This window comes from Rhizobium sp. FKL33, from assembly GCF_005222915.1.
In the GTDB taxonomy this organism is placed as follows: Bacteria; Pseudomonadota; Alphaproteobacteria; order Rhizobiales; family Rhizobiaceae; genus Rhizobium_E.
In genome coordinates this window covers 86,053-143,723 of the sequence record NZ_STFX01000036.1, presented here as the reverse complement: position 1 = coordinate 143,723, position 57,671 = coordinate 86,053, and the positions used below count along the sequence as shown (strand labels likewise).

Sequence of the window (57,671 nt, the reverse complement as noted above, 5' to 3'; positions counted from 1 at the left end):
TCGCGCCAAGCGCAGGCTCAACGCCACAGCGGCCGCTGCGTCGGCGGCGGCGCAGTAACTTCTCTCATCATCCGCCTATCTTCCGACCGGGCCGCATGGAGCGGCCCGGTCTTTCATTTTCGACGTCTTCGGGCCGTCGAACTCCCCCCCTAAGACCTTCGTTGATTTTGCCGCGATAGGTGCTTGCCAGCCGGTAAATTCGCTCTATAGTGAGGAAATAATTATTCCGCACAGTAAAGTGTGGTGAAGCATGGGGAACTACAATGGCTCTTACCTGGCGCTTTTCCGCGCTCGCAGAACGACATCGTGCGCTCGGCTCCAAGCTTGAAGACTGGAGCGGCATGGGCACCGCCTGGACCTATGACAAGGACATCTACGCCGAACATGTGGCGATCCGCACCAAAGCGGGGCTGATGGATGTCTCGGGCCTCAAGAAGGTCCATCTGGTCGGCCCGCACGCCATTGCCGTGCTGGATTACATCACCACGCGCGACCTGACCAAGATCTATCCCGGCCGCTCGGTCTATGCGACCATGCTCAACGATCGCGGTCATTTCACCGACGACTGCATCGTCTATCGCACCGGGCCCAATTCCTGGATGCTGGTGCATGGGTCGGGTTCTGCGCATGAAGAAGTCGTGAAGCAGGCGGCTGGCCGCAACTGCGCAGTCCTGTTCGACGACGATCTGCACGATCTGTCGCTGCAGGGGCCGCTGGCGGTCGACTTCCTCGCCAAGCATGTGCCCGGCATTCGCGATCTCAAATATTTCCATCACATGCAGACGACCTTGTTCGGCGCTCCGGTGATGATCTCCCGCACCGGTTACACCGGCGAGCGCGGCTATGAGATCTTCGTGCGCGGCCAGGACGCGGCGAAGGTGTGGGACACGATCCTCGCCGAAGGCGCGGATATGGGCATCATCCCCTGCTGTTTCAGCGTGCTCGACATGCTGCGCGTCGAAAGCTACCTGTTGTTTTACCCCTACGACAATTCGCAGATGTATCCCTTCGCCGATGAGCAGCCCGGCGACAGCCTGTGGGAGCTCGGTCTCGACTTCACCGTCTCCCCCGGCAAGACCGGCTTCCGCGGCGCGGAGGAACATGCCCGCCTCAAGGGCAAGGAGCGTTTCAAGATCTATGGCATGCTGATCGAGGCCGATGGCCCCGCCGATCTCGGCGACGAGGTCTGGGCAGACGGCAAAAAGGTCGGCGTGATCACTTGCCCGAGCTATTCGACGCTCACCAAGAAGAGCATGGCGATCGCCCGTCTCGACGTCGACAAGGCGGTTCACGGGACGCCGCTCGAAGTCAAGGGCAAGGGATTGCAGGCCAAGGCCATCGCGCATCAACTGCCCTTCGACGATCCCGAGAAGAAAAAGCGCGCGGCGATCGGCTGAGGATCGCGTCATGTTGGTTGAAGGCATCAAGAGCCGCCCTGTCTATCACGGGATCGCGGCGGACCCTCGCGCGCGCCGTCACATCTTCGTTCTTGAGGGTGAAGGCGCCCGCGCTCTTCTGGAGCAAGAACCCAGCCTGACGCCGGCGATCCTGGCGTCAACGGAAATCCTCTATGTCGCCCGGGGCTCCGCCGGCGAGGGACATGCCGAGGCGCTTTCGGCGCTCGGCGCAGATGTCGCCTGGACGGCGCCGACGGTCGAGACGCTGCTGTTCCGGCTGAAAGCCATGCTCGCCGTCTCTCATATGGGAACACGTCTCTACATTGCCGGCACGGAAGGCTTCATCGGCAAGGCCATGCAGGTCGCGCTCGACCAGGGCATGGACTATTCCACCATTCCCACCGAACATCGCGGCTCGCTCGCCCGCCGCGTTCAATGCGTCCATTGCAAGGGCGTCACCGAGGACGTGACCACGACGCCGTTCACCTGCAGTCATTGCGGCCTGTCGCTGCTCGTGCGCGATCACTATTCGCGGCGCCTTGGCGCGTTCCAGGGCGTCTGCATCGACGCCGAGGAACCGGGCGTCAGGCCGGAACCGGAGGCGCTGTTCCTATGAGCAAGACCGATCTTTCCGTTCGCGTGACCCGTGTCGAACCTGTTGCAGAAGGCGTGAAGCGCTTCCGCTTCGAACATGTCGAAGGCAAGCCCTTGCCGGTCTTTTCAGGCGGCGCCCATGTCATGGTGGCGATGCGTGATTACGATCACATCCGGCGCAACGCTTATTCGCTGATGTCGGATCCGGCCGACACCTCGGCCTATGAGATCAGCGTGCTGCGCGTGCCGCAATCACGCGGCGGCTCCATCTTCATGCATGACCGGGTTCATGAAGGCGATGTCCTCACGATCAGCCAGCCGGTGAACCTGTTCCAGCCGGATTGGCGCGGCCGCAAGCATATCCTCGTCGCCGGCGGCATCGGCATCACGCCTTTCCTGGCGATGATGTCACAGTTCGAGAGGGAAAACATTGCTTTCGAACTTCACTACGCCGTCCGCTCGCGCAGCCGCGGCGCCTATTGCCAGGATCTCGCCGCCCGCTATGGCCACCGAGTCAAGATCTATGTCGACGACGAGGGATCGGCGATCTCGCTCGACGCGTTGTTCGCCCGCCAGCCTCTGGGCTCGCATCTCTATGTCTGCGGTCCCGGCGGCATGATCGACGCCGTCCTCGCCGCCGGTCTCGACGCTGGTTGGCCCGCACATAATCTGCATTCCGAACGCTTCCTGTCGCCGCCGCCGGGCAAACCCTTTTCCGTGGATCTTCTTCGCAGCGGCGTCTCCGTGCCGGTCGGCGCGCATGAGAGCATTCTGGAAGCGCTGGAGGCAGCGGGCGTCGACGCCCCCTATCTCTGTCGCGGCGGAGCCTGCGGGCAATGCGAGACCTCGGTGTCGGCATGCGACGGCGCGATCATGCATAACGACGTGTTCCTGACCGATGCCGAAAAGGCGTCGGGAAAGAAAATCATGCTCTGCGTCTCCCGCTTCGAGGGGACGCGGCTGCAACTCGATCTCTGACGGCGCCCGAGCGCAAGGAGGCCCGATCCATGGCCATCGTTTTCAAGCAGGAAACTTTCCGCAACGACTTCACCTATCGCAACAGTCCGGGCAACATCCGGCGCTTTCCCTTCCCGTTTCACGAGGACGGCTACATGTATTCGGTCAATATGGAGCCGCATGTGAAGGGCAGAGCAGGCACCGTGTTCGAAAGCCTGATCGATGTCGACGAGCACTATGTCGCCGAAATGGCCGATCGGGCGATGGTGCTGAAAGAGGACCCGCTGCGCTATCAGGCGCTGCCGCATATGATGCAGGCGCAATGGGACACGCTCGAACTCCTGATGGAGCAGCAGGCGGCCGGCTATCCCGAGCATTTCACCCTGACCAAGAACGGCGACCGCTGGCGCTGGATCAACCGTCCGCTGGGCATCGACGACACCTTCACCTTCGGCGATCCGACCACGCTGCCTTATGAACCGCTGGAATACATCACCCGCCAGGCGCAAGGCGATTTCTGCATCGTAGACCAGCGCGACGGCAATCTCTGGATGGACGCCGGCATGGTGACCACCCAGGCTGACTGGTCGCTCGATTTCGACATCGGCATGAATTTCATGGAATGGCATGGCCCGGTGCCGCTGGCCCACCAGATCGGCGTGTTCGAACGCGCGCTGAAATTCCTGCTCAATCTGCAGCAGGGACAGCCGACGCGCCGCTTCAACTGGACGATGACCATCAATCCGCGCCTCGACACCAGCCCGGAGAACTATCCCAAATGGGGCAAGGACCGCACCACGGTCACCCCCGAGAATGTCGGCGAGAAAGTGCATCTGCGGGTGGAGTTGCAAAGCCTCTGGCGCCTGCCGCGCTCCAACGCGATCCTGTTCGTGATCCGCTGCTATCTCATGAATATGGAAGAACTGGTGACGGTGCCGAAATGGGCGCGCCGCTTCCATCGCGTTCTCAAGACGCTGCCGCCCGAACTGATCGATTACAAGGGGCTCACCCGGTACCGCGACACCACCATCGACTGGCTGTCCCGCTTCGATGACGGCGCGCCCACCAGTCCCGGCATCTTTCCCGACTGACCGACCATCCCCCGGGATGGCCGAGGATCCGATATCTCAATGCTAGAAGAGGGGGAAATCCCATGACGAAAGTTGCAGTGATCGGGGCCGGCCCATCCGGTCTCGCGGTGTTGCGCGCCTTCCAATCGGCAGCCGCCAAGGGCGCAGAGATCCCCGAAGTGGTCTGCTTCGAGAAACAGTCCAACTGGGGCGGGCTTTGGAATTACACCTGGCGCACCGGCGTCGACGAGAATGGCGAACCGGTGCATTGCTCGATGTATCGCTATCTCTGGACCAACGGTCCCAAGGAGGGGCTTGAATTCGCCGACTATCCCTTTGAAGAACATTTCGGCAAGCAGATCGCCTCCTACCCGCCGCGCGCGGTGATGTTCGACTATATCGAAGGGCGCGTGGTCAAAGCCGGCGTTCGCGACTGGATCCGCTTCTCGACGGTCGTTCGCTGGGTGGAGTATCATCCAGAAACCGGTGATTTCAGCGTCAGCGTCCACGATCTCGTCAAGGACAGCGTGACGACAGACCGCTTCGACTATGTGATTTGCGCCTCCGGCCATTTCTCATCGCCGAATGTGCCCGAATATCCAGGCTTTTCCACCTTCAACGGCCGCATCGTCCATGCGCACGACTTCCGCGACGCGCGCGAATTCTCCGGCAAGGACGTGCTGGTGGTCGGTTCGTCCTATTCGGCCGAGGACATCGGTTCGCAATGCTGGAAATATGGCGCCAAGACCGTCACCTCTTGCTACCGCTCGGCGCCGATGGGCTTCAAATGGCCGGACAATTGGGAAGAAAAGCCGGCGCTTGAGCGGGTCGAAGGCAAGACCGCGTTTTTCAAGGACGGCAGCAGCAAGGATGTCGACGCGATCATCCTCTGCACCGGCTATCGACATTATTTCCCCTTCCTGCCCGACGATCTCAGGCTGAAGACCAAGAACCGGCTGGCGACCGCCGATCTCTACAAGGGCGTGGTCTTCGTGCACAATCCGAAGATGTTCTATATCGGCATGCAGGACCAGTGGTTCACCTTCAACATGTTCGACGTCCAGGCCTGGTATGTGCGCGACATCATCCTGGGCCGGATCGCGATTCCCGCCGACAAGGAGACATTGCTCGCCGATGTCGCCGACCGCGAGGCGCGCGAAGAGGCCTATGACGATGTGAAGTCCGCAATAAAGTATCAGGGCGCCTATGTTAAAGAACTGCTCGCCGACACCGATTACCCCGATTTCGACGTCGACGGCATGTGCAAGGCCTTCTTCGAATGGAAGCAGCACAAGACGGAGGACATCATGGCGTTCCGGGACAATTCCTACAAATCGCTGCTGACTGGAACCATGGCGCCGAAGCATCACACGCCGTGGAAGGATGCGCTGGACGACACGATGGAGGTCTATCTCCAGAACTGACACAGGAAGCGGGAAACTGGCCCTCCGGAGGCCAGTTTCCTGCCCTTTTCCGGCCGGCATTCACGGATTTCTAAGCATTTTGGGGAAGAAATGTTTCACCATAAAATTCATTTTTCAGGTGTTTCATGGATTTCCAGACCAGCATACTCGGCCGCATGAATGGCGTCCTCTACCGCTGCAAAGCGGACGCTGAATATACGATGTTGGAAATCACCGACGGCATCCAGAGGATCTTCGGCTATCGCGCCGAAGACCTGATCGGCAACAAGGTCAGGACCTTCACCTCGCTCATTTCCGAGGAAGACGTGGCGCGAATGGACGAGACCGTCGGCGCGGCGCTGGAGAAGCGAACCGACTGGACCATGGAGTATCGCATGCGCCATGCGGATGGGCATCTGATCTGGGTGACCGAAACAGGCGGGGGCGTCTGGGACGACAATGGCGAACTGATGTATCTCGAAGGCAGCATCATCAACATCGAGTCGCTCTACCAGCGGATCGACGCGCAGACATCGGAAATGCGGGTGACGGCCTCGAAGACCGGCGAGATTCTCCATTCACTGAGATATCTGAAGATGCTCGCCGTCAATGCCGGCATCGAAGCAGCCCGCGCCGGAAACGCGGGTTCAGGCTTCGCCGTGCTCGCCGCTGAAATGCGTCAGCTGGCGAATGCCTCGGAAGAGGCGGCTCGCGCCATTACCTCCGCACAGAAGCGGGCGAGCTGATCTGCTCGCCCAAAGCCGTTGGTCACGCCCGCGGGCGCTTTTTCTCCGGATCGTAATGCGATAGCGGCGCGATGACGGCGGGAATGCGCTTCTGCAATCCGTCGAGCTTACCGATCTCCAGTTCAGTCCCGACCGTCGCATGGGTTACATCCACACGCGCCATCGCGATAACCTTTCCGAGGATAGGTGACGCGGTGGCGCTGGTGACGACGCCGATCTGGGCGCGGCCGATATAGAGCGGATCGCCATGGCCCACGGCTTCGTTGGAGGCTATATCGAGCCCCACCATGCGCATCCTTGGATTTTCTTTGCGGCGGACAAGAGCTTCGCGGCCGATAAAATCGTCCTGCTTGGATTTCAGCGGCACAGTAAAGCCGATGCCGGCTTCAAAGGGATCGGTCTGGTCGTCGAAATCGTAATGGGCGAAAATCAGCCCCGCCTCGATCCTGACCATATCGAGCGCCTGCAGGCCCATGGGCTTCAATCCGTACGGCTCGCCGGCCGCCCAGACCGCATCGAACACGGCTGCGGCATCCTTGGGGTGGCAGAAAATTTCATAACCGAGCTCGCCGGTATAGCCGGTGCGCGACACGACCACCGGCGGCCCCTCGAAATGACCGATGCGGGCCACCGTGAAACGGAACCATTCGAGATCGGCAACAGCAGGCTGGCGCGGTCCGGTCCAGAAAATGTCCTTCAGGATGTCGCGCGATTTCGGACCCTGCACCGCGATATTGTGCAGTTGATCGGTGGAGGAGCGCACCCAGGCCTTGAAGCCTTTCTTCTCCGCGATCTCGCGCAGCCAGATGCCGCTATAGTCGTCGCCGCCGATCCAGCGAAAATTGTGGTCGCCGAGCCGGAACAGGGTGCCATCGTCGATCATGCCGCCATGCTCAAAGCACATCGCAGAATAGACCACCTGGCCGGTCGTCAGCTTGCGCACGTCGCGGGTCAGGCAATATTGCAGCAGCGCTTCGGAATCCGGACCGGTGACCTCGAATTTCCTGAGCGGGGAGAGGTCGATCAAGGCGGCGGCCTCGCGGCAAGCCCAATATTCCTCGATCGGCCCCGTGGCCGTGAAGCGATTGGGCAGCCAAAAGCCGCGATATTCGGTCATGTCCCGGGTCATCTCGGACAGTTTGTCGTGAAAGGCGGTTTCCCGCGTCAATTCGGCAGGCGCGTCGGGGGTCATGCGATAAGCCATGGCTCGAGAGAATTTTTCCTGGGCGGAGAAGGTGCGGATATGAATGTCGGTCGGCGTCCAGCCGTTTGCGGCGTCGATATCGTCGGGACAAGACGAGGACACGCAGACAAGATCAGTCAGCGCCCGCATGAGCACATAGTCGCCCGGCCGTGACCAGGGCTCATCGAGATAGAGCTGATTGTGGTCGTCGACGCGCGTATTGTAGAAATAATTGAGCGCTTCCCAGCCCTTGCGCGGCGCCACGCCGTAGGAGGCGAGCGCCTCGTTGAAATTGTCCGTGCAATTGATATGGCCTGGATAGCCCATGTCGTCATAATAGCGGGAATTACAGGCCGTCGCAAAGGCGTCATGACGGCCGACAGTGTCCTGCACCACCTCCACCAGAGGCTCGAAATCGCGATCGAAGGCCTTGGACGGCAGACCGGGGATCGGATAACTGCGGCCAAGCAGGGTGCGGGTCACGGTGGCGTCAAGCGCGAGATCAAGCCCCTTGTCGAGCTTGCGGGCGGAAAAGGCCTGGAAATCCGTGCATTGCCGACCGAACACGTCGATCACCTGGATAAATTCGCCAGCGCGGACGAAATAGGCTTTCGCCGTCGCCGCATCGATGCGGATATCCTGCAGGGGATCGGCGAGTGGTTCTGGTAGATAGGCCGCGTATGCGCGCACCTTATTGGCCCGAACGATCCTGAGTTCAATTTCGGTGGCGGTTTCCTGTTCGTCCGGCGACATAGCGGCGCCGGGCGCAGCGGCAATCAACAGGCCAGCGGATGCGACGGTCAAATCGACACTTTCGCCGGGACGCGAGCCGCCGCCGAACACGCGGAGCGCCATCAGGTTGGAAAGATCGGCATTCCGGCGCTCCAAAGCGGAGCGAAGCCTTCGGGCGCTGACATCCTGGCTTACAAGGATCGCCTTGAGGCCATCGCCAGGGGCATTAAACGCGACGCCCAGAGGCTGCCCGGCGAACCTGCCCTGACTGTCGAGAAAGGAAATTTCGCAAGGCTGCAGGCCTTCCTTGTCAACGAATGTGAGACGGTCGCCTTCGAATACGGGCGTAGTCAGGCTGCCGCCGCCTCGAACCCTGTAACGTTCGACGGAAGACGCCGGCGATTGGAAGCCGGGCATGAATGTTTGGCTTGGCCGCGCGGATCGCACGACGACCGGATAGCCGCCAGCTAAACGGCTCTGTCCCGCCGAACTGTCAAAGCGCGTCATAAGGGCCTCCTGCCCATGAACCTTCGGCAGGAGGAAACAACAAAACCGTCTTCAAAGCAAAGATATTTTCACTGCGTTCAATTTATATTCCCTTGATTACCGAATCTACGAAAGCCTGAGCCGAAGCGACGTCGCTGTGATCGGCTACCAAAGGGCTCATTTACCGTCGCCACGCCCTCCACACACCCCAGAAATTGCATGCGCGAACAGACGCACAGCCCAAGCGGGATTTCATCGGCGAAAAAGTGCAAAGACTGGTCTCGCTCCACGCAGAATCCCTTGACCTTTGTGAAATTTATTCCACTGTGAGGATAGTTTTCCCGGTCACGTCGCGCCACACACAGAAGGACGCGAAGGCGGCCCATAACAGCCGACCGAACATGGCGGACCGGGCAAAACGACGGACGCACAGCGTCGCAACACCGGTTGGGGAACCAAGATCATGACCAATATTACCGACGTCGCTTCGGCGCCGCCCGCTACGCAAGGCAGTCTTCAACGAACGCTTGATTGGAAAGGCGCGTTCTGGGTTGCCGCAGGCGTGCCGCCCCTTGTTCTCTTTTCGATCGGCGGCATCGCCGGCACCACGGGCAAGCTCGCTTTCCTCGTCTGGATCATCTCGATGATCATGGGCTTCCTGCAATCTTTCACCTATGCGGAAATCGCCGGCATGTTCGGCAACAAATCCGGCGGCGCATCGGTCTATGGCGCCACCGCCTGGCTGCGTTATTCCAAATTCATCGCGCCGCTTTCGGTCTGGTGCAACTGGTTCGCCTGGTCGCCGGTTCTGTCGCTCGGCTGCGCGATTGCGGCCGGTTACATCCTCAATGCACTATTCCCGATCCCGGTAGCGGAATCGCAGGCCGTGCTCGATTGGGTCGCCGCGCATGCCTCGACGCTCGCTGCAGACAGCCCGCGCGTGGCGGAATGGCTCGCAGCCAATGCGGGATCGACGCCCGATCAGGCGATCAACGCGCTCCTCTCCAATGACGCGGTCGCCGCGCTCACGCCCGCCATCCGCAGCTGGTCGCTGATCTCGTTTGACATTCCCTTCCTCGCCAAGGCCAATCTCAACGCCACCTTCGTGATCGGCGTCGCGCTGATGCTGATCATTTTCGCGATCCAGCATCGCGGCATCGCGGAAACGGCCAGTGTGCAGAAATGGCTGGCGATCATCGTGCTGATCCCGCTTTTGCTCATCGGCCTCTGGCCGATTTTTTCGGGTCAGATTGTCGCCGCCAACGTCACCGGCCTCGTGCCGCCGACCGCCGGCTATTCCGGCGTCGATGGAACCTGGAGCAATGGCGGCTGGACGCTGTTCCTCGGCGGCCTCTATATCGCGGCCTGGTCGACCTACGGATTCGAGACGGCCGTCTGCTATACCCGCGAACTGAAGAACCCGAAGACGGACACGTTCAAGGCCATCTTCTATTCGGGCCTTGTCTGCTGCCTGTTCTTCTTCCTCGTGCCCTTCGCCTTCCAGGGCGTGCTCGGCCATAGCGGCATGCTGGCGCCGGGGATCGTCGACGGCACCGGCGTCGCCGAAGCGCTGGCCGGCCTCATCCATGGCGGCCGTATCGTCACGCAGATCCTCGTGATCCTGATGATCATGGCGCTGTTCCTCGCCATCATGACGGCGATGGCAGGCTCCTCGCGCACGCTCTATCAGGGCTCCAGAGACGGCTGGCTGCCGCGCTATCTCAGCCATGTCAACAAGAACGGCGCCCCCACCGGCGCGATGTGGACCGACTTCGGCTTCAATCTGCTGCTCTTGGCGATCGCGTCGGACGCTGCAGGCTACTTCTTCGTGCTGGCCGTATCGAATGTCGGCTACATCATCTTCAACTTCCTGAACCTCAATTCCGGCTGGATCCACCGGATGGATTCGGGCCATGTCGAACGCCCGTGGAAGGCGCCGACCTGGCTGATCGGCGTCAATACCGTGCTGGCTTTCGTCAACGCGCTGTTCCTCGGCGCAGGTGCCAAGGTCTGGGGCTATTCGAATGCGCTGTGGGTCGGCTTCATCTTCGCCGCCCTCATCCTGCCGGTCTTCGCCTACCGACATTTCGTGCAGGACAAGGGCAAATTCCCGCCGGAAGCCATGGAGGATCTCGGCTTGGTCGGTCAGGATCTCGGGGTGAAGAAGGCAGGCATGCTGCCCTATCTCGCGCTGGCCGGCGGCCTGGCGATCGTGCTGATCGCCAATGTGGTGTTCCAGCTGCCAGCCTGACGGCAGAGCTTCCGGTCGCTGTTCCAGCGGCCGGGTCTTTACTACTGAGCCACCGTCAGCGCCGCGCCCGAAACTTCGAGCGCGGCGCTGATCTCGTCAGGCGGCGCAAAGTCAGTGGCGAGTTCGGTGACGCCGCTGAAGCCGCAGACGCGCACCAGCCCCTGGCGGCCGAATTTCGTGTGGTCGCAGACCACCAGCCGGCGCTGGCCCCGGCTCAAGGCCATGCGTGCAAAATCCGCTTCATCGAGATCGAAATCCATCACGCCGTTCTTATCGACGCCGCCCGCCGAGACGATGGCGTGGGTGACGCTGAACCGGCTGACGAAATCGATCGCCGTCGAGCCGAAGGCTGCGCCATTGTCGCTGCGCAATTCACCGCCCGCCATATAGACCCGGTTGCCGTTGACGGTGGCGAGCGTGCGGGCGATGTCGGAGGAATTGGTCACCACCGTCAGCCGTCGATGGCCGATGAGCGCTCGCGCGAGGAAACTCGTGGTCGTACCGGTGTCCAGCATGACGGAATCGCCGTCGCGGATCGTGGCGGCGACATGGGCGGCGATGATCTTCTTGGCAGCGCTATTTTCCCGCATTCGCTTCTCAAACGGCGCTTCGCCCATCGAGGAGGGGAGCCCGACCTCGCCATGCGTCTTGATGACAGCGCCCAGGCCGGCAAGCGGCTTCAGATCGCGCCTGACTGTTTCGAGCGACACCCCGAGCCGCGCCGCGAGCTCCGCGATGCCGATCGCGCCCTCGCTTTCGAGCAGCCGCAATATGTCCGTCTGGCGCTTGCTCTGAACCATAACCGCCTCATTCAACTGCCCCGATCATAACCGAAGCGTCCGCCGCATGACAATGCGCCGCCACGCAATCGGTCACAAAACCACACATTACCACAGATTCCAGATTGACAGGTCTTGCTGGATGGCGTGTCATGCGCTCAACGACGAGGCCGTGACAAAAAACAGGGAACACGCGGCCTGGTCTTCACACCGGGAGAACGCGATGGACCAGCTCCATATCTCGACTTTCCTTTGCCTTCAGACTGCGAGGCGCCTATGACGATCGCCCCGGAGATCGAGGATCGCATCCGCGCCCTGCCCTGCTGGAACGGCTCCATCGGCATCGACAGGCTGAAGGGCGGCCTCAGCAATGAGAGCTTCGTCGTCGAGGACGCCAGCGGCCGGCATGTGGTGCGCTTCGGCAAGGATTATCCTTTTCATCAGGTCTATCGCGACCGGGAATTGATGACCGCGCGCGCCGCGCATGCGGCCGGCTTCGCGCCCGCCGTTGAGTATGCCGAACCGGGCCTGATGGTCTCCGCCTATTTGGGCGCAAAGACGCTTGGCGCTCTAGACGTGGCGGCGGAAAGGATGCGCATTGCCCGGCTTCTCGCCGAGTTCCACCGGCTTATGCCCCGCCATGTGTCCGGCCCCGGCTATATGTTCTGGGTCTTCCATGTCATCCGCGATTACGCGCGCGTGCTGCGTGACGGCGAAAGCCGGATGACGGAAAAGCTGCCGGATTATCTCGCGCTCGCCGAAGAGTTGGAGGCGGCGCAGGCGCCGCTGCCGATCATTTTCGGCCATAACGACCTCCTGCCGTCGAACCTGCTGGATGATGGCGAACGGCTCTGGCTCATCGATTTCGAATATGCGGGCTTTTCGACCGCGATGTTCGATCTCGCCGGCGCCGCCTCGAATGCCGGGTTCAGCCCGGACGAGGCGCAGGACTTTCTGGAGGCCTATTTCCGGGCCAAGCCGGTCCCTTCGGTCCTTCGCGCCTTCGCCGCCATGCAATGCGCCTCGCTCCTGCGCGAAGCCATGTGGAGCATGGCGTCTGAACTTCACCTCTCCGCTCCCGGCGCCGATTATGTCGCCTACACGGCGGAGAATCTCGACAAGCTCGATGCGGCGCTCGATGCGTACCGCGCCCAATACGGACTGAGATCATGACCCTGCCCTCCCACGCCCAGATCGTCGTCATCGGCGGCGGCATCATCGGCTGCTCGACCGCCTATCACCTCGCCCGCGATCACAAGGCGGATGTGCTGCTCTTGGAGCAGGGCCAACTCACATCGGGCTCCACCTGGCATGCCGCGGGCCTTGTCGGCCAGTTGCGCTCGTCTGCCTCGATCACTCGTGTGCTCAAATATTCCGTCGAGCTCTACAAGGGGCTGGAAGCGGAAACCGGCCTCGCCACCGGCTGGAAAATGACCGGCTGCCTCCGCCTCGCCACCAATGAGGATCGCTGGACCGAGTTCCGGCGGCTCGCCACCACTGCCGGTAGTTTCGGCATGGAGATGCATCTGATCTCACCGGAAGAGGTCAAGCGCATGTGGCCGCTGATGACGACGGATGATCTCATCGGCGCAAGCTGGCTGCCGACCGACGGACAGGCCAGCCCCTCCGACATCACCCAGTCGCTCGCCAAGGGCGCGCGCATGCATGGCGCAAAAATTGTCGAGAATGTCCGCGTCACCGGCTTCGAGATCGACAATGGCCGCATTCTCAAGGTGAAGACCACGCTCGGCGACATCGCCTGCGAAAAGGTCGTCAATTGCGCAGGCCAATGGGCGCGGCAGGTCGGCGCGATGGCCGGCATCAATGTGCCGCTGCAGCCAGTCAAGCATCAATATATCGTCACCGAAAAGATCGAGGGCCTGTCGACCGACGCCCCCACCATCCGCGACCCTGACCGCCGCACCTATTTCAAGGAAGAGGTCGGCGGTCTGGTGATGGGCGGTTATGAGCCCAATCCCCAGGCCTGGACCACCGGCGACGTGCCGGATGAATGGGGTTTCCGCCTGTTCGACGACGATTTTGACCATTTCGAACAACATATGGAGCAGGCCATCGCCCGCGTGCCGGCGCTGGAGACGGTCGGCGTCAAGCAGATGATCAATGGTCCGGAAAGCTTCACGCCTGACGGCAATTTCATCCTTGGCGCTGCGCCGGAATGCAAGAACATGTTCGTCGGCGCTGGCTTCAACGCCTTCGGCATCGCCTCGGGCGGCGGAGCGGGCTGGGTGCTCGCGCAATGGGTGGTTGATGGCGAAGCGCCGCTCGATCTCTGGGTGGTCGATATCAGGCGTTTTTCTGAGATGCATCGCGACCGGCAATGGGTGCTCGACCGCACGCTGGAAGCCTATGGCAAACACTACACCGTCGCCTTCCCGCATGAGGAGTATGACAGCGGCCGCCCCCGCTTGACCTCACCGCTTTACGACCGGCTGAAAGCGGCGGGCGCCGTGTTCGGCTCGAAACTCGGCTGGGAGCGGCCCAACTGGTTCGCGCCTGAAGGCGTGGAGCCGAAAGACCGTTACAGCATGGGCCGGCAGAACTGGTTCGATGCGGTCGGCGCGGAACATCGCCATGTGCGCGAGGCGGTCGGGGTGTTCGACCAGTCCTCCTTCGCGAAATTCGAACTGTCGGGACCGGACGCTCTCGCAGCTCTCGACTGGATCTGCGCCAACGACGTCCGCAAGCCGGTCGGACGACTCACCTATACGCAGCTCCTCAATAGCCGCGGCGGCATCGAGGCGGATCTGACCGTCGCTCGGATCGCCGAGGACAGGTTCTACATCGTCACCGGCACCGGCTTCCGCACCCACGATCTCGGCTGGATCCGCGACCATATTCCGGAGGGTCTGGACGTGACGCTCACGGATGTCACGGAAGCCTGGGGCACGCTGTCGCTGATGGGGCCGAAGGCGCGCGACACGCTGGCGGCCGCGACATCCGCCGATCTCTCAAACGCCGCCTTCCCCTTCGGCCATGTCCGGGAGATCGATATCGCCGAATCGCGCGTTCGGGCTCTCCGCGTCACCTATGTCGGCGAACTCGGCTGGGAACTGCATGCGCCGATCGGCGATCTCGGCCGCATCTATGACGCCTTGATGGACGCGGGCGCGCCGCATGGGCTGAAGCCGGTCGGCTATCGCGCGCTGGAATCGCTGCGTCTCGAGAAAGGCTATCGCGCCTGGGGCTCCGACATCACGCCGAACGACACGCCTGATGAAGCTGGGCTCGGCTGGGCCGTCAAGCTCGGCAAGCCCATCGACTTCCTAGGCCGCAAGGCTTTGGAAACGGTGAAGGACCATTCGCTCAAGAAGAGGCTGGTCGGCTTCACAGTCAACGACCCCTCGGTGGTTCTTCTGGGACGCGAGACGATCCTGCGCGACGGTGTCGCCGTCGGCTATCTCACCAGCGGCGGCTATGGCTATACGGTCGGCAAGAATATCGGCTACGGTTATGTGAAACATGCCGAGGGCGTCACCGATGATTTCCTGAAAAGCGGGACATACGAACTCGTCGTCGCCATGGACAAGGCGCCCGCCACGCTGCATCTCGCACCGCTCTACGATCCCAAGATGGCCAGGATCAAAGCCTGACGGACAAGGCCGGCCAGTTCAACGGACTGGCCGGATCGCTCTTCAGGCGACCTTTCGGCCGGAGACATAGACGTCGGAAATATTGGCGCGGGAGGCGGTGAAGATGATCTTCTGCAGGATCGCTTCGCTGCTGTCGAACTCGTCGAACAGCCGCATCGTGCCCTTCTCTGCCTGGGTGTCGATGACGATGGCGTCGAACTTGCAGCCGGGTTCGAAGCGACCGACCGGAAGATCGAGCGCCTTTGCCCCGCCGGCGGTGGCGATATGGAAGGCCTGGCGGAAATCGATGCGCGAGGGCGCGCCGGACGCGCGCTCGACGCCAGACTTGGCGGGATCGACGCCCGTTTCCAGCATGCGCGAGACGAGGATGGCGGCGCGGGCGTTTTCCAGCATCGAGGCGGAAGGGCCGCCGGAGATGTCGGTGCCCAGGCCGACATTCAGCCCTTTTTCCAGCGCCGCGCGCAGGGGGAACACCGCGCCGGCGAAATAACCGTTCGACAGCGGGCAATGGGCCACTGCCGCCTGACGCGTGCGGATCAGCTCCATATCAGACGCCGTCAGCAGGTTGGAATGCGCAAGCATGGTGCGCCGGCCAAGCAGGCCGAAGCGATCGAGGCTTTCGGCGTCGGTCATGCCATGACGTTCCAGCACGTAACCATGCTCCCAGTCGCTTTCCGAACAATGGGTCTGCACATGGCAGCCGCATTGCTTGGCCAGCGCGCCGAGATCTTCCAGCGCCGCATCGGTGCAGGAGGGGATGAAGCGCGGCGTCACCACGGGATGCACGAGATGATCGCGATTGGCGGGATGGCTCCTGACATAATCGATCAGCGCCCGCGTCCCCTCGACAGCCTCGGCGGCGGAACCATCGCGATAATAATCCGGGCAGCTGTCGACATTGTCCATCGCAACCTTGCCGACCAGCGCCCGCTGCCCCTTTTCCAGGCAGATATCAACGAGGAGCCGCGTCGCCTCCTGATGAATGGTGGCGAAATAGAGCGCGGTGGTGATGCCGTTGGCCAGCATGTCCTGAACCAACAGCGAGTAAGCGCGGCGGGCAAAGGCCGTGTCGGCATAGCGGGCTTCGAGCGGAAAGGTGTATTTCTGCAGCCAGACTTCCAAGGGAACATCGAGCGCATTGCCGAGCTGCGGATATTGCGGCGCATGCACATGGCAATCGACAAAACCGGGCAGCAGATAGGAGCCTCGCGGCAGGATCTCCAACTCTCCGCTCGCAGAAAGCGCCGCGCGCTTTTCCGCATAACTGGAATGCTCAGGCCCTATCACGTCGGCAATGTCGCCGTCGGCGTCGACGGTGATCAGCGCGTCAGTGAGGCACTCGACGCTCCAGGGCGTCGGCGCATGAAAAGCGTTGGCGAGCAGGGTCTTGTTGCGCATGGTCATTATCTCGCCTCTTGGCGTTTTCAAAGGCTGCGGTCGCGCAGCGAAAGCGCCGCCTCACGAAACCGCGCCCGGATTTCCCGCTCGTCGATGCCGAGCACGGCGCGGTTCTCCATCAGGATCTTGCCGTCGACCACCGTCATCTCGACATCGTCGGCGCGCGCCGAATAGACGAGCGCGGCCGCGACATCATAGACCGGCAGAGTATGCGGCTTGTCGAGATCGATCATGATCAGATCCGCCTTGGCGCCGGGTGCTAAACGCCCGGTCTCCGGCCGGTTCATCGCTTTCGCCGCCTCGCAGGTGGCCATTTCCAGCAAGTCGCGCGTCTTCAAGAATTCGACGTCATGGGTCTTGTCCTTGTGGATCATGCCCGCGAATTTCATTTCCTGGAACATATCGAGGCTGTTGTGGCTGGCCGGACCATCGGTGGCGAGCCCGACGGTGACCCCCGCCTCCTGGCAGCATCTGAGCCTCAACGTGCCGGAATCGAGTTTGGCGTTGCAGCAGGGGCAATGACCGATCTTGGTTCCCGTCTCCGCCAGAATGCGAATATCGTCATCGTCGAGCTGCGTGCAATGCGCCGCAGTGACATCCGGCTTCAGGAAGCCGAGGGAATGCAGCCATTTCACCGGGCTCGTCCCATAGGTTTCCCGCATATAGGCCATCTCCTGCGGCCCCTCGGCGAGATGCGTGTGGATCGCGAGGCCATAGGCGTCGGCGACATCCCGCACCTTGCGATACATGTCCGGTCCGCAGGAATAAGGCGCATGCGGAGACAGGCCGACATGGATGCGGCCCTCGCCGCTGCGATGATGCGCGGAGACCTTATCGCCGAACCTGTCCAGCGTCTTCCACGACCAATCGATGATTGGCGCATAGATGCCGCGATCGGCGAAACCGTAACCGAGCGTGGCGCGGAGGGGCACCTTCTTCAGCGCCTCGGTCTGAGGCTCGACGCGATAGCCGTCGAAATGTTCGTTGAAGCTGGTCATGCCCGACTTCACCATTTCCACGAGACCCATCAAGCTTGCCCAATAGAGCGTGTCCTCGTCGAAATTGCGCTTGAGCCGCCACATGGTCTGCAGCCATTCGAACAGCTGCACATCTTCCAGCAGGCCGCGCAACAGCATGTTGGAGGCGATATGGGTGTGGCAATTGACGAAACCCGGCATCACCACGCGTCCATTCGCATCGATGATGCGTGTCGCGCGGGATACATCGATCTCGGAGGTCGCTCCGACGGCGACGATCTCGTCGCCGCGCACAGCCACAACGCCATTGGCGATCTCGGCGGCCCCACCCATCGGCAGCACCGTGGCGTTGATGAAAGCGAGATCGATTTGGGTCGCGGACGCAGCCATTACGTCAGGCCGCGTTCATCAGCGAGGTGCCATAGGTGACGCCCTTTTCCTTGAGCCAGCGGCGATAGGCGATCGAGGAGGCGTCGGCGCGGGTCGGAATTTCCGAGCGCGGCTCCATGGGTAGCAGCACGGGGCGCTGGTTTTCGAGAATGATGCGGTCCTGCAGGAAGATCAGCTGCTGGAACTGGATCAGCGCCGGCGTCGTCGAGACATCGTCGATCAGATACATGACCGGATGCGCCCGGCAGCGGTCGGGATCGAGCGGCTGCACGAAGAGGCAGATCACGTCCCAGCGATTGGCGGAATTCGGGCAGGTCTTGTAGAGCAGCGTCGTGAACGGCGTCATCACCCGGTAGATATATTGGGTCATGATGCCGTCGGTGGCCGAGAGCGCCGCCTGCGGCTGGAAAAACTGACAATTGGTCGCCCAGACCTCGTCGACGTCGCGGCGGATTTCGACATTATAGTGCTCGACTTCGGTATGCGGCTCCGAGCCGAGAATATCGGTGTGCACGAAGGGGAAATGCGCCATGTCGAGGAAATTCTCGATAATGCGCAGGCCGGACGCCTTCACCGCCACCGCCCCGCAGGGAACGTAGCGGCGATCGGGTTCGTCGGCTTCGGGCACCGGGAAGATTTCGCCTGCAGGTTCGCCGAGTGAAGTCCAGACAAAGCCGAAACGCTTGCGGATCGGCAAGGGCTCGGCCCGGCCCTCGGCCATGACGGTGATATCGCCGGCTTCGGTCCGGGTTACCGCGAGATCGACGCCGAGCAGGCGGTTGGGCGACGCGCCGATCGGCAGCGCCGCCTCGGTCTCGATCACATACCACTGGTCGAGCGACGCTTTGTCTGTGGCCTTGGTCATGTCCGTGCTCCCTTCGGTTCTTGTCCTGTCATGACGCCGTCCGCGCGCGGAGGCAAGCGCTTCACGACCTGACATTCCGGAAATAGGGTTCGCCGAGCGCCGCCGGCGCCGCCATCAGCCGCTTCATCCGCTGCCAGGCGACGACGGGCGCGATGATGAAGGCGATCGTGCCGGCATAGGGCAGCATCGACAGGAAGGCCGGCGCGATCGGCCAGCCACGCGCCTGGCCGACAAAGCCGAGCGCGGTGATGAAGCCGAACAACAGACCCGACAAAGCGGCCGGAATGGGTCGATAGCCGGCGAAGATCACCAGCGCCACGGCAATCCAGCCGCGGCCGGAGACGACGCCATCCGACCAGGACGGCACGAAAGCGAGAACGAGATAGGCGCCCGCCCCCGCAGCCAGGGCCGAGCCCAGCGCGACATATCCGAAGCGGATCAGATTGACCGGAATGCCGGCGGCGTCTGCAGCTGCCGGATTTTCGCCGACCGCGCGCATATTGAGGCCGTGTCGGGTGCGGAACATCAGGAAGGAGAGGCCGAAAGGCAGGATGATATAGATGAGATAGACCAGAATGTTCTGGCTGAAAAAGGCCTTGCCGAGGATCGGGATCGAGGACAGGAGCGGGATCGCAACGCCCTCGAAGGTGGCCGGCACCGGCATGCCCGAATAGGCTTTGCCGATGGTCTGGGCGAGACCGGTGCCCATCAGCGTCAGCGCCAGTCCGCACAGCACCTGATTGGCGCGGAGCGCAACGGTGGCGGTGGCGAAGAGAACGCCGAGCAGCGCGCCGACCACGAGCGCGGCCAGGAAACCCAGCATCGGATAGGGCGCGGCGGTGACGGTGACGACGGCGGTCACCGCGCCCATCGCCATCAGACCCTCGACGCCGAGATTGACCACGCCGACGCGTTCGGAAATCACCTCGCCGATGGCCGCGAGCGACAGCACGCCGCCGGCGAGAAAGGCGGTGGTGAGGAGACCGGTCAGGAGTTCCATGGCGTGTCCTTTCAGGCCTTGTCGCGCACGATGCGGTAATGGGCGAGTTCATCGCCGATCGCGGTGAGGAAGAGAATGAGGCCGGTCATGGCGAGCACGGCGGAGGTGGTGAGCCCTTCCGTCTGCAGGATGATGCCGGAATTGAGAATGAAGGCCATCAGCGCGCCGGAGAAGATCACGCCGACGGATGAGCCGCGCGCCAGCACCGCCACCATGATGCCGAGATAGCCGTAATTGTTGGAAATGCCGCCCTGCAGGCGATGCACTGTGCCGGCGATCTCCAGCATGCCGGCGACGCCCGCGATCGCGCCGGATGCGAGCATGACGAGGATCAGATAGCGCCGCGAGGCGATGCCCGCGTAACGGCCAGCCGAGGGATTGGAGCCGATCAGCCTGATTTCATATCCCCATTTGGTGAAGTTGAAAATCAGCGCGGCGATGATGGCGAGGATCACGGCGATCGGCAGGCCCCAATGCACCAGGCCCCAGAACTCCGGCATTTCGGCGGGGATGCGCGGCGTGGCGGAATTGGCCACCCCTCCCCGCTCGCGCCAAGCGTCGGTCGAGACATAATAGACCAGCAGGATCGCGACGAAGTTCAGAAGCAGGGTCGTGATGAGTTCGCTGACATTGGCGTAGGCCCGCGCGAGCGTCGGGATCAGGATCCAGACCAGCCCGCCGATCGCGCCGGCGATGAACATTGCGACCAGGCTTAATCCATCCGGCAAAGGAATGAACAGGCCGACGGCGGTGGCGGCGAAGGCGCCGGCATAGAACTGGCCTTCAGCGCCGATATTCCAGGCGCCGATCTGTTGCGCCACCGTCACCGAAAGCCCGGTGAGAATAAGCGGGATAACCAGGAGCCCCAGATCCTCCATGCCGAAAGAGGAGCCGAAGGACGCGTCGATGACCTCCATGCCCAGGGACAACGGATTGCGCCCGGCCACGGCGAGCACGACGCCGGCGAAGATCAAGGCGAGCGCGATGGCCGCGATGCGGGCGCCGAGCGCCACGCCGGGATGGGCGGAGGGAAGACGCTGCAGACGCACCTTAGCCATGGACAGCGCTCCCGTCCTTGCTTCGGCCGCCCATCAGAAGCCCGATCTCCTCGATGTCGACATTGTCGTTGTCCACGACGCCCATGATCTTTCCTTCATAAAGGACGGCGATGCGATCGGAGAGATTGAGCAATTCCTCGAGATCCTCTGAAATCAGAATGATGCCGGCGCCGGCGTCGCGCAGTTCGACGATATAGCGCAGCATGGTGTTGATAGCGCCGACATCGAGACCGCGGCTGGGATAGGCTGCCACCAGAGCCTTGGTGGCCACACGCATCTCACGACGCGCAACGAGGCGCTGCTGGTTGCCGCCGGAGAGATTGCGGATCGGCATGGCGAAATCGGGAATGGCGACGTCTGCCGCCGCCGCGATGTCCTTGGCGAGCGCGGTCGCCGCGCCAGGACGATAGATGCCGCCTTTTGTGACGGGCGGTGCGCCATATTCCCGCATCACCGCGTTGATGGCGACGCTGAGCGCCGGCGCGAGCCCGCTATGCAGACGGTCCTCCGGAATATGGCCGACGCCGCGCGCGACGAAATCGGCGGCGTTGGCGCGGCCCATGGTCTCGCCATCCAGCACAATCTCGCCCGAAGCAATGCCGCGTGTGCCGGTCAGCACTTGCGAGAGTTCACGCTGGCCGTTGCCGGCGACGCCTGCGACGCCGACGATCTCGCCGGCGCGGACATCCAGCGACAAGCCATGCAGCGCCTCGTCACCGAGGTCATTGAGCGCAATGACATTGCGCAGGCTGAGCACCGGGGTCGCCGACATCGGCGCCGCGCCTTCCGGGCGACCGCGCATATCGGCGAGCACGATGTCGCGGCCCACCATCAAGCGGGCAAGCTTGGCGGGCGTACAGTCCTCGGCGTTTTCGGTGGCGATCTTGCGTCCACCACGCAGAATGGTGATGCGGTCGGAAATTTCCAGCACTTCGTCGAGCTTGTGGGAGATGAAAATGACGGCGTTGCCGGTCGAGACGAACTCGCGCAGCGCCTTGAACAGTTCGCGCGCTTCGCCAGGGGTCAGAACGGCCGTCGGCTCATCGAGAATGAGAACCTTCGCCCGGCGCGCCAGCACGCGCAGGATTTCGACGCGCTGCTGCTCGCCGGTCGACAATTCGGTGATGCGGGCCGCGGGCCGGACTTCGAGATTGAATTTAGCGGCGAGATCGACCGTGCGCGCTTCGAGGATCGACGCGGAGGCCCGGCGCGGCGTCTCGCTCCAGCCGAGATGGATGTTTTCCGCCACGGTGAAGGCATTCACCAGCTTGAAATGCTGGTGGACCATGCCGATGCCGGCGGCGATGGCCTGTTGTGGCGTCGAGAACTCCCGCGCATAACCGTCGATGATGATTTCGCCGCCATCCGGCTGATAGATGCCGGTGAGGATATTCATGAGGGTGGATTTGCCGGCCCCGTTCTCGCCGAGAAGCGCGTGAATTTCGCCCGGCATCACGTCGAGATCCACATCCTGATTGGCGACGACGCCCGGGAAATATTTGGCGATTCCCTTCAACTGCACGAGCGGAGCAGCGCCGGGCTGGGCGACATAGCGGATCGGATGTTCTGACATCAGGCGTAACCGGAAGTGGAGACAGGCGGGAAGAAGGGGCGCATGCCGCGCCCCTTCGGATGGCTGAAATCAGAGGCCTGTGACGCCTTCGATCGACCAATCCCAGTTGTAGAGTTCCATCTCGGTCATCTTCTGACCCTTGGCGACCTTGACATTGCCCTTGCTATCCTTGAGCTCTCCTTCGAAAGGCGACCAGCCGCCGAGGATCTTGTCGCGCACAGCGTCAGCAGCCTTGCCAACTTCGGCCGGAACCTTTTCGCCCCACTTGTCGCGATCGACGCCTGCGCCCATAGCGAACAGCGTTTCGCCCGGGGTCCAGGTTCCGGCAAGACGCTTGCCGACCTGATCGACGTAGAATTTCTTGAAGTCGATGATGATCGAAGACACGTAGGAATTCGGGCCGTAACGGCGGATGTCGGTGTTCCACATGGCGGCCCAGACGCCGCGCTTTTCGGCGACCTGCAGATAGGCGGCCTCGTCCATGATGCCGAACAGGAAGTCGCAACCATCGTCGATGAGCGCCGTGCCGGCCTGAGACGCCGCCTGCGGATCGAACCAGGAATTGATCGCGATGGTCTTGCAGGTCGCGTTCGGATTGACGGTGCGGGCGCCCATCAGGAAGGCGTTGGTCGAGGCGTAGACGGAGGCGACCGGGAAAGACGCAACATAGCCGAGCTTGCCGGTCTTGGACAGCATGCCTGCGGCCACGCCCACGACATAGGTCGGATACCAATGCGCCAGATAGTACCAGCCGAGATTATCCATCAGGATGTGGCCGTTGCATTCCAGGAAGGCGGTGTCGGGCGCGCGCTTGACGACTTCATGCAGGAAGTCGCCGGTCGACGAGGTGTCGAAGATCATGTTGGCGCCTTCGCTGACGAACTGGCGATAGGTGCGCGTCGCATCGGCGGAATAGGGAACGTTCTCGACTTCGAGAACCTTCTTGAGCTTGGGATAGGCTTCCTTGACGGCGAGCAGGCCCTGATGGTGACTCCAGGTCCAGCCTTCGTCGGTGATCGGGCCGACATGGCCGAAGCCGATGACGGCGTCTTCTTCCTTGACGGCTGCGAGCGGGGTGGCGGCCATCGCTGAACGGGCAAAGCCGCCCGGCAGCATGGTGGATGCGGCGCCGGCGGCGGCCATATTGAGGAAGCCGCGGCGGGAAAGACTACGCAGATCGATCATGTGAACCCCTTTTTTGGTTTTCCGCCGGATAAGCCTCGCTTCCGGGCGTTTCGGTAACTATCAAGCAACTCCTGTGCCAAGGCCGCCAGCCGCATCCCTTGCGGGAAATGGCCGCAAGACCCTGCAACTCCAGCGCCAATATCAGGCTCGGCGGCGTCTCTCGAGCGGCGACACAGACCGGCCAGGAACCGCCGGAGAGGCAGCCTTTCAAATAGAGGATGTTCCGCATAGACCTGATTTTTCGACGGGCTTGATGCACTGAGCGCAACAACTATCGAGAAAAAATCACTTGAAAACGGCGTGGGCCAAAGTCTACAGTGATGAAATCGAGTGCATGGCTACTTTTTAGCCATTCGCTCAATAAACGGGCTGAGCATGCTCGGAGCCGTTGCCTGGTCGAACTCGAGCCAGTGATCACCGAGTTCTCGCCCCGCATTGAAGGATATGCCGTGACAGAAGACATCCAGTTCGCTTTCATCGGGGAAATCGCCTGCGAGAGCTTCATCGACTTTGCGCGCCACAGGGCTGCGAGGCTGGATCTCAGCCTCGAAATGGGCGCCTGCGACGCCGGGCGCGCAACGATGCGGGTCACCGGACAGGAAGCTTTGGTCGACATGTTCGAAATGGCCTGCAGCCTGGGTCCAAGCGACTGCATCATCCGCGACGTCACCCGCGCGGACGCCTGGAACGAAACTTGAATGATCCGCGGGATCGGATGTGAAGGAGTGACATTATGACAGCGGCAAGCGGCTGGACGCCGGTAGCGCTCAGCGCCTCGATCGAGGCCGGAACCTCGGCAGGAACCCAGATCAACGGCTTCGAGGTCGTGGTCTGGCGCGATAACAGCGGCAAGGCGCATGTCTGGGAAGACCGCTGTCCGCATCGCGGCATGCGCATGAGCTTCGGCTTCGTGCGTGGCGACCATATCGCCTGCCTCTATCACGGCTGGCAATATGACACGGGCGGCCAATGCCGCTATATTCCGGCGCATCCCGACCTCGATGTTCCCTCGACCATCAAGATCCCGTCCTATGCGGTCACTGAGCGCGGCGGGGTGATCTGGACCTGTCTCAAGGAGACGGCGGACGCTTCGGCGCTTCCCGTCGTATCCGACGACGTCACGCCGATCCGCAGCCTCTATATCGACCGTTCGGTCGAGGCCATCGCGCCCCTGCTGCCCTGCCTCCCCGTCGATGGCGCGGATGTGACGGTGGAGACTCTGTCTTCGGACGCGGTGCTTTTCGCGAGCGGCGCGGTCAGACTTCTCATCGCCGGACAGGAGATCGCATCCGAGAAATGCGCGCTGCATATCGCGGCGATCGGTTCGGTCGACGCCGCGGCGCAGAAGAGCATCGCCAAATGGGCGGAGAACGCCCGTCGGGTGATCGAGGCCGCCCCGGCCGCTCCAATTGCAAAGGTGGCGTGATGTCTCTCACTCTCTACAATTACGAACTCGACGATTCCAGCTACCGCGTCCGGCTGCTTCTCTCCATACTCAAGACGCCGCATGAGGTCGTGGCGGTGGATATGGTTCCGGGCAAGGAACATCTCGGCCCCGCCGTGCGCGCGCTGTCGCCGCTCGGCTCCCTGCCCGTCCTCATAGACGGCGATCTCACGCTCTACGGCCCGGAAGCGATCCTCGCTTATCTCGCCAAGGCCTACGATCCCTCGGGGCAGTTCCTACCAATGGAGGCCAAGGCTTTCGGCGAAACCATGCGCTGGCTGAATTTCTCCGCTTCGGCGCTCGCGCCTGCCATGCAGGCCCGGCTCGTGGCGCTGCTCGATGAACCAGGCGATCTGGAAATTTTGAAGCGCGCCGCACGCGAGGCGTTCCGTGTCATGGACGATCACATGACGCTGCGCCAGATCGACGGCGTGGAATGGTTCGTCGCCGATCACGCCACCATCGCCGATGTCACGCTGTTTCCGATCTTCGCGCTGTCGCGCGATTTCGGCATCGATCACGACGAGTTCCCGGCGCTGCGCCGCTGGATCCGTCGCTTCCGCACGCTCGACGGGTTCAAGACCATGCCGGGCATCCCCGATTATCACTGACGGCCCCAGGAGAAGACCATGACGTCCCTCACCCGTTTTTCCGTCGCCCCGCTCGCCAGCATGACCCGCAGGCTCGCCGATGTCGCCTCCGGCCGCGCCGATCCCGATCTCGTCATCTCCGATGCGCGCGTGTTGTCGACCTATTCCGAACGCATCCTGCCAGCCCGGGAAGTCTGGATCGCAGGCGGCCGCATCGCCGCCGTCAAGCCTGCCGGAACCCACAAGGGCGGCGCGAAACGCTATGACGCCAAGGGCGGCATCATCGCGCCCGGCCTCGTCGACCCGCATATCCATATCGAAAGCTCGATGGTGACGGCCTGCGCCTATGCGGAGGCCGCACTCCTCAACGGCACCACGACGATTTTCTGCGACAGCCACGAGATCGGCAATGTCATGGATGTCGCGGGCGTCGAGGCGATGCTGGAAGATGCGCGCCATGCGCCGCTGTCCATCTTCCTCACCGTGCCCTCGACCGTGCCGGCGACCTCGCCGGAACTCGAAACCGCCGGCGGCGACCTGACGCCCGACAAGATCGCGGCGCTGTTCGACAAATGGCCCGAAGCCGTGGCCCTCGGCGAAAAGATGGATTTCGTGCCGGTGACCATGGGCGACGAGCGCAGCCACGCGATCCTGGCGGCGGCGCTATCGCGCGGCAAGCCGGTCTGCGGCCATGTCTATGGCAGAGAGTTTGTCGCGGCCTACGCCGCTTCAGGCGTCACCGACACCCATGAAGCCATCGACCGCGATATCGCCGACGACATGCTGGAGGCCGGCATCTGGCTTTTCCTGCGCGGCGGCCCGCCGACCACGCCCTGGCATTCGCTGCCGGACGCCATCCGCACGATCACCGAACTAGGCTCTTCGCACAAACGCGTGGCCGTTTGCACCGACGACCGCGACGCCGACGACCTCCTGGCCTTTGGCATGGACTGGGTGGTGCGTGAAGCGGTGAAAGCCGGCATGACCAAGGAACAGGCCTGGTCGATGGGCTCGCTGCACGGCGCGACCCGCTTCGGCAAGGAAGGCGAAATTGGCGGCATGGGCGGCAGCCGACGCGCCGATCTCGTGCTGCTCGACGACGATCTCAAGCCCGTCAGCACCTGGTATGGCGGCGAACTCGTCGTCGACCAGAAGAAAATCACCCCGATCCTGGACGAAGCGCTGTCCGACCTCTGGCGCTATCCCGAGGCCGCCTATCATACTGTGAAGCTGCCGAAGGAACTGAAGCTCACGCCCGACCTGCCGACGACGCCGGTGATCGCGCATACGATCCGCACCGAACTGCCCGGCATCATACTTGGTCACGAGCAGATCAAGCTGGAGCCCGCCAACGACTGGCAGACGCAGTTCGACCGCCACGGCCTGTGCTTCGTCACCGTGATCGAGCGCCATGGCAAATCTCCGGGCAATGTCGCCCATGGCCTGCTGTCGAATTTTGCGCTGAAGAGCGGCGCGGTCGCCTCTTCGGTCGGCCATGACAGCCACAACATCATCATCGCCGGCACGAACGAGGCGGATATGCAGGTGGCGCTCCGCGCCATCGAGGCCCATCAGGGCGGCGTCTGCGTGGTGCAGGACGGCGAGGTGACCGCCATGGTGCCGCTGCCCATCGCCGGGCTCCTGTCCGACAAGCGTGTGCATGTGGTGGCCGAAGAGGTGCAGAAGCTCAAAATCGAATGGGAAAAGGCTGGTTGCACCATCCCCTATATGGGCTTCAACCTGATCCCGCTGTCGGTGATCCCGGAAATCCGCATCACCGACAAGGGCAATGTGCTGGTGCCTGAGATGCGCATCCAGCCGCTGTTCGAGCCGGCCTGATGCCATGGACCCTTTCCGGCTCGGGCTCGTCGCCACCCGCATCCACTATTTCCAGCTGGTGGCGCGGCTGGGCTCGATCCGGCAGGCGGCGCTCGCGCTCAATGTCGCGCCGTCCTCGATCAGCCGCGTGCTGAAACAGCTCGAGGACGAACTGGGCACGCCGCTGTTCGAACGCGTCCGGCAAAGGCTGAAACTCACCAGCGCCGGCGAATTGATGCTCTATCACGCCCGCGCCAGTCTCGGCGAGCTCAACCGCGCGTGCAACGAGATCAACGAGTTGCATGGACTGCATCGCGGCTCTCTGTCGGTGGCGGTGGTGGAAAGCGTCGCCCGCGGCCTGATGCCGGGGGCGCTGCAGCAGTTCTGGGGACGGCATCCCGACATCACCGTCGAGATCAAGGTGATGGGTTCGCAACAGGCGGCGACGGCGGTGGCGGAGGGCGATTGCGATCTCGCCGTGGTCTTCGACATCAGGCCGCCCCGCGCCATGCGGCGCATCACCCAGGCGCTGTTGCCGCTCGGCGTCCTCGCGCTTCCCGGCAGCGAGATGGCGGCGAGAGACGAACTCAAGCTGTTCGACCTCGCCAACCAGCGGGTCATTCTGTCGGACGCGTCGCTGACGCTCGGCGCCTCGGTGGAAGAAGCTTTCAATAGGTCGCTCATCGACCTCTCGCGCCGCGCCCGCACCAATTCCATCGGGCTGATGGTGGATCTCGCCAAGCGCGATCTCGGCGCGGTGCTGCAAACGCGGGTCGGCGTCGAACAGGAACTGGCCGACGGCACGCTGCATTTTGTGCCGCTCAAGGACAGTCGCTTGCCGCCGCGCAAGCTGATGCTGTTGTCGCGATCGGAAAAGGAAATATCCGACGCAGCCTCCGCCTTCGGCAAGTTGCTGGCGGAAGCCATCGATCGGCTCGCCGCCCCGGGCATGGCCTGAGATGTTGCGCAGGATGCAACAACAGCAACAAATTTTCCCGTCTATTCGGAACATCTCGACTTTGCTTTTCTCTCCTGGAACGGAGAGACCATCATGAAGCCATCAGCCGTCGACGCGGTGTTGCGCGGGCTCAAGAAAGCGGGCGTGTCCATCGTCTGCTACCTGCCCGATTCCCTTTTCAAGCCGCTCTATCCGGCGCTCGACGCCGATCCTGACATCCGCACCATCCGCGTGACCAATGAGGGCGAGGGCGCTGCGATCTGCGGCGGCGTGTTCCTGTCCGGCAAGCGCGCGGCGCTGGTGATGGAGAATTCCGGTCTGCGCGCCTCGGTCGAGCCGCTCGCCCGCATGGGCCTCGGCGCTGGTATCCCGGTGGTGATGCTGATGAGCTATCGCGGCGAACTCGGCGAAAACAATTGGTGGGCTATCCCGCACGGCATAACCATGGAGCCGGTGCTGAATGCGTTGCGCATTCCCTACCGGATCGTGCGCGAAGAGGAGCAGATCGAGCAGTCGATCGTCGATGCCTACAACTGGTCCTACAACGCCTATTACCATTCGGCCATCGCGCTCGGCGGGGAGATCGTGCGATGAAACGCTACGACTGCATGAAGCTGCTCGCCGCCAGACTTAAGGACGAACTCGTCATCCTCTCGCTCGGCGCATCCGTGGACGAATGGTACAACGCCGCCCCGCATATGCGCGAGGCGAGCCTGTTCCAGCAACAACTCGGCTGCGTCACGCCGCAGGCTTTCGGTCTGGCCGCCGGCCTTCCGCATCGCCGCATCGTCTCGCTCGACACCGATGGCGGCATGATGTTCAATCTCGGCATCCTCGCCACGCTCGGCAATGAGCAGCCGAAAAACCTGTTCGTGGTGGTCTGGGACAACGAGTGCTACCAGTCGATCGGCGGCCCGCCGACGCATACAGCTTTCGGTCGGGTGGACATCGCCGCAATCGCCCGCGGTGCCGGCGTCGAAAACGCCTTCACTGCCCGGACGCTCGAAGAGTTCGAAACCCATTGCGAGGCCGGATTGAAGGCGGACGTCCCCTATATCGTCGTCGCGAAAGTGGCGGGCACGATGCAGCCCGACATCAAGCGCAAGCATTCCGACGGTCGTGAGGACAAATACATTTTCGTCCGCCATGTCGAGGCGACCGAAGGAATCGTCATCATGGGCCCGAGCGAGCACAATTGAGACAGATGATGCCGAGCCGCGTCCCCAATCGCCCGCTCCTCAAAGCCTATGACTACATCGTCGTCGGCTCGGGCTCGGGCGGCGCGACGGTGGCGCGGCGTTTGATCGATGGCTCGGATGCAACGGTGCTGCTGATCGAGGCGGGCTCTCCGGAGTTCGACGCGCCGGAGATTACCGATCCCACCCGATGGGTGCCGCTCGGCCGCAGCCGGCATGACTGGCTTTACGACTACGCTCCGACCGAGCGCGTCGCCGGTCGCACCATCGGCATTCCGCGCGGCAAGGTGCTCGGCGGTTCTTCTTCCACCAACGCCATGATGTGGTATCGCGGCCACCGCGCCGATTACGACGCCTGGGGGGCCGCGGGATGCGACGGCTGGAGCTTCGCCGACTGTCTGCCCTATTTCAAACGCGCGGAAGACTGGGAAGGCGGCGAGACGAAGTTTCGCGGTGCCGGCGGACCGCTCAGGATCGAGACCAGCAAGGCGCTGCATCCCGTTGCGCAAGCGTTGATCGACGGGGCTGGTGAGCTCGGCATTCCCAAAATCGCCGATCCTAATTCCGAGATCAATGAAGGCGCGGCACCCTCGAACTTCAACATTTCCGGCGGCAAGCGCTGGAGTTCCAGCACGGGCTATCTCGCGCCCATATTCGACAATCCGCGCCTCACGATCCTGTGCAACTCACAGGCTGTCGGCCTGATGATCGAGAACGGCGCGATCGTCGGCGTCCGCCATCTCGTGGAGAGGCAGCCCATCGAGACGCGCGCGACCACCCAGGTCGTGCTGGCGGCAGGCGCTGTCGATACGCCGCGTCTGCTGATGCTCTCAGGCATCGGCGATCCCGAGGAATTGGCATCCCTCGGCATAAAGTTCCGCCATGCGCTGCCCGGCGTCGGCAAGAATCTGCAGGACCATCCATTGGTGCAGGCGGTGGTCTGTCGATCGAAACAGCCGATGGGACCCGCGCTCGACAATGGCGGCGGCTCAATGATCAACTGGAAATCCCGTTCCGGCCTTGCCCAGTCCGATATCCACGCCTTTCCCGTCCAGGGCAATTCGGCCGAGCCGCGCATCCGCGAGCTTTACGATCTCTCCGGCGACGTCTTCTCGATCGGCGCGGGGCTGATGCATTCCAAAAGCATTGGCCATGTGAAAATGCTGTCATCCGACCCGTTCGGGCCGCTCGACATCCAGCCGAACTATCTGGCCGAACCTTCCGATCTCGATGCGCTCATCGTGGCGGTGGAGACGATGATGGATCTCGCCGAAACCCGCGCCTTCTCGGATCTGTTTGCCGGATTTGCCGCGCCGTCCCGGCGGCTGTCCAAGCCTGAGATGATCGATTTCATCCGCCAGGGATGCTCCACCTTCTTCCATCCGGTCGGGACGGCGAAGATGGGCAATGACGAAATGGCCGTGGTCGACGCGCATCTGAGGCTGCGCGGCCTCGATGGCCTGACGATCGCCGATGCGTCGGTCATTCCGATCATACCGACCTGTAACACCCATGCTCCCGTCACGATGATCGGCGAACGCGCCGCCGATTTTCTGTTAGGAGCGGCCTGAATATTGCATCGTGTCTCCATGAGGGAGACCAGGAGAGAACATGGCGAAGACGGCAATGATCCTTGCGGGCGAGAGCCTGCTGACCATGGATGACGATAACACCGTGATCGCCGAAGGCGCGGTCGCGATCGATGACGGCCGCATCCTCGCGGTTGGACCGCTCGACGAGATCACGGCTGCCTATCCGGATTTTCCGGTCAAGATGATGACCAACGCCGTGTTGATGCCCGGCCTCATCAACGCCCATGCCCATTCCGGCTTTCTGCGCGGCACGGCGGAACATCTGCCGGTCTGGGATTGGCTGACCATCCACATCAACCCCATGCACCGCATGCTGCAGCCGCATGAGGCGGAAACCGCAAGCTGGCTCTGCTACGCCGAATCCGCGCTGGCGGGCACGACGACGGTGGTCGACATGTGGCGCTATATGGACGGCAGCGCCAGGGCCGCCGAAGCCATCGGCACGCGGCTGGTGGCCGTCCCCTATGTCGGCGAACATTCGGATTACAACTATTTCGACACGCTCGACATGAACGAGGCGTTGATCGAGACCTGGCACCGCAAGGCCGGCGGTCGCGTCAATGTCTGGGTCGGCCTCGAACATTTGTTCTACGCCGACGAGGCGGGCCAGAAGCGGGCGATCGAACTCGCCAAGAAACACAAGACCGGCTTTCACACCCATTGCTCGGAAGCCGAGATCGAGGTGGCGGAATTCATGACCCGCTATGGCAAGCGGCCGATGTTCGCGCTCGAGGAGCTCGGCTTCTTCGAGACGCCGCTGACCATGATCGCCCACGCCGTGTGGCTCAACGCCCATGAGATCGAACTGATCTCGAAATACAATGTCTCGGTCGCCCACAATCCGGTCTCCAACATGAAACTGGCGTCCGGCATCGCGCCGATCGCCGACATGATCGCCCATGGCGTCGCCGTCGGCATCGGCACCGATGGCGAAAAGGAAAACAACAATTTCGATATGTTCGAGGAGATGAAGACCGCTTCGCTGCTCGGCAAGCTCAGGGATCGCGACGCCGCCGCCATGGACAGCTGGCAATGCCTGCGCATGGGCACGATCCTCGGCGCCAAGGCCATCGGCCTCGATCACGAGATAGGCTCGATCGAAGTGGGCAAGCGCGCCGACATCATCGCGGTAAAATCCAACACGCCGCGCATGACGCCGTTCTTCCCCGAAGGCCCCTATTTCAACCTGCACCATAATCTCGTCCATGCCGTACGCGGCGGCGATGTCGTACTGACCATGGTCAATGGCGACATCATCGTCGAAGACGGCGCGCTGAAGACGGCCGATATCAGTGAGATCATCAATGAGATCCATCGCTTCGCCCCCGAACACTTCGCCCGTCGCGCCGAATGGCTGGCGGCCAATGGCGGCGGGACCAAGCAGTGGACCGACGGAACGGAGTAAGCCATGGCCAAGACGACCGATCAGGTGGCGCTGGATGATTGGTACGCCATCGCGACCGCGAGCGAGGTGACCGAGGCGCCGCAGACGACCAAGCTCCTCGGCCAATCGCTGGTCTACGCGCTCGACGCTCAGGGCGCGCCTGAGGTGCGCGAGATGCTGGATGACGGCGCGCTCGGCCCGCCCTTGCCGACCCGCATCCGCTATGGCTGCTTTTTCACCACGCTCGGCGCCCCGAAGAAGGATATCGTCCATATCGAGGAAGCCGAGGAGAGCGATCGCCGCTTCGTGCCGTGCGGTTGGGTGACGATGCGCGCGTCCGGCCTGCGCGTGGTCGAGAATTTCCTCGACATGGCGCATTTCCCCTTCGTGCATACCGATATCCTCGGCTCGGAGCCGCATACGGAAGTGCCGAATTATCTCAGCGAAATCCGTCGCGACGTCGACGAGGTCTGGGCGACCAATTGCACCTTCTTCCAGCCGCGCATCGCCGCGACCGAAGAACAGGGCGATTTCGTTCGGCTGACCTATCGCGTGCCCTCGCCTTTCGTGGTGATGCTCTACCGCGTCTGTCCGACCTCGCCGAACCGGCTCGACGCCATCGCGCTGTTCATCCAGCCAATGGAGGATGGGCTCTGCCGCGCGCAGCCAGTGATGTATCTGGTCGACAGCCTCTCGACCCATAAGGCGCTTCTCAATTTCGAACAGGTGATCTTTTTGCAGGACCGGATCATCGTCGAAAACCAGCGGCCGCTGCTGCTGCCGCTCGAACCACGCGCCGAGATCCCCACCCGCGCCGACAGCTCTTCCATCGCCTATCGCCGCTGGCTTAAGGAGAAAGGCTTGCGCTACGGCACCACGGCGGGGGGTCATTGATGCAGATTTGGCGCGCCCGCTCCATCGACGACGTGTTCTCGCTGATCCGCACCGGCGGCGGGAGATTGAAACCCGTCGCGGGCGCGACGACGACGCAACTCGATTGGGCCAAAGGCGCGCCGAAGCCGGAGGGGTTAATCGATCTTTCGGGGCTATCGGCTCTGCGAGGCGTTTCATTCAACCCGGATCTGGCCTCGATCGGCGCAGTGACGACGCTCGCGGAGCTCGCCGGAAACACCAGGCTTTCGGAGACCTCGCCTCTTCTCGCCGCCGCGCTCCGCACCGTCGCCGGCCCATCGATCCGCAACATGGCGACGATCGGCGGTAATATCGCCAATCGCAACGGCTGCCTGCTGCCCGCGCTTCTGGCTGTTGAGGCCAATCTCGTCCTCGCCACGCCCGGCGGTCAGTTCGTGATGCCGCTGCAAGGATGGTTGGCTGGGTCGCCGCAGGCGCTGGAACTGATTGTCGCCATCGAACTGCCGCTGCGCCCCTCGCAACGCTGGACATGGCGCAAGATCGGCCTGCGCGCCGCCTTTACGCCGAGCGTCGTCAATGTCGCGGGCATCCTCGCGATGGACGGCGGCAAGATCGCCGGAGCGCGCCTCGCGGTCGGCGGCGGAGCCACGAGGCCGCAAAGGCTGTTTGCCGTCGAAAACTTGCTAATCGGCCGCAACGACAGCGATCTGGATTGGGGCGCAATCCGCGAAGTTCTGCTCGAAACGATCGACGCGCCGGATGACGAGTTCAGGTCGGGCCGCTACCGGCGGCTGGCGGCGGCGAATGCGCTCGTTCACGGTCTCGGCGGCGTGTTGCCGACAATGGCTGATCGCGCCGCCTTCTCACCACCGACTGCTCCAGGGATCGACGGCGAAGTCGCTCTATCGCGCACCAAACAACCCGATCGCTGGCATGTCAGGCCCGACATGCGCGACAAGGTCGAAGGCAAGCTTCCTTACCTCACAGACCGGCGCGAGGAGGATATGCTGGTCGGCCGCATCCTCCGCGCCGGCGTCCCCCATGCCCGCATCCTCTCCATCGACACCAGTCTTGCCGAGGCGCTGCCCGGCGTCGTCGCGGTCGTGACTCATCGTGATATCCAGGGCGACAACGCGTTCGGCATCGTCGTGCAGGATCAGCCGGCGCTCTGCGCGGACAAGGTCCGCTATGTCGGCGATGCGGTGGCTGCCGTGGCGGCTGTCGATGCCGAGACGGCGGAGAAGGCGCTGTCGCTGATCCGGGTCGACTATGAGGCGCTGCCGGTGATGGCCAGCCCGGAACAGGCGCTGCAGCCGGACGCGCCGCGCGTTCACGAGACCGGCAATCTGCAGCGTGACATCACCTTCTCACGCGGCGACGCGGCCTCAGCCTTCGCCACGGCGGCCCATGTCGTCGAGGACGTCTATGTGACGCCCCGCCAGATGCACGGCTTCATGGAGACCGAAGGCGGCTATGCGCAAATCGAGGAGGATGGATCGCTGCTCGTCGCCGTCGGCGGCCAGCATGGCGGCCGCGACCGGATGCAATTGTCGCGCATTCTCGCCCTGCCGGAAGAAAAGATCCGCGTCATCACCAGCCCGACCGGCGGCGCATTCGGCGGCAAGGATGAACTGACCGTCCAGCCGGCGCTCGCGCTTCTGGCGCTGAAGAGCGGTCGCCCGGTCCGACTGCAGCTCAGCCGGGCCGAATCCGTGCTCGCCGGCCAGAAGCGCAATCCGATGAACATCCGAATGCGCACCGCCTGCGACGCCGAGGGACAGCTGGTGGCGCAGGAGGTCGACGTGCTCTCGGACGCCGGCGCCTATGCCTCGCTCGGGCCCGGCGTTCTCGAAACCGCGCTGGAGCATGCCGCGGGTCCCTATGTGGTCGCCCATGTCTCCACGCGCGGTCGGCTCGCCTACACCAACAACGGCGTCTGCGGCGCGTTTCGCGGCTTCGGCGCCAATCAGATGACCTATGCCATCGAATGCCAGATGGACCGTCTTGCGGCGCTCGCCGGCCTCGACCCGATCGAGATCCGTGCCCGCAATCTTCGTGCGCCGGGAACGCCGGGCTATCTCGGCCAGGAGGTCGCGCCCTCCGAGCGCATCCACGAGATGCTCGCCGCAGCCAAGGCTTCGCCGATCTGGCGGATGCCCTCGGGCGTCCAGTTGGATGGCGAATGGGTCATCGGCGCCGGAATGGCTTTGAATTATCAGGGCAACGGCCTGGGTTCCGTGGTGCCTGATCCCGCTGGCGGCCGGATCTCGCTCGCCGAGGACGGGATGATCGAGGGCGCCTATGGTCTGGATGAAATGGGGCAGGGTCTGCTGGCCGCCATCAAATCCGTGCTAGCCGACGAGCTCGGTTGCGGCCGCGACGATGTCAGGCCCGTCACCGGCGACACCTCGCTCGCGCCGGAATCCGGCTCCACCACCGCCTCGCGTGGTTCCGCCGTCGTATGGCTGGCGGCGCGCAGGGCCGCTCCGGAATTTTCTCTGAAGATGCGGACAGCGGCAGGCGCCTGTCTCGGACGCGATCCCGAAAGTTTGGCGCTCGCTCCTGGCGGCGTCACGCTGCGCGGCGCCAATCGCGGCGATCTGCTTCTGACCTATCGGCAACTCGCCGAACGCTTGGCGCCGAATGAGCGCCCCAGCGTCACGATCGCCTTCGAATTCCCGAAGAACAGCTATTCCGCCGGCAATGCCCGTTACATCTTCGCCTTTGGCGCGGCTTTGGCGCGGGTGGCCGTGAGCCGCGTGACGGGAGAGATCCGCATTCTCGATCTACACCAGCACACCGCCGCTGGGCCTGTGATCGACGTCGCGGCCTATCTCGGCCAGCTGGAAGGCGGCGCGGTGCAGGGCCTGGGCTTTACGCTGACGGAGGACGCGACCATGCGCGACGGTCGCTATCTCACCGGCAATCTCGACAGTTACATGCTGCCTTGCATTCAGGACGCGCCCGCCGCCATGCAGATTTTCGCGCTCGAAAGCCTCGACGACGGCGACGAATTGGGGCCGCGCGGCCCCGGCGAACTCGGCATCGGCGCGATCACGCCAGCCATCGCCAACGCCATGGCCGTGATTTCCGGCGTCTGGCCCACCGTGACGCCCTTCTCTCCCGAGGCGATCCTCGCCGCTCTGGAGGCTGCATGAACATTACTTTCATATTGAACGGCGAAAGCGTCTCTCTGTACTGTCCGCCTGATCTTTCGCTCGCCACGCTGTTGCGCGATCATTTGGGCATGATGGGAACCAAGATCGCCTGCGGGCTCGGCCGTTGCGGCGCCTGTCTGGCGCTCATCGACGGCAAGGCGGTCAATTCATGCCTGACCATGGCCTGGCGGGTCGACGGCGCCGACATCGTCACGGTCGAAGGCCTCGATGCCCTGCCGGAAGGACGCATTCTGCGCGAGGCGCTGATTGCGGAAAACGCCTTTCAATGCGGCTATTGCGCGCCGGGCTTTTCCATCGCGCTGCTCGCGCTTTTCAAAGAGAACCCTGTCGCCGACGAGGCGGCCATTCGCGCCGGGCTCAAAGGCAATCTCTGTCGTTGCACCGGCTATCATTCCATTCTGCGCGGCGCTCTGTCGGCCGCCGCCATGCTGCGCGCGGAGCGCGCCACCGGAGACCTCGCATGACCTTCACGCTCACCGTCCACGAACCCGCAAGCGAAGGCGCGCGGGCGTTTCTCGCCGCGCCAGAAAAACAGCTTCTGATCGACGGCGTCTGGCGCAAGGCGGAGGGGGGCGAAACCTTTCCGAGTCACGATCCCGCCACCGGTCAGCATCTTGCGGATCTCGCCCGCGCAACGGTAGCGGATGTCGATGAAGCCGTGGCGGCAGCCCGCCGAGCGTTGATCAGTCCCTCCTGGAAAGGCATGACGCCCTCGGCGCGGGGCAAACTTCTGTGGCGGATCGCCGATCTCATCGAGGCGCATGTCGACGAACTGGCCGAGCTTGAAACGCTCGATCAGGGCAAGAGCTTCAAGACCGGCCGCTTTGGCGAGATCCCGGCCTCGGCGGAACAGTTCCGCTACTATGCCGGCTTCGCGACAAAGATCCTCGGGCAGACGATCCCGACCTCGATCGCCTATCAGCCCCAGGGCAAACAGATCTTCGCCTACACCACCCGCGAGCCGGTGGGCGTCGTCGCCGCCATCACGCCCTGGAACTCTCCCATGCTGATGGCCGCCATGAAGCTTGCGCCGGCGCTCGCCGCAGGCTGCACGGTGGTGCTGAAACCGGCGGAGGAGACGTCGCTGACGGCGATCCGCCTCGGCGAATTGATGATCGAGGCAGGTCTGCCGGCCGGCGTCGTCAACATCGTCACCGGCTTCGGCGAGGATGTCGGCGCAGCGTTGACCGCGCACGCCGATGTCGACAAGGTCGCCTTCACCGGCTCGACCGAGGTCGGCAAGCTCATCGTCCGCGCCGCCCAGGGAAATCTCAAAAAGCTGACTCTTGAGCTCGGCGGTAAATCCCCTGCCATCATCCTCTCCGACGCCGATATGGCCCTCGCTATTCCCGGCGTCGCCAGGGGCATTTTCGCCAATTCCGGCCAGGTCTGCGTTGCCGGTTCCCGAATCTATGTGCATCGCTCCGTCTATGACGAGGTCGTTGAAAAGCTGGCGGCGACGGCGGGTGGAATGACGCTCGGCCATGGCCTCGATCCCAAGGTCGATCTCGGACCGCTGGTCAACCGCAAGCAGGCCGATCGCGTCGCGGCCTTCATCGATGAGGGCAAGTCCGACGGCGCCGAGATCGCCGTGGGCGGACGGCAGGAAGGCGAGACCGGCGCATTCTATCTGCCGACGGTCGTAACCTCGGTGCGGCCCGACATGCGTATGATGAGGGAGGAGATTTTCGGCCCCGTGGCGGCCGTAACGCCGTTCGACGAGGTCGAAGAAGCCCTCGCCTTCGCCAATGACAGTCCCTATGGCCTGGCCGGCAGCGTCTGGACGCAGGATCTTTCGAGCGCCCATCGTGTCGCGGCGGCGGTGAAGGCCGGCACGATCTGGATCAACTGCCATTCTTATTTCTCGCCGGAACTGCCCAAGGGCGGCCACAAGCAATCCGGCTGGGGCTATGAAAACGGCGGACAGGGGCTCGAAAACTATCTGGAGACAAAGACGGTCTGCGCCGTGATCTGAGATCGGCAGCCTATTTCGTCTGAGGCAACAGGCGTCGCACCGAGGCGGCGTCCGGCACCAGCCAGGTTTCCAGAAGACCGCTCTTGCCGCGAATTTCCAGATGCTCGGATTGCAGATCCGTGCAGTCGGCGCCGGCTGTACGGACGAGATCGGCGGAGACGGCGAGCTCGACATTGCGCTGTTTGGCCAGGCCTTCGAGCCGGCTCGCCGTGTTGATCGTGTCGCCGATGGCGGTCAGCCCGGCTGCCCGGCCCGACCCCATTTGCCCGACGATCGCAGAACCGCCATGTAGGCCCATCGCCAGCCGCAGGGGACGATCAAGCTCGGCGGCGAGCGAGGTGTTGAGGCGGCGCAACTCTTCCGACAAGCGCGCCGCCGCGGTGAGCGCCTGTCGACAGCCGACATCGAAACCGGTCTCCAGCCCGAAGAGCGCGATTGCGCCGTCGCCGATGAATTTATCCACCACGCCGCCCGCCTCCGTCACCGCTTTGTCGACAATCGCGAAGTAGCGGTTGAGCAGGTAAACCACATCGTATGGCAGCTTGTTCTCCGCCAGTTGCGTAAAGCCGCGCAGGTCGCAGAACAGCGCCGCCACATGGCGCTCCCGACCCGCCACGCCGTTGATAGAGCGACCGGGCGCCTGTGGCAATCCCGAGGCGTCGAGAAGCGGCAGCACGGTCAGATCATGATTGGGCCGCAGCTGGCAGGCCAGGCGCACATCGGGTCCGGCGGCGATGCTGCGAAGCGTGGCGAGCTCGCGCGCCTCAGGCTCAGGTTGTCCCTGCGCTCCGTCGAGCACCTGCACGCGGCAGGTGGAACATCGCCCCTTGCCGCCGCAGACGGAGACATGCGGCACCCCGCCTGCCCTGCTCGCCTCCAGAATGCTGGATCCCTTGGGAACGGTGACGACTTTTCCGCCGGCATAGCGAACGCGGACTTTCTCGCCCCGGACGACGAAGCCGGAGGAGGCCGCAACGGCGATAAGAAGCGTCCAGACGCCATAGAGCCAGTACTGGATGCCGTAGAGCTGATCGAGCGGTAGCGGCTGAACGGCCGGTCTGGGTATCCTGAGGCCTTGCGCCTCCTCCGCTCCGGTGATGAAGCCGGCCAAGGCGATGAACAGCAGCAGCAGGGCCGCGGCCCCCAGCGCGCCCGATGCGCGACCGAACCAGGCTTTGCCGCGCAGCCAGTACCACAGGCCGATGCATGCATGGCTCCAGACCACGATCAGCGCCGTGAGATATTGAAGCTTCGCGCCGAAGCCGCTCCACAGCGCCCGCAAGACTTCGAGATAGCCGCGATCATAGCCGGACAAGACGAATTCCAGCCGGGTGCCCGCAACATGCGCCATCATCAGATAGGGAATCGAGAGGCCGAAGCCGATCTTCATCGCCTCACGCACCGGCATGCGCCAGCTCCGGCGCCGGGCGAGCTGCTCGAGCGCCAGAACGGCATGCGTCAAAAGGGCGCCGTAAAGCAGCACCGTGCCGGGCAAACTGCGCCAGATGAGACTGAAATAGCCCCGTCCCCATTCCATAAGCGCCAGGGAATGCAGGCCGAGCGCGTGGTTGATGAAATGCGTGACGAGAAACACGGCGAGGACGACGCCGGAGACGATGTGAAGGCGCGAACGATTGAAGAAATGTCGGATCGTCAAGACGCCTTCCTGTGAGATCTGGTGAGGAGTAGCCCGCTCCCTGCTGACTGATCCTGTTCATAGCGCCTGATGGACAGGATGTCCGCAATTTTCGGCGTGTCCGGAAAGCATCATCGTAGCGCGAAAGCCCTCGGCGCAAGGCTCGGGCAAGCCGCGTTAACCATTTGTTAACCTAACGGACGCTACTCCTTGTCAACGAATTCTTAACACAGATCACCAAAGTGCTAACAGACGCTCGCTCGATCCGCATCAAGGGCCGGTCCTTTCTGGCCGTCGTGCTGTCGCCCGACCTTCCTTTCGAGGACTGGCTGGGACGGCTGGACGATCTCGCGTCGCGTTCGGCCGGATTTTTCCTCGGCCGTCCCGTCGTTCTCGACCTTGCCGGGCTGGATATCGACCGGGCGCAGCTCAAGGAATTTCTGGAAGAACTCGCCAAGCGCAATGTCAGCGTCATGGGCGTCGAAGGCGCCCGACCCTCGCTGATCGGACCGGGCATGCCGCCGGCGCTGAAGGGCGGACGCGCGTCCTCCGATGTCGACGTGTCCGAGGTTCCGGCAACCGTCACCGCGGCTCCGGAAAAAGCCAAGGACGAAAAGTCGAGCGAAAAGGAAGCCGACGCGCCGCAGCCGGTGATCATGGAAAGCCGTCCGCAGCTGCAATCCCTGATGATCCGCGAGCCGGTTCGTTCGGGCCAGTCGGTGATTTTCCCGGAAGGCGACATCACGGTGATCGGCTCCGTCGCCTCGGGCGCCGAAGTCATCGCCGGCGGGTCGATCCATATTTATGGCGCGCTACGCGGCCGCGCGCTGGCCGGGTCTCTCGGCAATGCCGCCGCACGCATCTTCTGTCGCAAGATGGAAGCCGAACTGATCGCCATCGACGGTGTCTACAAGATGGCGGATGACATGCCTGAAACGCTGCACGGACACCCTGTCCAGCTGTGGCTCGAAGACGACGCCATCATGGCGGAAAAGATCAATTAAGCCGAATCCGGCCGAAAACAGGAGAGTAGGATGGGGAAGGTTATCGTTGTCACGTCAGGCAAGGGCGGGGTCGGCAAGACAACGTCGACGGCAGCGCTCGGCGCGGCGCTTGCCCAGCGCAATGAGAAGGTCGTCGTCGTCGATTTCGACGTCGGGTTGCGCAATCTCGATCTGGTCATGGGCGCCGAGCGCCGGGTGGTCTATGACCTCATCAACGTCATCCAGGGCGACGCCAAGCTGCCGCAGGCGCTGATCCGCGACAAGCGCCTGGAGACGTTGTTCCTGCTGCCGGCCTCGCAGACCCGCGACAAGGACAATCTCACCGCCGAAGGCGTGGAGTGGGTGATCGGCGAACTCAAGCGCTATTTCGACTGGGTCATCTGCGACAGCCCCGCCGGCATCGAGCGCGGCGCGACGCTCGCCATGCGCCATGCCGACATCGCCGTGGTGGTCACCAATCCGGAAGTGTCCTCGGTGCGCGATTCCGACCGCATCATCGGCCTGCTCGATTCCAAGACGCTGAAGGCCGAGCGCGGCGAGCGGATGGAAAAGCACCTCCTGCTGACCCGCTATGACGCCGCCCGCGCCGAGCGCGGCGACATGCTGAAAGTCGACGACGTTCTGGAAATCCTCTCCATTCCGCTGGTCGGCATCATCCCGGAAAGCACCGATGTGCTGCGCGCCTCCAATATCGGCGCGCCCGTGACGCTCGCCGACGCGCGCAGCGCTCCGGCCCAGGCCTATTTCGAAGCGGCGCGCCGGCTCTGCGGCGAAACGCTGCCCGTCACCATCCCGGGCGAAAAGCGCGGACTGTTCGGCAAGATCTTCGCACGGAGGGCTGCATGAATATTTTCGGCCTGTTCAAGAAAAACCAGTCTGCGCCCAAGGCGCGGGAGCGGCTGCAGGTCCTGCTCGCCCATGAACGGGCGACGGCCAATTCCGATCTCTGCGCTATCCTGCGCGAGGAAATCCTCGCCGTGATCGCCAAACATGTGCAACTCGACGCCGACAAGGTGCGGGTGACCATGGATCGGGAAGAATTCGTCTCGGTGCTGGAAATCGACGTGGAAATTCCGCTCGAAGCGCAGCTCGAAGCCGCCTAAGCGGATCAGCAAGACAATCGAAAGGCCGGCGCCCGTGGACGCCGGCCTTTGTCGTTCAGGCCCTGACCGCCTCGACCAGCCGCCGGCAGGCGTCGGTGAGACCGTCCTTCTCACGGATCAGCGCGCCGCCGATCAGATACATCACATAATCGCCATAGGCCGATTTCATCTCGTCGACGCGGGCGAGCGACATGCCGCCGCCGGGCGCGGGCGTGATCGACTTGTAGCCGCCGAACTCGGCGCGGCAGCCATCGACGATCGACTGGCATTCTTCCAGGCTGAAGCCGAAACGTCCCCCGAAATTGGGATAAACGACAGCGTCGCAACCCATCAGCCGCTGCAACAGCCCGTAATAGAAGCGCAGCGAAAAGCCAGTGGTCGGCGTCAGCACATTCGGGCCGCCGAAAGTGGGATGCGAGACGATCGGCAGGCCGAATGACGCGTCGGCAGCCAGTTCGCGCGCCACGTCATACCCCACCAGCGCGGGCGCGAGCATGACGGCGCCGACGCCGGCCTCCTTGGCCTCAAAGGCGCGGTCGAGCACCTGCCGCGCCGGGCCGGTGATGTTGGGCACGAAAGAGCATTTGCCGCCGGTCTTGGCGTTGGCGTCATGCACTGCGGCGACGCAGGCTTTTACTCGATCGAGGAACGGCGAGGTCTTCTGGTCGACGAGGCCATGGTCATCCTTGACATAATCCATGCCCCCCAGCGCGAAATCATGGGCGATTTTGGCCAACTCCCGCGAAGACAGCCCGACCGGCTTGATCGCCGACATCAGGAGCGGCCCTGACGTCAGGCCAGCCCTTGCCCGAAGGCCTTCGATGCCGAAACGCGGACCAGAGCACAATTCCAGGATGCCTGGCGACAGCGTAATATCTTCGACCCGGATATTGGTTTTGATCGAGGAATTGCCGAAGACGATGTTGAGCAATTGCAGGAAATCGCCGCCGATATCGTCCTCGCTATAGGAGATTTCGGCGAGGTAGCCGCCACGCGCGTCACGCCCCGGCTCCAACCTTTCGAGCTTGCCGAGAATCTCGTCCTCGACATAACCTGCGGGCACCGCATCGCGCGGAATCTCGACGGTCTGTTCGAGCGCGATGTCGAGGGCGCGCTGGCGCGCCTCGCTCTCGTCACGCGCCCCGACCCAATAGGTGACTGAAAAACGAGCCATCAGAGCGCCTCCGCCTTCTGAGTGGAATGAACCGCGTCAAGTCGCACAGCCTCAAACTCGGCATCGGCAATGTCGAGCGGCCTGCCGAGCAGGTCGGAGATCGCCGAAACCAACGCGCTGGCGTCGAGCTTGTATTTCTTCATCAGATAGGGCTTGGAGGCGCCGTGCGCGAAGGTGTCGTTGAGGCCGAGACGGCGCAATTTTACGCCCATGCCTTCTTCCGCGAGAATTTCCGCGACCATCGAGCCCAGCCCGCCATTGATCGTGTGGTTCTCGAGCGTCACCACGCCTTTCTTGCCGGCCGCGGCCTTGACGATCGCCTCGCGATCGAACGGCTTCAGGGTGGATGCGTGCAGGTGATGAACCCCGACGCCCCGCGCTTTCAGCGGTTCGGCCGCGCGCATCGCCTCCTCGGTGCAGACGCCTGCGGTGACCACCAGCACATCGTCGCCTTCGCTCAGCGTCCTCACCTTGTTGAAGGCGAAGGGGGTCGAGAAGAGACGGGGCACCTCACCGCGCAGCACGCGGACATAGACGGGACCGTCGATGCTGTCGGCGACGTCGAGCACGGTTTCGACTTCGGTGGCGTCGCCGCATTCGAGGATCGTCATATTGGGGATCGCCCGCATGACCGAGATATCCTCGATCGCCTGATGGGTGATGCCGCCCGGCGTGGTGATGCCCGGCAGAAAGCCCATCATCCTGACCTTGCGGTTCGAATAAGCGATCGAGTTGATCAGCTGGTCATAGGGCCGACGATAGAGGAACACCGCGAAGGTGTGGATGAAGGGCCGGAAGTCCTGCATAGCCAGACCGCTGGCGAAAGACAGCATGTTCTGCTCGGCCATGCCGAGCGACAGGAACTGGTCGGGATGCCGGTCGCGGAAGCCGTCGACCTCGCACGACGAGGTGAGATCCGCCGACAGGCAGAGAATTTCGGGACGCGCCGAGGCAAAGGCCTCAAAGGCCTTAGCGTAAGGACGATTGACGATTTCCACCATGATCAGGCCCTCGCGATTTCGGCTTCGTCGACGCCCAGTTCGGCGGCGATGGCGGTCTGCATTTCCTGGCGCTCTTCAGCCGATTTGAACCGGACATAGTGCAGGCGCGGGAAACGGCGCTTCAGGAATTCCATGCCCTGATAGGGCGAGGTGTTGGCGAGAATGATCAGCGGCTTGCCCGGCTCCGCGCTCGCGGCCGCCTCGCGGAAAGCGTCGAGATCATGGCCGTTGATCGACCGGCAGGTGACGCCGAAGGAGGCGACACGCGCGGCGAGATCGCCGAGATCGAGCACCGATGACATCGCGCCGTCGCATTGCTGACGGTTTACGTCGACGACGACACGGATATTGTCGATGCCGTGATAGCCCATTGCCGCCAGGCATTCCCAGGTTTGCCCTTCCTGGAATTCGCCGTCAGACATATAGACCCAGACCTTGCCGGCCTCTCCCTTGCGCTTGCGCGCCCAGGCGACGCCCGAGGCCATCGACAGGCCCTGGGCGAGAGAGCCGGTGGTGACTTCCATGCCCGGGCTATGCTCGGCGCCGATCATTTCGACAGAGCTGCCGTCGCGATTGAAGTGATCGAGCGCATGTTCGTCCATCCGGCCCATCTGGATGAGCGCAGAATAGATCACCAGAGCATAATGGGCGGGCGAAATGATGAAGCGGTCATATTCGGGAGCGAAAGGGCCGTGATAGCCGGCGCCGGTGAAGGCGTCCGGATTGGTTGCCGAGGGCACGCCGGAAAAGGGCAGCGGCACCTTGGGCAGCGTCGGCTCGCCGAGATTGAGCGCTTCGTTGTAGAGGAAGGCGAGGCTTTCTGCGGCCGAACAGGCTTGGCTCAGATAGCCGCCATTGTTGCGCATGGTGTGGAGAAAGACGCGTTTGCGGATACCCGCCGCCACATCTTCCGTGCTTTGCCGGTTGGTCAGGGTCATCTCTATCAGCTCCGTTCGGGGAACATGGCCTTGAGGCCGTCGGGCGAGGCCTGGGCGACGCCGCGTTCGGTGATCAGGCCGGTGATCAGGCGCGCCGGGGTCACGTCGAAGGCCGGATTGGCCGCCGGGCTACCCTCGGGAGAAATCCGCACCATGGCGATCGAGCTATCGGCGGCGCGGCCCTGGACGAAGGTCACTTCGTCGCTGTTACGCTCTTCGATCGGGATCTCCTTGACGCCGTCCTTGACCGTCCAGTCGATGGTCGGCGACGGCAGCGCCACGTAAAACGGCACGTCGTTGTCGCGGGCGGCGAGCGCCTTGAGATAGGTGCCGATCTTGTTGCAGACATCGCCGTTGGCCGTGGTGCGGTCGGTGCCGACAATCACCATGTCGATCTGGCCATGCTGCATCAGATGGCCGCCGGCATTGTCGACGATCAGCGTATGCGGCACGCCATGGCCGTTCATTTCCCAGGCGGTCAGCTGGGCGCCCTGATTGCGGGGCCGGGTCTCGTCGACATAGACGTGAACCGGAATGCCCTCTTCGACCGCCATATAGATCGGCGCCGTCGCCGTACCGTAATCGACCGTCGCCAGCCAGCCGGCATTGCAATGGGTGAGAATATTGACCGGCTCGCCCGGCTTCTTTCCGGCGGCGATCTTGCGGATAAGCTCCAGCCCATTGGCGCCGATCGAGCGATTGAGCTCAACGTCCTCGTCGGCGATCTCATGCGCCCGCGCATAGGCGGCTTCAGCGCGTTCGGATTCGGGATAGGCCTTCAAATGAGCGCGCATGGCGTCGAGCGCCCAGCGGAGGTTGATGGCGGTCGGCCGCGTCTCGTGCAGTTTTTCCCAGACCTGGTCGAGGGCTGCGTCGGATGCGTCCTCTAGCATGGCGATCGCCACGCCGTAAGCCGCCGTGACGCCGATCAGCGGCGCGCCGCGGATCCACATGTCGCGGATGGCCGTTGCCACATCGTCGACAGTCTTGAGCGTGACGACGCGGAATTCATGCGGCAGCCAGCGCTGGTCTATGACGTCGACGGAGCGGCCGTCTTCGTTCATCCAGATGGTGCGGTAGTGGCGGTCTCCGACTTTCACCAGACAATCTCCTTTTCCAGCCGTTCAGCCAGCGCGTGGATCTCGGCGAGGCCATGGATCCTGTGCCTGTTGACGGCGAGGTGGCGGCCCAGCTTGAGCGCCTTGGTTTCACAACGGGCGCGGACATCCGCATCCTCAATGGTTTCAAAATCGGCGTTATGCGCCAGGCCGAGAATGCGCCGGTGAATCTCGATGCCTGCAAATCCAAGCATGTCGTCCCAGATTGCGTGCAGAACCTCGTCCAGCGCCTGTTCGGCCCCGAGCGGATCGCCGCGATTTTCAAAGAGAGCGGCCTGATACAGGATGCCCTTGCGCTCGGTGCGCCAGAGATGAGCGAATTCGGCGCGGAACACGTCCCAGATCTCGACGACGACGCCGAGCAGATAGGCGCGCATCTCCTCGCGGTCACCGGCCTTTTCATGGCCTGATTGGGAAAAATAGCTCATCCAGAAATTGGCGAGCAGCATGCCGACGTCAAAGGCCATCGGGCCGTAGAAGGCGAATTCCGGATCGATGACACGGGTGTTGTCCGGGGTCACCATGGCGGAGCCGGTGTGGAGATCGCCATGCAGCAGCGTTTCGGCATGGGCGACGAATTTGTGTTTCAGCCGCTGCGCCTCGACCTTGAGATCCCGGTCGGCGCGGAGTTCGGCGACGATGCCGTCGAGCTGCGGCGTCGTATGCCGGTTAAGCTGGGCCTCAAAATAGGGATCGGAAAAGACGAGGTTCTCGGTGATGTCGCACAATTCGACATTGTCGGCGAACAGCGCCAGGTCTTCCTTGCGCTTGCGCGCCTCCATGGCGAGATCAGAGCCTCGAAACAGCGTCCGCGCCAGGAACAGGCCGAGATCGCGACCGACCTTCGGAAGCCTCTGACCTTCGATCAGCGCGCGCCGCAGAATGATGTGCGGCGTCAGGAACTCCATGACGATGATCGCCTGTTCGCGATCGAAGAACAGCACTTCCGGCGTCATGCCCGGATCGCGTTCCGCCTGACGAACCAGCGCATTGTATTCGAAAAAGGACCGCTTGAGCGGCAAGGGCCAGCTCTCGCCGACCAAGCGCACATAAGGCAACGCCTGCTTGACGATCAGGCTGCCCTTTTTGCCTTCCACGATGAAGACCAGATTGAGATTGCCGTCGCCCACTTCTCTAACGGTCCAGCCATCCGCAGCCGAGCCGATACGGTCGGTCAGGACGGCGTAGGAGCCAAGACGAACGGGCAGCGTCTCGGCGTTCAGCGCCTCGAATGTTTGCATGCTTTTCCTCCCGTGGGTCCGGGCGCGCCTCCTTGCGCCAAACCGGCCCTCCTCCATTTCCTAAATTGCCACGCTAGCAAATGTCAATGGTCTTGACATTTGATTAAATGCGCTTTTAGAGTGTGCGCAAGGGAGGAGTTCATGGTGCAAGAAGCGGTGTTCCGGATCGCCGGCTTGCGCAAATCGTTTGGCCGCGTCCATGTCCTGGGCGGGGTCGATCTCGAATTGCGCGCTGGAGCGGTGACGGTCTTGATGGGCGCCAATGGCGCTGGGAAATCCACGCTGGTGCGTATCGTCAGCGGGGTCTACGACCATGACGGCGGCTCGATGTCGCTGGCGGGCGAAGCCTATGCGCCTGTGACGCCGGCGGAGGCCATGCGCGCAGGCGTCGTGACCGTGCATCAGAATATCAATGACGGCGTGGTGGCCGATCTCGACGTCGCCACCAATCTGACGCTCGACCGGCTCAACGGTCGCGGCGCGCGGCTGATCTTCAATCCGCGCCGGGTGAAGCGCGAAGCCCAGGCTGTGGCCGAGCGCATGGGCCTGTCGCTCGATCTCTCGGCCAATATCAACGATCTCTCGCTTGCCGACCGCCAGATGGTGGCGATCGCCCGCGCCATGGCGCATGAGCCCAAAGTGCTGATCCTCGACGAGCCGACCTCGTCGCTGTCGAGCGCCGAGGCCGAGCGGCTGTTTGAGCTCGTCGAGCGTCTCAAGGCGCGCGGCGTCGCCATCCTCTACATCTCCCACCGCATGTCCGACATCCGCCGGCTTGCCGACACCATCGTCAGCCTGCGCGACGGCCGCATCGCCGGCCTTTTCGAAGGGCCGGAGCTCGATTACGAAGGCGCTGTCAACGCCATGCTCGGCAAGAAAGTCTCGGCCGGCGACATCGCGCTGCGCGCGGCGACGCGGCCCGTCTTCACGGCTGACCGCTTGCAGATCACCCCCACATCAAGGCCTTTCTCGCTGTCCTTCGGCGCGGGCGAAGTGGTGGCGATCACCGGCCTTGTCGGCGTCGGCAAGACGGTGCTGGCCGAAACCCTGTTCGGCGCGCGGCGACCTTTCGCAGGCCAGATGCGCCTGGACGGCGCGGCCTATCACCCGTCATCGACACGGGCTGCGATCGACAAAGGCGTGTTTCTCATCGCCAAGGATCGTGGCGACAACGGCATCGTGCCGGGCTTCAACATCTATGAAAACATCAGTCTGCCGTTTCTGCGGCGCATTTCGACCTTCGGCGTCACCAACAGGCGCCGCGAGCGCGACATGGCGCAGCGCCAGATCCGCGAACTCGGCGTGGTCTGCCGCAATGAACTGGACGAGATGAACACCCTGTCCGGCGGCAATCAGCAGAAGGTCATGGTGGGTCGCTGGCTGTCGCAGGCCTCGCGTCTCCTGATCCTCGACGAGCCTTTCCAGGGCGTCGACATTGCCGCCCGCCGCGATATCGGCGCGAAACTACGCGCTTCGGCTGAAGGACGCGCCACCGTCGTGTTCCTGACCGAACTCGACGAGGCCTTCGAGGTCGCCGACCGCATTCTCGTGATGTCGGAACACACGATCGTCGGCGAACATCAAAACGCCGATATCGATCTCGACAAATTGCTCGCTCAGATCGCGGGCCAAAATCATATGGTTGCCTGATCATGACCGAACAGACGAACGCCACGTCCCCCCTCACCCACCGGCCGATGCAGGCCCGCAAGCTGACCGGCCGCGAGCTCGCCATCAAATACGGCTTCCTCGTGCTGCTGCTCGGCCTGATCCTGTTCTTCTGCGTGTCGACCGACGGTTTCGCTTCGCCGCAAAGCGCCGTCTTCATCCTGCAATCGGTGTCGATCACCGGCATTCTGGCTTTGGGCGTCACCGCCACGCTGGTGGTGGGCGGCTTTGACCTCTCGATCGGCTCCGTCGCCACCACGGCGATGATGGCCTCCTCCTATGTGATGGTGGTGATGGGCGGCGATGCGATGACGGCCACCGTCGTCTGCATCCTGATCGGCGTCGCCGTCGGCCTCGTCAACGGCGTGCTGATCGTCTACATGCGCGTGCCGGATCTTCTCGCGACGCTGGGGATGATGTTCCTGCTCGTCGGCCTGCAGCGCATTCCGACCGAGGGACGCTCGATCGCCACCGGCATGAGCCTGCCGGATGGGACCGTGGCGAACGGCACCTTTTCGCCCGCCTTCCTGGCGCTCGGCCGCCATCGCTTCGATTTCATCCTGCCGAACCTGTTGCCGGTGTCGGTGGTGGTGCTGATCGTGCTGGCGATCGTCATCTGGTTCTTCCTGGAATACACCCGCTTCGGCCGCATGATGTACGCCGTCGGCTCGAATGAACGCGCCGCCTCGCTCGCCGGGGCGCCGGTCAACGCCTATAAGATCAGCGCCTATGTCATCTCCGGCGTCTTCGCCTCGATCGGCGGCATCCTGCTCGCCGCCCGTCTGGGACGCGGCGACATCGCCTCGGGCAACAACCTGCTGCTGGATGCAGTCGCGGCGGCGCTGATCGGTTTCGCGGTGCTGGGCGCAGCCAAGCCCAACGCCTTCGGCACGGCCATCGGCGCGCTGTTCGTCGGCGTGCTCTTGCAGGGCCTGACCATGATGAACGCACCCTATTACACCCAGGATTTCGTCAAGGGCGGCGTGCTTGTCGTCGCTCTCGTCTTCACCTTCGCGCTGTCGCACCGCAAGCGGTGACCGGCCCGGACCATCGCTTGCCGCAGGTCCATCAACGGGCGGCAGGCGCAAGAACAGACACCAGACCGTCAATAAGTGGAGGAGCCCAATGACGATCACCCGCAGACTGCTCGGAAAACTCACCCTCGGCGTCCTCGGCGCCGCCGCGTTGGGAGGCGCGGCCTTCGCAGCCGATATGCCGGTGCCCTTCGACAAGCCCGGCACGAAGATCGCGCTGGTGCGCTATCTCTCGACCGGCGACTTCTTCCAGTCCTATCTGGCGGGCGTGGAAGCCCAGTCGAAGGCGCTCGGCATCGACCTGCGCGTGCTCGACAGCCGTCAGGACGCCGCACTCCAGGCCGATATGGTCGACCAGGCCATCGCCATGGGCGTGCAGGGCATCATCATCCAGCACGGCCTGACCGAATCCATGAAGGAAGCCGCCCAGCGCGCGGTGGCCGCCGGCATCAAGGTCGTCGCCTTCGACGTCAATGTCGAAAACGACAAGATCCCGCAGATCGAACAGTCCGACCGCGACCTCGCCCGTCTCGCCCTCGAACAGGCGATCAAGGACAACGGCGAGAGCTTCAACGCCGGCTATGTCTATGTCGCCGGCATCGCGCCGCTCGACCGCCGCGACGAGACTTGGAAGCAGTTCAAGGCGAAATATCCGGGCATCAAGGAAAAGGCGATGTTCGGCACGCTCGACAATCCGATCGCCAACTCCGTAGCCAACCAGGCGCGTTCGGTGATCTCGGCCAATCCCGACATCACCGTGATGTTCGCCCCCTATGACGAATTCGCCAAGGGTGTCAAGATCGCCGTCGACGAAGCCGGCCTGTCGTCGAGCGTCAAGATCTATTCCGCCGACATCTCCACCTCCGACATCGCCGCGATGCGCGAGCCGGGCTCCGCCTGGGCCGCCACCGCCGCCACCAACCCCGCCGTGGTCGGCCAGGTGTCGGTCCGCGCGCTGGCCATGATGCTCGCCGGCGAAGACCCCGGCCACAACGTCATCGTTCCGCCGACGCTGATCACCCAGAAGGATCTGCTCGACAAGGACATCAAGAATGTCGAGGAACTCGGCGCGAAACTGCCGCAATTCGCCCATGCCGACGTGGCGATGCCCGCCTGGATGCCGAACCCGAACGCGAAGTAAGATCGCGTTTCAGAAATGTGAAATGGGCCCAGCCGGGGCGAACCGGCTGGGCTTTTTGCTTTCTAGCGAGCTTCTTTCGGTAGAAGAATATCTGGCAGAAGATATTTATGCTTTTGAGAAAAAATGAAAATGCGACCACCGAGATGGTGATCGCATCATTCAGACAGCGCATTCAGTGAATGCGCTCAGACTGCTGACAAACCTCGGAGGCACTCCGAAACGCCTTAGATTCACGGAACGTTACAGATTCAGACCGTGAACATATCGGAATCAAAACTCCTCGTTTTCGAGCCTCATGGAAAAACGAGGGGTTTGTAAGCAAACTGAGCGCATTCAGTGAATGCGCTGTTTGCCGGTTCCGGCGCCAGGACCGAACACTGGTCAACCATCGCGCCGCTGATCGAGATCGCCAAACTCAATGAAGTCGAGCCTCTGGCCTATCTTTCGGACGTTCTCACAAGGATCGTCAACGGGCATTCAAACACCCAGATCGACGACCAATTTCCTTTGGCTTACCGATCAAACTGAGGTTTGGAACATGACTGAATAACGTGGGCCTAGCGAAGCCTTTTACCTTCCGATTTGCGCTCCATGCGAGGAGGGAGTTGTCCCTCACTTGCGACAGCAAAGCATAGCTCGCTCAACGCTCCCGCAGCGCACTCTTCCAGCGCGGCCGCTTGTGCAATGAACTGGGTAGTCAATGCCTGCGCTTCTTGCCAGGTTAGAAGTGAACTTGGCCCGGACAGCGCGCTATACACACGCCCCGGTGTATCTGCCGGCCTGCTCTCAGGCGCAGCATCGATCAGCACTGGGCCTTCAAAGCCAAGCTTCTGTAACTGGCCCTCATGAAAGGCTTTGCGAAGAGGAAGAAAGAGAATCCAATCCCCGCCCTGCTCATCGCGAAAACACGCCGAAAGCGATCCGCCATCGCGGACCGTTTCTGCGCTAACCAAGGTCTTTACAATTAAGGCCATGGCCAAACGTAGCGACCCGCACCCCAAACATCAAGAAGCCAACCGGGGCCAACCGCGTTGCAGTGAAGGGTAATCAAAGGGCCTCAAAGCACCGTCTACCAGTCGGCGACTCACCTCAAGATCGCAGCAATATTGCCGCCATCGACGGTCGTCACGTCGGCCGTTGTCCGCTCGGCGAGCGCATGGTGGACGAAGGCCTGTGCGACATCCCCGGCGGTCACTTCGAGGCCAAGCAGATTGCCGCCCATGTAATCCTTGACGGATAGGCCGCGCGCTGCGGCGCGATTGGCGATCATCTCGTCGTTGAGCAGGCCTGAGCGGATCCGGTCGGCATTGACCGCGTTGACGCGGATGCCGTCGGCGCCATGCTCGAGCGCATATTGGCGCGACAGGAAAAGCGTGGCCGCTTTCGCCAGACCGTAAGCGCCGAATTTTGCGCCCGGATTGATTGCCTGCTTGCTGGCGTTGAACAGCAGCGCGCCGCCCGTGCCCTGCTCCTTCATGATACGGACGGCGTTTTGCGCCACAGTCTGATGGGCGAAGAAGTTGAGCTCGAAACTCTTGCGCAGCAGGGCGTCGTCCATGGTCGCGATCGGGCTTTCCCAGGCCGCGCCGGCATTGGATATCACGATATCGACGCCGCCATAGGTCGCGACAGCCTTATCGAAAGCGGCGCGAACCGACGCCGGGTCGGTGACGTCGCAGGCGACGCCGATCGACATATTGCCGGCCGCCTTGGCCGCCTCCGCAGCCTTCGCGCCATCGAGATCGAGCACCACGACATGGGCGCCCTCGCGGGCGAAGGCCTTGGCGACAGCCGCGCCGATGGCGCCCGCGCCGCCGGTGACCAGCGCCACCTGGCCGGTGAACGGCTTCGGCTTGGCGCCGGCGAGCTTGGCCTGTTCCAGCGACCAATATTCGAGATCGAAGAGGTCAGGCTTACTGACCGGCTCGAAACGGCCGATGGATTCGGCGTCGCGGGCGGTCTCGATCCAGGTTTCGGCGACATCGGCGGCGATCTTCGCGTCCTTCAGCGTGCGACCATGGCCGAACAGGCCAAGGCCAGGCACCAGCGTCAGGCGCGGCATGGGATCGAGCATGATCTTCTTGACGCCATCGCGGCCGTCATTCGCCTTGAAGTAATTGGTGTAATCCTCGACGAAGCCAGCAACGCGGGCGGCGATGTCGGCCTTGTAAGCGTCGAGCTTGGCGGCTTCGGGCGCGGCCAGCACCACAGGCCCGGTCTTGATGCGGATGGAGAGATCCGGCGTCGAGACGCCGCGCCGCGCCATATCTTCGATTTCCGCTGCGTTGACGAAAGCGAGAATGTCCGGAGAGGTGCGGAACTCGCTGACCATACGGTCGAAACGGCCCTCGCCCTTGGGCACGGCGACGGCGCCGCGCAGCATCGGCGCGATGTCCTCGGGCTTGGCAAGCGCGCTCGGCAGCGCTGCAGGCGTGAAGGGATTGCGGCCGTGGGCGCGAACATAATCCTCGGCCATGCTCACATAGTGGATCATCCGGTCATAGGCTTCCTTGGCGGTTTCGCCGAAGGTGAAGATGCCATGCTTGTCGAGGATCAGTCCCTCGACGTCGGGATTCCGGTCATAGACTTCGGCGGCCAGTTTCGCGAGCGCGAAGCCCGGCATGACATAGGGCACATAGCCCATCTTGTCGCCATAGAGCTCCTTACTGCGGTCCATGCTGTCGGAGAGATCGGCGATGGCGAGCACGCCGGTGGAATGGGTGTGATCGACGAATTTACGCGGAATGAAGGCGTGCAACAGCGCTTCGACCGAGGGATTGGGCGAAGAGGGATCGATGAGATTGGCGCGCTGCAGCGTCACCATATCCTCGTCCGACAGGCGATCGAGCTTGCGGGCTTTCAAGAGCGGCGCGATCTTGACCGCCGGCAGGCCGGCAGGCTCGATGACGCCCATGTCCCAGCCGCTGCCCTTGACGCAGAGCACATCCCATTCATCGCCAACGAGATCGGTGACGGTGGTCTTGACCGACGTGTTGCCGCCGCCATGCAAAACCAGTTTCGGCACGCCGCCGAGAAGCCGGGTCGTATAGGTGCGCAGCGCGAGATCGCGATTGACGCCCTTCGCCGCATAGGTTTCGACCATCCGCTCGGCGTCCTGGTCGTTCCAGAGATTGTCCATAGTTTCCTCCTCAACATGATTCCGCCCGGCATCCGGGCCGGGCGGAGAATTCTATTCGAGCGGCCTTAGCCGCGTTTCGGGGCCTCAGCCTCCCAGCGGGCCAGAAGCCGCATCGCCATGGAATGCGTCACCACGAGATGCGAAACGAAGCCGCCCTTGATGGCCGCCACCAGCGGCTGGAACTTGGAATCCTCCTCCACCACCATCATCCGCTTGGGGATCGTCTTGATGATCTCCAGATCCGCCGAAATGCAGCGGCGATTGTGCGGACAGTCCAGCCAGCGGCCCTCATGATCGATGACCTGGCCGGCGATGACCCCGCCCGCGCCGCCCTCTCCCAGAGCCTGCATTTCCTCCGGCGTCAGCGCGCCGCAGCGCACCAGATGGCTGTCGCTCTCGATGCCGCCGACCGAATAGAGCACCAGCTGACAGTCGGCGATCGAGGCAAGTTGTTCGCGAATGACAGGCTCATTGCGCAGGTCGCTCGCCAGCCGCTCGGAACTCAGCACCAGCGGCGCATAGAGATTGATGCCCTCGGCGTTGAGCCGCCGGGCGATTTCGGTCGTGCATTGGTCGGGGCGGTAGTTATAGGGCGCGCCGAGATTGCCGCAGAGCTGCACGACGGTGACGCCTTGGAGATCGGCATAGGGCATGACATCGGCGAGATGATAGACCGTCCGGCCCCAGGCCACGCCGACCCGGTCGCCCTTGTTGATCAGCTCGAGAAAGACCGCCGCCGCGACAACAGGCATTTCCGCCGCCGGATCGATGGCCAAGCGGTCCTCTGGCACGATCCAGACCGTTTCCAGGCTCAGCGCGTCTTCGAGCTTGCGCGCCAGAACGTCATCGGAGAAGAGCTGGGTGGAAGTGGAGATATTGACGATGCCGATCTCGCGGGCGCGCCTGAGATAGGTGGCGATCGAGGCGCGTGAAATGTTGAGCTGCTTGGCGACCTCGTCCTGCCGGAGCCCGTGCATGTAATAAAGCCAGGCGGCCTTGTGCATGATCTGGTCTGTGGACCGCATGTCCCTCGCATCTCCCTTTGCGCAGCGTTTCTGACATTATTCACGAACGCTGACAAAAGTCAAAGACCTATCTTTGATGCTCGGCGATGACGTTGAGAAAGGCCTCGCCATACTTCTCCAGCTTGGACTGGCCGACGCCGGAAATGGCGAGCATGGCCTCCGGCGTATCAGGTCGATCGGTGGCGAGCGCCACGAGCGTCGTGTCGGGGAAGACGAGATAGGGCGGAATGGCGAGCTCTCTGGCAATGGCGCTGCGCGCGGCCCTCAGCGCCTCAAACAATTCGCCGTCAGCGACATCGAGCGAGGAACGGGCCTGGGTGGAACTGGCGGACGCCTTGCGCGCCGCCTTGCCCTTGGTCGGACGGTCGACGCGAAAGCGCACTGTTTCTTCCTTGCGAAACACCGCGCGCGCCCGCTCGTCGAGCTTGATCGCGCCGAAAGCGCTGTGATCGACGCCGACATAGCCGGCCGCCAGCAGCTGCCGATAGACCGATTGCCAGGTCTTGGCGGCGATGTCCTTGCCGACCCCAAACACGGGCATATCGACATGGCCGAAGCGCTGGGTCTTCTCGTTGACGACGCCCAGAAGCACATCGATGAGATGGCCGACGCCGAAGCGCTCGCCGGTGCGATAGACGGCGGCCAGCGCCTTGATGGCGGCTTCGGTGCCGTCCCAGGTGTCGACGGGTTTCAGGCAGGTGTCGCAATTGCCGCAACCGCCGGCATGGGCTTCGCCGAAATGTTTGAGGATCGCCTGGCGCCGGCATCCTGCCGTTTCGCAGATGGCGAGCAGCGCATTGAGCTTGCCGCGCTCGATGCGCTTGATCTCGTCGCTCGCGCCGCCTTCGTCGATCATGCGGCCGCGCTGGATGACGTCGGCCATGCCGTAAGCCATCCAGACATTCGACGGTAATCCGTCGCGACCGGCCCGGCCGGTTTCCTGATAATAGGCCTCGACCGAGCCCGGCAGGTCGAGATGAGCGACATAGCGCACATTCGGCTTGTCGATGCCCATGCCGAAGGCGACCGTCGCGACGAGACAGAGATCTTCCTCCTTGAGAAAGGCGTCCTGATGGGCGTCGCGAACAGCTCTCTCCATGCCAGCGTGATAGGCCAGCGCGCGGATGCCCTGGCCGTTCAGCCATTCGGCGGTGTCTTCCACCTTGGCGCGGGAGAGGCAGTAGACGATACCGCTCGATCCCTTGTGACGTGACAGAAATTGCAGCAATTGCTGGCGCGGCTGGTCGCGCTCGACGATTTCATAGGAAATGTTCGGGCGGTCGAACGAGGTGGTGAACACCTCCGCGCCCTCAAGACCGAGGCCGCGGATGATGTCCTCACGCGTATGCGGATCTGCGGTGGCGGTGAGCGCCACTCTCGGCACGCCGGGATAGTCCTCGCCGAGCTTTCCGAGTTCACGATATTCCGGCCGGAAGTCATGGCCCCATTGCGACACGCAATGCGCCTCGTCGATGGCGAACAGCGCGATTCTGGACGAGCCGACCAGCTCCTTGAAGGCCGGGGTGACGATGCGCTCCGGCGTCACATAGAGAAGATCCAGTTCGCCGCGTGAAATGGCGCGACGGGCGTCGAGGTAATCCTCGCGGCTCATGGCCGAATTCAGCGCGGCCGCGCGGACGCCCAATTGCTTGAGCGCCTCGACCTGATCGCGCATCAGGGCAATCAGCGGAAGTAGAAGGGGGGTATTTGGGTTACTCTCCTTACTCCTATGACGGCATGTACTGCCGAGCTGCAGAGAGCCCTTAGGGCCTATCCCTTCTTCAA

47 protein-coding genes and 1 pseudogene (1 of these 48 running past the window's edge) are annotated in these 57,671 nt (G+C 63.0%); 30 read left to right on the top strand and 18 right to left on the bottom strand.

Going from position 1 to position 57,671, the window contains the following annotated elements:
- The 7 genes from E8Q41_RS21195 to E8Q41_RS21165 form a co-directional block, all read left to right on the top strand.
- A protein-coding gene (locus E8Q41_RS21195; protein ID WP_137157550.1) for a tripartite tricarboxylate transporter permease crosses the window boundary here: on the top strand, positions 1-58 show its final stretch. The gene continues 1,469 nt to the left of window position 1, outside the view; the window shows 58 of its 1,527 coding nt (coding positions 1,470-1,527); its start codon lies beyond the left edge, outside the window; it ends in the stop codon at positions 56-58.
- 205 nt (positions 59-263) lie between these two features.
- Positions 264-1,397: an aminomethyltransferase family protein gene (locus E8Q41_RS21190; RefSeq protein WP_137157549.1), complete on the top strand. Its 1,134-nt coding sequence runs from the start codon at positions 264-266 to the stop codon at positions 1,395-1,397.
- Between the two features lie 10 nt (positions 1,398-1,407).
- The gene (locus tag E8Q41_RS21185) at positions 1,408-2,013 is read left to right on the top strand and encodes a dimethylamine monooxygenase subunit DmmA family protein (RefSeq protein WP_137157548.1); all 606 of its coding nucleotides are present in this window, start codon (positions 1,408-1,410) and stop codon (positions 2,011-2,013) included.
- The gene (locus tag E8Q41_RS21180) at positions 2,010-2,969 is read left to right on the top strand and encodes a PDR/VanB family oxidoreductase (protein ID WP_137157547.1); all 960 of its coding nucleotides are present in this window, start codon (positions 2,010-2,012) and stop codon (positions 2,967-2,969) included. Before E8Q41_RS21185 ends, E8Q41_RS21180 begins: the two co-directional genes overlap by 4 nt.
- 29 nt (positions 2,970-2,998) lie before the next feature.
- Positions 2,999-4,039 (top strand): DUF3445 domain-containing protein, encoded by a 1,041-nt coding sequence (locus E8Q41_RS21175; RefSeq protein ID WP_137157546.1) that lies wholly within the window; start codon positions 2,999-3,001, stop codon positions 4,037-4,039.
- 62 nt (positions 4,040-4,101) lie between these two features.
- A complete protein-coding gene (locus E8Q41_RS21170) occupies positions 4,102-5,442 on the top strand; it encodes an NAD(P)/FAD-dependent oxidoreductase (protein WP_137157545.1) in 1,341 nt (446 codons plus the stop codon).
- 125 nt (positions 5,443-5,567) lie between these two features.
- Positions 5,568-6,167 (top strand): PAS domain-containing protein, encoded by a 600-nt coding sequence (locus tag E8Q41_RS21165; RefSeq protein WP_137157544.1) that lies wholly within the window; start codon positions 5,568-5,570, stop codon positions 6,165-6,167.
- Positions 6,168-6,189: 22 nt separating this feature from the next.
- On the opposite strand, the gene E8Q41_RS21160 is transcribed toward E8Q41_RS21165, so the two are convergent.
- On the bottom strand, positions 6,190-8,499 hold the full coding sequence (locus E8Q41_RS21160) for an aminomethyltransferase family protein (protein WP_137157581.1): 2,310 nt from the start codon (positions 8,497-8,499) through the stop codon (positions 6,190-6,192).
- Between the two features lie 532 nt (positions 8,500-9,031).
- On the opposite strand from E8Q41_RS21160, the gene E8Q41_RS21155 reads away from it, so the two are divergent.
- Positions 9,032-10,819 carry an APC family permease gene (locus E8Q41_RS21155; RefSeq protein WP_137157543.1) on the top strand — a complete coding sequence of 596 codons (1,788 nt, stop codon included), beginning with the start codon at positions 9,032-9,034 and terminating at the stop codon, positions 10,817-10,819.
- Between the two features lie 41 nt (positions 10,820-10,860).
- On the opposite strand, the gene E8Q41_RS21150 is transcribed toward E8Q41_RS21155, so the two are convergent.
- On the bottom strand, positions 10,861-11,619 hold the full coding sequence (locus E8Q41_RS21150; RefSeq protein ID WP_137157542.1) for a DeoR/GlpR family DNA-binding transcription regulator: 759 nt from the start codon (positions 11,617-11,619) through the stop codon (positions 10,861-10,863).
- A 255-nt stretch (positions 11,620-11,874) separates the two neighbouring features.
- Between E8Q41_RS21150 and E8Q41_RS21145 the strand changes: the two genes are divergently transcribed.
- Positions 11,875-12,771: a phosphotransferase gene (locus E8Q41_RS21145; protein WP_137157541.1), complete on the top strand. Its 897-nt coding sequence runs from the start codon at positions 11,875-11,877 to the stop codon at positions 12,769-12,771.
- Positions 12,768-15,209 (top strand): FAD-dependent oxidoreductase, encoded by a 2,442-nt coding sequence (locus E8Q41_RS21140; protein WP_137157540.1) that lies wholly within the window; start codon positions 12,768-12,770, stop codon positions 15,207-15,209. Before E8Q41_RS21145 ends, E8Q41_RS21140 begins: the two co-directional genes overlap by 4 nt.
- 42 nt (positions 15,210-15,251) lie before the next feature.
- Here E8Q41_RS21140 and guaD read toward each other — a convergent pair whose 3' ends face one another.
- The 7 genes from guaD to E8Q41_RS21105 all read right to left on the bottom strand — a co-directional run bounded on the left by guaD (position 15,252) and on the right by E8Q41_RS21105 (position 23,655).
- Positions 15,252-16,607, bottom strand: a complete 1,356-nt coding sequence (gene guaD, locus E8Q41_RS21135) for a guanine deaminase (protein WP_246660274.1) — start codon at positions 16,605-16,607, stop codon at positions 15,252-15,254.
- Between the two features lie 26 nt (positions 16,608-16,633).
- The gene (locus tag E8Q41_RS21130) at positions 16,634-17,974 is read right to left on the bottom strand and encodes an amidohydrolase (protein WP_246660273.1); all 1,341 of its coding nucleotides are present in this window, start codon (positions 17,972-17,974) and stop codon (positions 16,634-16,636) included.
- 4 nt (positions 17,975-17,978) lie between these two features.
- Positions 17,979-18,839: an aromatic ring-hydroxylating dioxygenase subunit alpha gene (locus E8Q41_RS21125; RefSeq protein ID WP_137157538.1), complete on the bottom strand. Its 861-nt coding sequence runs from the start codon at positions 18,837-18,839 to the stop codon at positions 17,979-17,981.
- A gap of 61 nt (positions 18,840-18,900) precedes the next feature.
- A complete protein-coding gene (locus tag E8Q41_RS21120) occupies positions 18,901-19,839 on the bottom strand; it encodes an ABC transporter permease (RefSeq protein ID WP_137157537.1) in 939 nt (312 codons plus the stop codon).
- Between the two features lie 11 nt (positions 19,840-19,850).
- Complete coding sequence (locus E8Q41_RS21115; RefSeq protein ID WP_137157536.1) at positions 19,851-20,897, bottom strand: ABC transporter permease; 1,047 nt, start codon at positions 20,895-20,897, stop codon at positions 19,851-19,853.
- Positions 20,890-22,470 carry an ABC transporter ATP-binding protein gene (locus tag E8Q41_RS21110; protein WP_137157535.1) on the bottom strand — a complete coding sequence of 527 codons (1,581 nt, stop codon included), beginning with the start codon at positions 22,468-22,470 and terminating at the stop codon, positions 20,890-20,892. Before E8Q41_RS21110 ends, E8Q41_RS21115 begins: the two co-directional genes overlap by 8 nt.
- 69 nt (positions 22,471-22,539) lie before the next feature.
- Positions 22,540-23,655, bottom strand: a complete 1,116-nt coding sequence (locus tag E8Q41_RS21105) for a BMP family ABC transporter substrate-binding protein (protein ID WP_137157534.1) — start codon at positions 23,653-23,655, stop codon at positions 22,540-22,542.
- A 449-nt stretch (positions 23,656-24,104) separates the two neighbouring features.
- Between E8Q41_RS21105 and E8Q41_RS21100 the strand changes: the two genes are divergently transcribed.
- The 13 genes from E8Q41_RS21100 (at position 24,105) to E8Q41_RS21040 (ending at position 38,664) form a co-directional block, all read left to right on the top strand.
- Positions 24,105-24,353 (top strand): hypothetical protein, encoded by a 249-nt coding sequence (locus tag E8Q41_RS21100; RefSeq protein WP_246660272.1) that lies wholly within the window; start codon positions 24,105-24,107, stop codon positions 24,351-24,353.
- 35 nt (positions 24,354-24,388) lie between these two features.
- Entirely contained in the window at positions 24,389-25,081 is a 693-nt protein-coding gene (locus tag E8Q41_RS21095; protein WP_137157533.1) for a Rieske (2Fe-2S) protein, read from the top strand.
- A complete protein-coding gene (locus E8Q41_RS21090; protein WP_170976566.1) occupies positions 25,081-25,710 on the top strand; it encodes a glutathione S-transferase family protein in 630 nt (209 codons plus the stop codon). Before E8Q41_RS21095 ends, E8Q41_RS21090 begins: the two co-directional genes overlap by 1 nt.
- A gap of 18 nt (positions 25,711-25,728) precedes the next feature.
- Entirely contained in the window at positions 25,729-27,528 is a 1,800-nt protein-coding gene (locus tag E8Q41_RS21085) for an adenine deaminase C-terminal domain-containing protein (RefSeq protein ID WP_137157531.1), read from the top strand.
- A gap of 4 nt (positions 27,529-27,532) precedes the next feature.
- Positions 27,533-28,465: a LysR family transcriptional regulator gene (locus E8Q41_RS21080; protein ID WP_137157530.1), complete on the top strand. Its 933-nt coding sequence runs from the start codon at positions 27,533-27,535 to the stop codon at positions 28,463-28,465.
- Positions 28,466-28,558: 93 nt separating this feature from the next.
- A complete protein-coding gene (locus E8Q41_RS21075; protein ID WP_137157529.1) occupies positions 28,559-29,059 on the top strand; it encodes a thiamine pyrophosphate-binding protein in 501 nt (166 codons plus the stop codon).
- Positions 29,056-29,664 (top strand): thiamine pyrophosphate-dependent enzyme, encoded by a 609-nt coding sequence (locus E8Q41_RS21070; protein WP_137157528.1) that lies wholly within the window; start codon positions 29,056-29,058, stop codon positions 29,662-29,664. The genes E8Q41_RS21075 and E8Q41_RS21070 overlap by 4 nt, the downstream gene beginning before the upstream one ends.
- A gap of 8 nt (positions 29,665-29,672) precedes the next feature.
- Positions 29,673-31,232 (top strand): GMC family oxidoreductase N-terminal domain-containing protein, encoded by a 1,560-nt coding sequence (locus E8Q41_RS21065; RefSeq protein WP_137157527.1) that lies wholly within the window; start codon positions 29,673-29,675, stop codon positions 31,230-31,232.
- A gap of 40 nt (positions 31,233-31,272) precedes the next feature.
- Complete coding sequence (locus E8Q41_RS21060) at positions 31,273-32,658, top strand: amidohydrolase (protein WP_170976565.1); 1,386 nt, start codon at positions 31,273-31,275, stop codon at positions 32,656-32,658.
- A gap of 3 nt (positions 32,659-32,661) precedes the next feature.
- The gene (locus E8Q41_RS21055) at positions 32,662-33,531 is read left to right on the top strand and encodes an aromatic ring-hydroxylating dioxygenase subunit alpha (protein WP_137157526.1); all 870 of its coding nucleotides are present in this window, start codon (positions 32,662-32,664) and stop codon (positions 33,529-33,531) included.
- Entirely contained in the window at positions 33,531-36,668 is a 3,138-nt protein-coding gene (locus tag E8Q41_RS21050; RefSeq protein ID WP_137157525.1) for a molybdopterin cofactor-binding domain-containing protein, read from the top strand. The genes E8Q41_RS21055 and E8Q41_RS21050 overlap by 1 nt, the downstream gene beginning before the upstream one ends.
- Positions 36,665-37,153 carry a (2Fe-2S)-binding protein gene (locus E8Q41_RS21045; RefSeq protein ID WP_137157524.1) on the top strand — a complete coding sequence of 163 codons (489 nt, stop codon included), beginning with the start codon at positions 36,665-36,667 and terminating at the stop codon, positions 37,151-37,153. Before E8Q41_RS21050 ends, E8Q41_RS21045 begins: the two co-directional genes overlap by 4 nt.
- Positions 37,150-38,664, top strand: a complete 1,515-nt coding sequence (locus E8Q41_RS21040; RefSeq protein WP_137157523.1) for an aldehyde dehydrogenase family protein — start codon at positions 37,150-37,152, stop codon at positions 38,662-38,664. The genes E8Q41_RS21045 and E8Q41_RS21040 overlap by 4 nt, the downstream gene beginning before the upstream one ends.
- 10 nt (positions 38,665-38,674) lie before the next feature.
- Here E8Q41_RS21040 and E8Q41_RS21035 read toward each other — a convergent pair whose 3' ends face one another.
- On the bottom strand, positions 38,675-40,321 hold the full coding sequence (locus E8Q41_RS21035) for an adenylate/guanylate cyclase domain-containing protein (protein WP_137157522.1): 1,647 nt from the start codon (positions 40,319-40,321) through the stop codon (positions 38,675-38,677).
- A 212-nt stretch (positions 40,322-40,533) separates the two neighbouring features.
- Between E8Q41_RS21035 and minC the strand changes: the two genes are divergently transcribed.
- Genes minC through minE form a run of 3 tightly spaced genes read left to right on the top strand, consistent with a single transcriptional unit; the run spans position 40,534 to position 42,407 of the window.
- Positions 40,534-41,304 carry a septum site-determining protein MinC gene (gene minC / locus E8Q41_RS21030; RefSeq protein WP_137157521.1) on the top strand — a complete coding sequence of 257 codons (771 nt, stop codon included), beginning with the start codon at positions 40,534-40,536 and terminating at the stop codon, positions 41,302-41,304.
- Positions 41,305-41,334: 30 nt separating this feature from the next.
- Positions 41,335-42,150, top strand: a complete 816-nt coding sequence (gene minD, locus E8Q41_RS21025) for a septum site-determining protein MinD (RefSeq protein WP_137157520.1) — start codon at positions 41,335-41,337, stop codon at positions 42,148-42,150.
- Entirely contained in the window at positions 42,147-42,407 is a 261-nt protein-coding gene (gene minE, locus E8Q41_RS21020) for a cell division topological specificity factor MinE (protein WP_137157519.1), read from the top strand. Before minD ends, minE begins: the two co-directional genes overlap by 4 nt.
- A 55-nt stretch (positions 42,408-42,462) precedes the next feature.
- Here minE and E8Q41_RS21015 read toward each other — a convergent pair whose 3' ends face one another.
- Genes E8Q41_RS21015 through mtnK form a run of 5 tightly spaced genes read right to left on the bottom strand, consistent with a single transcriptional unit; the run spans position 42,463 to position 47,879 of the window.
- Positions 42,463-43,581 (bottom strand): RuBisCO large subunit C-terminal-like domain-containing protein, encoded by a 1,119-nt coding sequence (locus tag E8Q41_RS21015; RefSeq protein WP_246660271.1) that lies wholly within the window; start codon positions 43,579-43,581, stop codon positions 42,463-42,465.
- On the bottom strand, positions 43,581-44,582 hold the full coding sequence (locus E8Q41_RS21010) for a transketolase C-terminal domain-containing protein (protein WP_137157517.1): 1,002 nt from the start codon (positions 44,580-44,582) through the stop codon (positions 43,581-43,583). The genes E8Q41_RS21015 and E8Q41_RS21010 overlap by 1 nt, the downstream gene beginning before the upstream one ends.
- Before the next feature lie 2 nt (positions 44,583-44,584).
- A complete protein-coding gene (locus tag E8Q41_RS21005; protein WP_137157516.1) occupies positions 44,585-45,520 on the bottom strand; it encodes a 1-deoxy-D-xylulose-5-phosphate synthase N-terminal domain-containing protein in 936 nt (311 codons plus the stop codon).
- Between the two features lie 5 nt (positions 45,521-45,525).
- Complete coding sequence (gene mtnA / locus E8Q41_RS21000; protein WP_137157515.1) at positions 45,526-46,620, bottom strand: S-methyl-5-thioribose-1-phosphate isomerase; 1,095 nt, start codon at positions 46,618-46,620, stop codon at positions 45,526-45,528.
- Positions 46,617-47,879 carry an S-methyl-5-thioribose kinase gene (mtnK, locus tag E8Q41_RS20995; RefSeq protein WP_137157514.1) on the bottom strand — a complete coding sequence of 421 codons (1,263 nt, stop codon included), beginning with the start codon at positions 47,877-47,879 and terminating at the stop codon, positions 46,617-46,619. The genes mtnA and mtnK overlap by 4 nt, the downstream gene beginning before the upstream one ends.
- Positions 47,880-48,020: 141 nt before the next feature.
- Here mtnK and E8Q41_RS20990 point away from each other — a divergent pair, with 141 nt between their 5' ends.
- The 4 genes and pseudogenes from E8Q41_RS20990 to E8Q41_RS20975 all read left to right on the top strand — a co-directional run.
- The gene (locus E8Q41_RS20990; RefSeq protein ID WP_137157513.1) at positions 48,021-49,529 is read left to right on the top strand and encodes a sugar ABC transporter ATP-binding protein; all 1,509 of its coding nucleotides are present in this window, start codon (positions 48,021-48,023) and stop codon (positions 49,527-49,529) included.
- Positions 49,530-49,576: 47 nt separating this feature from the next.
- Positions 49,577-50,584, top strand: a complete 1,008-nt coding sequence (locus E8Q41_RS20985; protein ID WP_137157577.1) for an ABC transporter permease — start codon at positions 49,577-49,579, stop codon at positions 50,582-50,584.
- A gap of 88 nt (positions 50,585-50,672) precedes the next feature.
- Positions 50,673-51,722 carry a substrate-binding domain-containing protein gene (locus E8Q41_RS20980; protein ID WP_137157512.1) on the top strand — a complete coding sequence of 350 codons (1,050 nt, stop codon included), beginning with the start codon at positions 50,673-50,675 and terminating at the stop codon, positions 51,720-51,722.
- Positions 51,723-52,061: 339 nt separating this feature from the next.
- Positions 52,062-52,250, top strand: a pseudogene (locus E8Q41_RS20975) (transposase domain-containing protein); the annotation flags it as partial.
- A gap of 556 nt (positions 52,251-52,806) precedes the next feature.
- Here the strand turns inward: E8Q41_RS20975 and E8Q41_RS20970 are convergent.
- The 3 genes from E8Q41_RS20970 to recQ form a co-directional block, all read right to left on the bottom strand.
- Positions 52,807-54,861 (bottom strand): bifunctional aldolase/short-chain dehydrogenase, encoded by a 2,055-nt coding sequence (locus E8Q41_RS20970; protein ID WP_137157511.1) that lies wholly within the window; start codon positions 54,859-54,861, stop codon positions 52,807-52,809.
- Positions 54,862-54,926: 65 nt separating this feature from the next.
- Positions 54,927-55,886, bottom strand: coding sequence for a sugar-binding transcriptional regulator (locus E8Q41_RS20965; RefSeq protein WP_137157510.1), 960 nt, complete (start codon positions 55,884-55,886; stop codon positions 54,927-54,929).
- Between the two features lie 67 nt (positions 55,887-55,953).
- Positions 55,954-57,642, bottom strand: a complete 1,689-nt coding sequence (gene recQ / locus E8Q41_RS20960) for a DNA helicase RecQ (RefSeq protein WP_281405313.1) — start codon at positions 57,640-57,642, stop codon at positions 55,954-55,956.
- Positions 57,643-57,671: the final 29 nt, after the last annotated feature.

Excerpts from the sequence above, each read along its gene's own strand:
- E8Q41_RS20990 (WP_137157513.1), top strand. The coding sequence starts at position 48,021 with ATGGTGCAAGAAGCGGTGTTCCGGATCGCCGGCTTGCGCAAATCGTTT.
- E8Q41_RS21185 (WP_137157548.1), top strand. The coding sequence starts at position 1,408 with ATGTTGGTTGAAGGCATCAAGAGCCGCCCTGTCTATCACGGGATCGCG.
- E8Q41_RS21125 (WP_137157538.1), bottom strand. The coding sequence starts at position 18,839 with ATGACCAAGGCCACAGACAAAGCGTCGCTCGACCAGTGGTATGTGATC.
- E8Q41_RS21095 (WP_137157533.1), top strand. The coding sequence starts at position 24,389 with ATGACAGCGGCAAGCGGCTGGACGCCGGTAGCGCTCAGCGCCTCGATC.
- E8Q41_RS21160 (WP_137157581.1), bottom strand. The coding sequence starts at position 8,499 with ATGCCCGGCTTCCAATCGCCGGCGTCTTCCGTCGAACGTTACAGGGTT.
- E8Q41_RS21080 (WP_137157530.1), top strand. The coding sequence starts at position 27,533 with ATGGACCCTTTCCGGCTCGGGCTCGTCGCCACCCGCATCCACTATTTC.
- E8Q41_RS21015 (WP_246660271.1), bottom strand. The coding sequence starts at position 43,581 with ATGGCTCGTTTTTCAGTCACCTATTGGGTCGGGGCGCGTGACGAGAGC.
- E8Q41_RS21120 (WP_137157537.1), bottom strand. The coding sequence starts at position 19,839 with ATGGAACTCCTGACCGGTCTCCTCACCACCGCCTTTCTCGCCGGCGGC.
- E8Q41_RS20965 (WP_137157510.1), bottom strand. The coding sequence starts at position 55,886 with ATGCGGTCCACAGACCAGATCATGCACAAGGCCGCCTGGCTTTATTAC.
- E8Q41_RS21010 (WP_137157517.1), bottom strand. The coding sequence starts at position 44,582 with ATGGTGGAAATCGTCAATCGTCCTTACGCTAAGGCCTTTGAGGCCTTT.
- E8Q41_RS21110 (WP_137157535.1), bottom strand. The coding sequence starts at position 22,470 with ATGTCAGAACATCCGATCCGCTATGTCGCCCAGCCCGGCGCTGCTCCG.
- E8Q41_RS21055 (WP_137157526.1), top strand. The coding sequence starts at position 32,662 with ATGGCCAAGACGACCGATCAGGTGGCGCTGGATGATTGGTACGCCATC.
- E8Q41_RS21105 (WP_137157534.1), bottom strand. The coding sequence starts at position 23,655 with ATGATCGATCTGCGTAGTCTTTCCCGCCGCGGCTTCCTCAATATGGCC.
- E8Q41_RS20980 (WP_137157512.1), top strand. The coding sequence starts at position 50,673 with ATGACGATCACCCGCAGACTGCTCGGAAAACTCACCCTCGGCGTCCTC.
- E8Q41_RS20970 (WP_137157511.1), bottom strand. The coding sequence starts at position 54,861 with ATGGACAATCTCTGGAACGACCAGGACGCCGAGCGGATGGTCGAAACC.
- E8Q41_RS21050 (WP_137157525.1), top strand. The coding sequence starts at position 33,531 with ATGCAGATTTGGCGCGCCCGCTCCATCGACGACGTGTTCTCGCTGATC.
- E8Q41_RS21170 (WP_137157545.1), top strand. The coding sequence starts at position 4,102 with ATGACGAAAGTTGCAGTGATCGGGGCCGGCCCATCCGGTCTCGCGGTG.
- E8Q41_RS21085 (WP_137157531.1), top strand. The coding sequence starts at position 25,729 with ATGACGTCCCTCACCCGTTTTTCCGTCGCCCCGCTCGCCAGCATGACC.
- E8Q41_RS20985 (WP_137157577.1), top strand. The coding sequence starts at position 49,577 with ATGCAGGCCCGCAAGCTGACCGGCCGCGAGCTCGCCATCAAATACGGC.
- E8Q41_RS21090 (WP_170976566.1), top strand. The coding sequence starts at position 25,081 with ATGTCTCTCACTCTCTACAATTACGAACTCGACGATTCCAGCTACCGC.
- E8Q41_RS21190 (WP_137157549.1), top strand. The coding sequence starts at position 264 with ATGGCTCTTACCTGGCGCTTTTCCGCGCTCGCAGAACGACATCGTGCG.
- E8Q41_RS21045 (WP_137157524.1), top strand. The coding sequence starts at position 36,665 with ATGAACATTACTTTCATATTGAACGGCGAAAGCGTCTCTCTGTACTGT.
- E8Q41_RS21115 (WP_137157536.1), bottom strand. The coding sequence starts at position 20,897 with ATGGCTAAGGTGCGTCTGCAGCGTCTTCCCTCCGCCCATCCCGGCGTG.
- E8Q41_RS21060 (WP_170976565.1), top strand. The coding sequence starts at position 31,273 with ATGGCGAAGACGGCAATGATCCTTGCGGGCGAGAGCCTGCTGACCATG.
- E8Q41_RS21145 (WP_137157541.1), top strand. The coding sequence starts at position 11,875 with ATGACGATCGCCCCGGAGATCGAGGATCGCATCCGCGCCCTGCCCTGC.
- minE (WP_137157519.1), top strand. The coding sequence starts at position 42,147 with ATGAATATTTTCGGCCTGTTCAAGAAAAACCAGTCTGCGCCCAAGGCG.
- E8Q41_RS21005 (WP_137157516.1), bottom strand. The coding sequence starts at position 45,520 with ATGACCCTGACCAACCGGCAAAGCACGGAAGATGTGGCGGCGGGTATC.
- E8Q41_RS21140 (WP_137157540.1), top strand. The coding sequence starts at position 12,768 with ATGACCCTGCCCTCCCACGCCCAGATCGTCGTCATCGGCGGCGGCATC.
- E8Q41_RS21070 (WP_137157528.1), top strand. The coding sequence starts at position 29,056 with ATGAAACGCTACGACTGCATGAAGCTGCTCGCCGCCAGACTTAAGGAC.
- E8Q41_RS21075 (WP_137157529.1), top strand. The coding sequence starts at position 28,559 with ATGAAGCCATCAGCCGTCGACGCGGTGTTGCGCGGGCTCAAGAAAGCG.
- E8Q41_RS21130 (WP_246660273.1), bottom strand. The coding sequence starts at position 17,974 with ATGGCTGCGTCCGCGACCCAAATCGATCTCGCTTTCATCAACGCCACG.
- E8Q41_RS21155 (WP_137157543.1), top strand. The coding sequence starts at position 9,032 with ATGACCAATATTACCGACGTCGCTTCGGCGCCGCCCGCTACGCAAGGC.
- minD (WP_137157520.1), top strand. The coding sequence starts at position 41,335 with ATGGGGAAGGTTATCGTTGTCACGTCAGGCAAGGGCGGGGTCGGCAAG.
- E8Q41_RS21040 (WP_137157523.1), top strand. The coding sequence starts at position 37,150 with ATGACCTTCACGCTCACCGTCCACGAACCCGCAAGCGAAGGCGCGCGG.
- E8Q41_RS21175 (WP_137157546.1), top strand. The coding sequence starts at position 2,999 with ATGGCCATCGTTTTCAAGCAGGAAACTTTCCGCAACGACTTCACCTAT.
- E8Q41_RS21150 (WP_137157542.1), bottom strand. The coding sequence starts at position 11,619 with ATGGTTCAGAGCAAGCGCCAGACGGACATATTGCGGCTGCTCGAAAGC.
- E8Q41_RS21065 (WP_137157527.1), top strand. The coding sequence starts at position 29,673 with ATGCCGAGCCGCGTCCCCAATCGCCCGCTCCTCAAAGCCTATGACTAC.
- guaD (WP_246660274.1), bottom strand. The coding sequence starts at position 16,607 with ATGCGCAACAAGACCCTGCTCGCCAACGCTTTTCATGCGCCGACGCCC.
- E8Q41_RS21180 (WP_137157547.1), top strand. The coding sequence starts at position 2,010 with ATGAGCAAGACCGATCTTTCCGTTCGCGTGACCCGTGTCGAACCTGTT.
- mtnK (WP_137157514.1), bottom strand. The coding sequence starts at position 47,879 with ATGCAAACATTCGAGGCGCTGAACGCCGAGACGCTGCCCGTTCGTCTT.
- E8Q41_RS21165 (WP_137157544.1), top strand. The coding sequence starts at position 5,568 with ATGGATTTCCAGACCAGCATACTCGGCCGCATGAATGGCGTCCTCTAC.